The following is a 55970-nucleotide window of genomic DNA, read 5'->3' as shown; positions in this document are numbered from 1 at the left end:
GCTGCTGGAGCGCCAGAGCATTCCGCTGGTGGAGGTGCCGCAGCTGCTGCTGGCGATGCCGGTGTTCGCCAAGGCCAACAGCAACTTCCTGAAGCAGACGCCGGAACAGGTCGCCACATGGGCCGCCGGGCAGCTGGTACGAGCCGGCGCGGCCCGCGTCGAGGGTGAGCACTTACTTAATGTGTAGACACCAGGCAAGTGTAGAGGAAGTCGCCTAGTTTCGGCACGGTCGTACTATTTTCGATCTATAATCGATTTTCCTTAACTCACCGACAGCGAGTGCGCCATGGCCCTGCCAGCAGTCTTGCAAAACCTTTCCCTTCCCGTCATTGCATCGCCGATGTTCATCGCCAGCGGCCCGGCCCTGGTCGCGGCGCAGTGCAAGGCCGGCATCGTCGGCTCCTTCCCGGCGCTGAACGCGCGTCCCGCGGAAATGCTGGACGTGTGGCTGACCGATTTGCAAAAAGAGCTGGCCGACTTCCAGGCTGCCAATCCGGGCAAGCGCGTCGGCCCGATCGCCGTCAACCAGATCGTGCACCAGTCGAACGACCGCCTGGCGCATGACGTGGAAGTCTGCGTCAAGCACCAGATCCCGATCATCATCTCGTCGCTGCGCGCGCCGCCGAAGGAGATGCTGGATGCGATCCACAGCTACGGCGGCATCGTCATGCACGACGTGATCTCGATCCGCCACGCCGAGAAGGCGCTGGAGGCGGGTGTCGATGGCCTGATCCTGGTGGCCAGCGGCGCCGGCGGCCATGCCGGCACCTTGTCGCCGTTCGCGCTGGTGGGCGAGGTGCGCAAGTTCTTCAAGGGTCCGATCGCGCTGTCCGGCTCCATCGCGACCGGCGACGCGATCCTGGCGGCGCAGGCCATGGGCGCGGACTTCGCGTACATCGGCTCGCGCTGGCTGGCGACGCAGGAATCGAACGTCAGCGACGGTTATCGCGAGGCGATCGTGGAATCGTCGGCGGCGGACATCGTGTATTCGAACCTGTTCACTGGCGTGCATGGCAACTACCTGAAAAAATCCATCGTCGCCGCCGGCCTGGATCCGGACGCGCTGCCGCAGGCCGACAAGAGCTCGATGAACTTCGGCTCGGCCAGCGCCAAGGCCTGGCGTGACATCTGGGGCGCAGGCCAGGGCGTGGGCCTGATGGACGACGTGCCGACCACCGCCGAGATGGTGGCGCGCCTGAAGCGCGAGTACGACGCGGCCCGCGCGCGGTTGGCGCTCTAACTACTGTTTGACCGTCAGGCTGCCGCGTGCAGCCTGTTTGCCGCGCACCCAGACGGTGTCGATGCTGTCGTAGGCGCGGATATCGTCCAGCGGCGACATCTTCATCAGCACCAGGTTGGCGACCTTGCCCGCTTCGATGGTGCCGACCTGCGCGTCGATCTTGAAGGTGCGGGCGTTGTTGATGGTGGCCGCCTTGAACAGCTGCGCCAGCGACAGCCCGGCGTTGTGCAGGTCCTGCATCTCCAGGTAGCCGTTCAGGCCGGGGATGTTGCCGTAGGTTGGCGAGGATGGCGTGTCGGTGCCGAATACGAAGTTGGCGTCCTTGCCGGCCAGGTAGGCCACCACTTGCTGCTGGCGGCGCAGCGGCACTTCCATTCCCTTCAATGCCTCGGCATCGGTTTCGTTTTCCGCCAGCTCCTGTCTGAACCATTGGCCTTCGGGTGTCTTGAGCCAGGCCAGCATGGACGGCGGCAGCAGCTTGGCCAGCGCCGGGTTGTTCAGGTAGGCCGGTTCGAAGTAGGCGTTCATGCCATTCAGGACCTGCATCGTCGCCTGGAAGCCGATGCGGCGCTCGGCGATCTTGTCCAGCAGCTGCTTGATCTCGGCCGGCAGTTCCTTCTCCTTGTCCATACGGCCCCAGTTCCACATGCCGTGCGCCAGCACGTCGACGCCGCCGTTGACGGCGAAGGTCTGCGCCTCGAACGAATTACCGTGGGTGACCAGCACCAGGCCGTCCTTGCTGGCGGCCGCGCGCACGTCCGCGTACACGGCGGGGCTCATCACCGGCAGGTTGTGCATGTTGCCGAAGCCGTGTTCGAAGTGGGTCTTGACGCAGATGGCGCCGTCGGCCTTGACCCGCGCCACGCCCTTGGCCGGGGTGTAGTCCTCAGGCTTGAACCTGGCGGGGATCTTGTCCGCCTGCGCCGGATCGTAGATAAAGTTGGAGAACATCTCGAAGCGCGTCTCCGGCGGCAGGTAGGACGCCGGGTAGCCGTTGGCGAACACCAGCGGCGCGCCGCAATCGTAGACGTCCGGGTGCAGCGGCGCGGCTTTTACGCGGTTGATGAGTTGGCGGTCGACGGCGGCCAGGTCGATCACCGTGGTGTAGCCGTAGTAGAGGAAGGAGCGCGGCAGCTGCGCGAAGTATTCGGCGGCCATGGCCTTCTTCTGGTCGGCCTGCTCGAAGCTCATGCCGGGGATGGAGAACAGGTGGACGTGGGAGTCGATCAGGCCGGGCGTCAGGTACTGGCCTTTGCCGTCGATGCGGCGCGCGCCGGCCGGGGCTTTCTTGCCCGCGCCGCGTTCGACGCGGACGATGCGTTCATCTTCGATCAGGACACTGCCGGTTTCAATGCGGTCCAGCTTTTCCGGCGACATCAGCTTGACGTTGGTGATCCAGGTCTGCGCCGCCCAGGCCTGGGCGCAGAAGAGGAGGGAAAGGCTGGCGAGAATGCGGGTGGTTTTCATGCGTGGCTCCGTGTTGTGAGAGGTCCAGTGTGCTGCCGCGTACCGTGTTTTGCGTCTCAAATGATGATTTGGCACCTGCTACGCGGGCGTTCTGGCCTGGTCGCGGAATTCGCCTGGCGTCATGCCGGTCTGTTTTTTAAATACGCGGTTCATCGCGCTTTTACTGTTAAATCCGGCCAGTATCGACAGATCGAGGATGCTGGCGCTGGCCTGTTCGGGGTCGTGCAGGGCCAGTTTCAGCGCGTCCACGCGGTGGCGGTTCAGGTAATCGGCGAAATTGCCGCCGCAGTTCTCGTTGATCAGCTGGGATAGTTCGTGCGGCGTCATCGCCACCTGCGCGGCCAGGTCTTCCAGCTTCAACTCGCCGTTGCGGTAGGGCTGGTCCCGCGTCATGCAGTCGGTCAGGCGGGCGAGGAAGGCGTCGCGGTCGGTGGTGGACAACTGCTTGCTGGCGTAGCGCTGCTTGACCGGCGCCGGCGGCGGCAGCGCGCGCGGACGATAACCCAGCGGCAGCCGCATCGCCGTGATGGCGGTCGCGAACACGAACACCATCAGTGAGATGCCGTCCATTGCGTCGCCGGATAGTGGCGTTTCCACGTCCAGCACTGCCATCGCCAGCGCGACGATGCTCAGCGCCGCGCTGACCAGCCATGCGCGCATCAGGCGCCGCAGGTCGCGCACCAGGTCCGATTCGGCCGGCACGCGGCGCACCAGCAGGAAGGTGGCGCGGATGTAGGCCAGCAGAATCGCCAGCTTGGCCATTCCCGCCACGGCCATGTACCAAGGCCAGCCGTCCCAGTGGTGCATCCACGCCAGCTTCTGCTCGGCCGAGCGCAGGTAGAACGGCGTCATCGCCAGCGTGGCGGCGGCGAACGGCGCGAAATGCAGCAGCGCGCGGCGGCCCAGCGGCTGGTCCGACAGCATCGCGTGCAGGTAGAGATATTGAAGCGGCCCGACGGCCAGGCCGAGCGTGACGATGGCCAGCGCGCTGTGCGGATACTGCTGATACAGGTGATTGAGGCCCAGCCAGTTATGGCCGATGATGGCCGCGAACACCAGCAGCAGCGCGGACAGCAGCCGGTTAGCGGTACGCATCTCCGGCTGGCGCACGCTGAGCAGCGAGGCCGCCATCAGGAAGGCCTGGCCTATCGCCAGCAGGAACAGCCACGAAAGTATCAGATTGAACATTCCGTCGATGGTCGCATTTCTGAGGGAGAAAGAAACATCATACCCTGCTTGCATATCGCGGCAGCAGGGCTTGGATGACCAGGATGGCCGTCGTCATTCGCGTTCCCTGGCGAAGTCCACGAGGTCCTTTGGATAGACAATGTGGTCACGGAAGCTGCTGTCGTTGATGTTGTAGAGATAGACAATGGCGGCGGCCTCTATTGCCCAGTAGCCGAAATAGCTGCCACCTTCTTCCGTCATTTCCAGATGGCTATCATGCCACGGTGCCTTGCTCATCGATTTATACCAAATCTTTAGGTACTGCTGCACCTGCTCTATTTTTTCTTCGGAACTTGCCAAGTCAGTTGCGCTGAGGAGGTGCAGGTAGGGCAATTGATGATACCAAGCGTCCAAGTATGGACGATCAGGTAAATCATGGCTGACAAGTTCCTCATACATCGCATCTTGCCCGTCATAGGCGGAATTGGCGATTAAGGAATGAATGCGCGATATCAGTTCGCGTCGATGCAGCAATATGGCCAAGCCAAGTAGCTGAAGAATTCTTTCAAAATCTTCGATTTCTTGGAAGGCGAATGTGGAAAAATCCTCTTTTTCCTGAAAGTCTCGCTTGTATTTAGCGGATTTCTCGTAGGCCTCGACTACGCCGACGAGTTCATCCCGCAATACATCTAGCGATTCACCGCCTGTGTATCGAAGCAAGAAGAGGTCGAAAGTTTGACTTGCGACATCTGCTGCAGCGAGCGATCTTGCGAGTGCTTTCGTTTCTATGTCAGGAGCTAAATTATGCTTCCAATATTCAATTGCCTCTTTTATCGAGCCACAAAAAACCGAAAAATAATGTTCGCTTAAAAATCGCTGTCTACGTTTTTCATGAAATTGCATAAGGTTTATCCGAGAATTTTCCCGACGGGTAAGTGGCTGGTTTGAGGCGCGCATTGACACCGGCGGTGCTTATTTATCCAGCTTTCTTGCATAGTCCACCAAGTCTTTTGGATACACGATGTGATCGCGAAAACTGCGGTCATCCAGATCCAAAAGATATACTGCCGCTGCAGCTTCGATGGCCCAATAACCAAAATAGCCGCCCCCGTCTTCTCTCATGTCTAAATGACTGTCGTGCCAAGGCGCTTTTTTCATCGATGTGTACCAAGTTTTCAAATATTTTTCCAAATCGGAAATACTTTCTTCTGGCGTGTCGCGATAAAAGCTGTTGATGATGTCGCGATACGGCTTGTCGTGGTACCACTCATCGACATCGTAACGACCTTCAAGTTCATAGGAAAACAAGTCCTCGTAGAGCGTATCTTTCCCTGCAAATGCGCCGTCAAGCATTGCAGCTAATCGTGGCAGCAAGTCACGGCGATGCAGCAAATAACAAAGGCTAATGAGCTGAATTGCGCGTTCGTAATCGTCTATTTCGGCAAAGCGAAATGGCGGAAAATACGGCCTTTTTGTATACTCCCGATCGAATTTAGTATATTGCTCGTAAGTCTCGATGACTTTCGAAAGATCGTCACGCAAAATGTCTAAAGATTCACCGGCCGTGTAGTTCAAAAAAAAGTTCTTGCATGTGCTATCAGCGATTGCTTCTGAAACACGGCTTCGATCCTCAGCATCGCTATCAGAAGCATTAAGAACCTCCAATAGTCCCGGAATGCTTATATCAATAGTATGTTGAATGTCCAGCTGATAATATCGTTCGTCCAAAAATCGCTGTCTGCGTTTTTCATGAAATTGCATAAAGTTTATCCGAAAATTTTCCCGACGGGCAGGCAGTCGGTCTGGGGCCAGGGGTGGTTATTTATCGAGCTTTCTTGCGTAGTCCACCAAGTCTTTTGGATACACGATGTGATCGCGAAAACTACGGTCTTCCAAGTCCAAAAGATATACTGCTGCTGCAGCTTCAATGGCCCAATAACCACTATATGCGCCGCCGCCCTCGCTAGTATCAAAATGGCTGTCGTGCCATGGTGCTTTCTTCATTGACTGGTACCAAATCTTCAGATATTTTTTTATATCTACGATACTTTCTTCTGGCGTGTCTCGATAAAAGCTGTAAATCAGGTCGCGATACGGCTTGTCGTGGTACCACTCATCGACTTCGTAACGGTCATCGAGTTCATAGGCAAACAGGTCTTCATAGAGCGTGTCTTTGGCCGCAAACGTGCCATCGAGCATCGCCGCTAATCGCGGCAGCAAGTCACGGCGATGTAGCAGGTAGCATAGCCCAATAAGTTGCATCGCGCGTCCGTATTCGTCGATTTCGACAAAGCGAAGAGGTGGGTAATATGGATCGCTCGAATATGCCCGTTCGCATTTTGTATTTATTTCGAAAGCTTCAATAACTTTGGTAAAATCATCGCGCAAATTTTCTATCGGCTCGCCGCCGGTGTATTTGAGGATAAAAAGATCAAATGTTTGATTCGCGACTTCCACAGATGCCAATGCACGACCAAATGCTTCTGAGCCGGCATTGGCGGGTATATGATCACGCCAGTACAAAATAGTTTTTTCTATGAAATTCGTAAAAAAATTATAGTAGTGTTCGTCTAAAAATTGTTGCCTTCTTTTTTTATGGAACTGCATGTTGTGCGCCCTAGCAGGAAGCGTATTCCGTACTCAATTATCAAAGCAAGGTCTATTTTACTGGTGAAATGGGGGCGGTAATTAATCGGTACTCCGTTGCCAGATGGTCACGCCATACATTGAATCGGCAGATACCGGCATAATGTCACCTTGTTCAAAATGGCGAAGGCTATCCGGTATGGCAGGGGTAAACCAGTAACCGGGTTGGGGGCATGATTTGCCACCTTCAACCCGCAGTTTTTCGGGCACTAAAGATGGAGGTACGACTTGTTTATCGAACTCCCTTGCAAAATCCGCTAAGTCTTTGGGATAGACAATGTGGTCACGGAAACTGCTGTCATCGATATTATAGAGATAAACAATTGCGGCAGCCTCGATTGCCCAATAACCAAAATAGTCGCCACCATCTTCTGTCACGCCCAAGTGACTATCGTGCCAAACAGCCTTTTTCATAGACGTGTACCAAACCTTCAGGTACTTCTCCATCTGAATAATCTTTGCTTCTGGACCTTCCTCGTCCGTCGCATTGAGAAGATGCAGATATGGTAATTGGTGGTACCATGCATCAAGAAACGGACGGTCCGGTAAATCATGTCCAATCAATTCTTCATACATTGCATCTTTGCCGTCATAGGTGGAGTTGGCGATTAAAGAATGGATGCGTGGAATGAGTTCGCGCCGATGCAATAAAATAGCTAAACTAACAAGTTGGATGATTCGTTCAAAATCGTCTATTTCTTGAAATCCGAAAATTGGTGCAATGGAGCTTTCTGCATACTCACGATAATATCGTGCAGCACATTCGTATGCCTCAACAACCGAAATAAAGCTATCGCGCAAGACTGCTATCGAATCGCCCGCCGTGTAATTCAAGAAAAAGTTCTTGCATGTGATATCCGCGATTTCCTCTGAAACGCGACTCCGATCCTCTGCGTCGCTATCAGGGGCGTTAAGAATTTTCAATACGCCCGGAATACTTATGGTAATAGCGTCTTGAATATCCTTTCGGAAATACTGTTCACTCAGAAATTGTTGTCTGCATTTTTCGTGAAATTGCATAAGGCTCACCTGAAGAATTTTGATGTTGGGCAGATATGCAAATCATTTTTTAATAAAACGAGAAATGCTCAGTTTTCTGCTGGCTTAGTGGGAGGTAATTGCTCAGTACTCCATTGCCAGATGGTGGCCCCATACAGGGAATCTGCGGATACAGGCATAACCTCGCCTTGTTCGAAATAACGAAGGCTGTCGGCAATGGCAGGGGTGAACCAGTAGCCTGTTTGGGGGCATGGTTTGCCCCCCTCGACACGCAAATTTTCACGCACTGAGGATATCGCAGGCGGTTGCTTATCGAGCCTTCTGGCGTAGTCCACCAAGTCTTTTGGATATACGATGTGATCGCGGAAACTGCGATCGTCCAGCTCCAAGAGATACGCTGCCGCAGCGGCTTCAATCGCCCAATAGCCAAAATACGCGCCGCAACCTTCTGAGCTCATGCTCAAGTGGCTGTCGTGCCATGGCGCTTTTTTCATAGACTTGTACCAAGCCTTCAAATATTTCTCAATATCCTGAATGCTTTCCTCTGGCGTGTCGCGATAAAAGCTATTAATGATGTCGCGATAGGGCGCATCGTGGTACCACTCGTCGACTTCGTAACGATCCTTGAGTTCATAGGCAAACAAGTCCTCATAGAGCGTATCTTTGCCGGCAAACGCGCCGTCAAGCATTGCCGCTAATCGTGGTAAGAGGTCACGGCGATGTAGAAGATAGCAAAGGCCAATGAGTTGCATTGCGCGCTCGTAATGAGCTATTTCGGCGAAGCGCAGAGGCGGAAACGCTGAGTCATGTTGATACTGTCTAACATATTTAGTTGATTGCTCATGAACCTTTATAACTTCGGTAAGGTTTTCCCGCAACACATCCAGCGATTCGCCCGCGGTGTAGCTCAATAAATAATTTGTAAATGTATAGTCGGCGATCGCTGCTGACACAAGACTGCGGCCTAGTGCATCATTACTTGGATCGTGTAACTCGCGTGACAATTCCGCGTGCGCAGTAGTGATAAAAAAAGCCGTGGTTTTTTCAAAGGCTGTTTCATTTAAGAATTGCTGCCTACGTTTTTCATGAAATTGCATAAAGTTTACCTGATTAAAATCGGTGTTAGATGCGGAATTGTTCTATGGTTCAAGTTCTAAACCAAGTTTAGTATGTTTATGATTAACAGCCGCCTTTACTTCTTGTTCGTCGTGCCGATGCGTTGATGGTATATCGTGATCAGCATGTTTCTCGTGTTTCTCTGGTTCATTCTCAAGCAACGCCTTCTCATGCGCTGCGGCTGAAGGTAGATAAAATGGCGTATAGAATAGATGGCGAGAGTAGACTTTCGTTCGTTTGCTAGTTATTTCGAGGGCAATTGCCTCATCCTTAACTGCACTGCGGATATTCATTGAAATCCACTCCTGACTCATCTGCACAAGCGGTTGCCCAGCATTACTCTTCGATGTAGTTGACGCGACAACGGCCGGCGCCGCACGCTTCGGCTGCACTTGCTTACCGCCACCCGAGGGCTTTCCATTCCCATTGCCTTCTTTCCCACCTGGTTTTCCGCCCGGTTTGCCGCTTGGTTTTCCCGCCCCAGCGGAATCGCTGCCCTGACTTGTATCCGGCTCCAATAATTCCTCAGACTTTGGCAGCGCCCTGTCTTTGATTTGCCGGGCATTGTCCAGCAGCTTGCCTTTCACGCCTGGCTTACGGGAGGGGTTTTTCGGTGCCTTTCCCACGATCGACGCCTTCGATTCCACGATCGCATACGGCTTGCCGCCATTGTGCGGGTCTCCCATTTGCACTTTCCACACGCCGTCAATCCCCGTGCCATGCGCTTTCAGGGCGAACAATGAATTGAGCCGGGTCGCTTCGTTCAGTTTGCCAGGGAAGGTCTTGCTTGGCTTTTCCTCCCATTCGCCTTGCGTCCCCATGTCGTGTCGGCTCCACCCCCTGCCCCAGCCGTATTTTTCATACAGAAAATAATCGGTAATATGCTCACCTACAATGCCAGTCACGGTCTTGGTCACACCTTCGGCGACGCTGCTGCCGAGCGGGGCACTCTCTGTGTTGTTCGATGCGGTAAGCATAGGCGCGTTGTGGCCGGCTTCGGCGACTTTGGGATCTTTCTTGTCCGGCTTCTTTTCCGCCGGATCGACCTTGCCTTGGGGGCCGTTGACCCGCGCCGCATTGTTGCGTTGCTTGGTCTTCCAATGGGCCAACTTGAGTGTGACAAGCATTACCATGGCCGGCAACTGGGCGCGCACCGTGCTCATGCAGGTGCTCAAGGCGAGCCGTCCTTCGGCGGGCAGGTCGTCGTAAAGCCACGAACCTTCGATCGCGCTCTGGATTGTACCCAATTGGCTTTTCAGGCCGACCGCATCGAATAACTTGTCGAGCAGGACTTCCGGACTGGTGTGGATGCCGACTTTGTCGCAGACCATCCGCAGCACGTCGAACAAAATCGGGGCAAAGCGCTCGGGATGCTTGTTGACGATGCGGATCGTTTTCTTGACCCCGCCGCCCGCGCCCGGTATCCAGCCCACCAGCGCCAGGACCAGATCGAATTTGGCCTCCATCTGGTCTTCCGCCGACGTGCTGTTGTGGAGCGTCATCATGCATGTGATGGTGTCGTAGACATTGATCGCTTGGCCCAGGAAGGGGACGAGTCCGGTGGCTACGGCGACGCTGATCTCTTCGATGGCACTGGCGATGGCCGCGCTGTCGGTTTGTGCCTCGCCCGCTTCAGGTGCGGTGGTCGCAGGTGCGTCGCTCATTGGATATCCCTTCCAGCCATGTTGTACAGCAGCGATTCGACATCTTCCGGATCGATGGAATGGCCGTGTTTTTTCAACTCGTTTAGCACGTTTTCCAAGGTGGTCTTTCCAGCGTCTTTGACGCTATCTGGTGTGTACGGTGCAGGGTCTTCTCCGAAATAGACCTTGACCGCGCCCTGCGGAATGTTTTCCAGGCGGGCGTGGCCTTTGGCGTCCAGCTTGCCGACACGTGCGGTACCGTCAGCGAATTCGGCACGGTAGGCGCCGCCTGCGACAGGCGTCAAGTCCGGCCAGTGAAGGTTGAATTCGACGAAGTTCTTGATTTGGTCAGCCTTCGGCAGCGGTGGCAGGACGGGAGCGGAGGACGCGGGCCCAGCCAGTTCCTTCATGCTGGCCTTGAACGTCATCGTCCCCGGCCCGTGAATCATGATGTCGCCGCCTTCGAGCTTGATGTAGGCGCCTTGGGTGGTCAGCAGCACATGCTCCTTGGCCGCGACGGACACGCTCTTGGTGGTGCTCGCCACCGTGATGGCCTTGTCGGCCGTGATGCGCGTTTCGTCCGACTGGCTTTGGCTGGAGACCTTGCCGCTGGCCGCGTGCAACCTGATGCCCGTTTCCTGGTTCGGCTTGTCCTTGCTGTCGGCCTTGCCATACGTGAACAGGCTGATGCCGCCCTTGACGGCATACAGGCTGTTGCCCTGGGCCGCAAAGTTGATGTCCTGGCCGGCCGTGATGCTGCTGGTGTCGCCTGCGCTGATGACCACGGCGGCCGGCGTGGTCGCCGTGATGCCGGCAGGGCTCGACAACTGCAGATGCGCCTCGGCGTAGGCCGTTACCTCGCCAGCGCCGCCGGCACCATCGCCGCTCGCAGCATTGCCGCCCGTCGCTTCGATGACGGTGCCGCTGTGCGCCATCTGCGCGATCGACGGCAGCTTCTCGGGCGCGGGCTCGGCTTGGCCCTTGTCATCCTTGAGCATGGCATTGTGCTTTTGCGCCGTTGTCGCAAGCGCCGTCTGCAATTGCAGGCTCTGGTCGATCTGCGTCTTCGCCTCGCGCGAATCGAGTTGGCTGCCGTTGGCATTGATCCGCGCGTCGGCCGACAGCAGCAGGCCGGAACCGGCGCGAATGGCGGCGCCGTGCTCCGTCTTGAGCTCGGCGCCGAATCCCACAGGGTTGAGGCGCTGGTTATCGGTCTGGTGCCGCAAATGGCCCATGTTCAATTCGGCCGTGCCCTGGTGACGATCGGCGTGGCGCTGCAGTGCCACGCGCGGCTCTCCGGCCGTGTCGTCAAATACCAGCTGGCTGTACGCACCGCCGCCGTTTTGGCTGGTGCTCATCGCCTGCGTCTTGAAACCCGACATTACAGCCGGATGCGCATGCGCGCCGGCCTCGCCCGGGAACCATGCCGGTGCGTTGCCGGTCGAAACGCCCGCGCCCTGTGCCACCTGGTTGTTCTGGGCGTCGTCCTGGCCTTTGCCGTTGTACAGGCTTCCAATGACCACGGGGCGGTCGATGTCGCCGTCAAGAAAATCGATCACTACTTCACTGCCGACGCGCGGCACGGCGACCGCGCCCCAGTTGGCGCCCGCGACCGGCGCCATCGGCGTGGCGATGCGCACCCATGTCCCTGACTTCTCGCTTGCTGGCGCACCCGCGTGGCCGTCGGGCGATGGATGGTTCAGGCGGCTGTGGCTCAGGTCGTTGTCGCCCGCGCCACGCTGCCAATGAAACTGCACCTTGATGCGATGATCGCGGTCCGTGTAGGTGGTCGCGCCGGCCGGTCCGACCACGATGGCGGTCTGCTGCCCGCGGACGGTGGGGCGGGGATTCAGAAGTTGGCCATGCCCATCCTGCCCGCTGCTGCGGTAGGGCGTCTTGCTGCGGATGGCGTCGATACGGTTGCGGTAGACGGGACGTTCGCCCTTCTCCGTGCCCACCGCATGCAGACTGTGTTTGCGCTCCTTCTGGATCAGGGCATCGAGCGCGCTCTGGCCCAGTCGTTCGGTGATTTCTGTTTTCGCCTCGCTACTCAGGTTATTGTGGGCGAGGTGCACCACGCGCACGATGACAAAGGTACGCGCATCGTCGCCGCCGGTGGCACTGGCGGCGTCGAGCTGCGCCTGTCCATTGAGTGTAAAGGTCGTGCCGGCTGAGAGCGTGCGCACGGTACCTGCACCGGTGTGCGTTTCACGCATCGCGTCCAGTGCCTGCATCTGGTTGTCGGCGATGCGCTGGCCCTGCTCACTCGACTCGTAAGCATATGCGCCGGGCGTGTCGCGGCTGACCAGCGGATTCCCGCCGTCACCATCGGCACTGACCGAACTCACCGGTCGCGATCCAGTCGTGCGGTAGTCCCAACTCGACAGCTCGATGGCGTTCGTTTGCTGGCGCACACTGGTGCGCCAGCGGTCCATGCTGTCCTCTTTCATTACCGCGCCAGGCTGCGTGAAATTGATCGTGGCCTGAGCATTGGGTTTGAAACTGCCATTGTGGTCGGCGATGACCATCGTGTGGGAGCCGAGGGTGGCGCTTTCGGCATTGCCGGTGTGCTCGAAGTAGTAAAACAAGCCCTCTTCCCGCATCAGGCGTTCGGCAAAGGCCATATTACTTTCCTGATACTGGCAAGTCAGCGATCTGGTCGGATACGCGTCTCTGTCAAGTATGTCGTAGCGCCACGCCGGCACCAGCGGCCCCACATTCTGCCAACCGCCGAAGATCGCATCGAGGATGTCGAATACCGTTTTGTCCTGGAATATTCGGCTATCGCGGCCATGAGCCAGGAACGCGTACCAGGGGCCAATGGTGAAAACGTAGCGCGCGAAGCCGCCGTCGGCACCGGCCCATTCAGCCGAAGTGATGTGGCCATGGAACGGGCGTTTGTCATCGCGACTCGTGGCCGTGAGCAGTTCAAGCAGGGCGGGCTGCCCATGCAACGATTTGAGAGTGATCCCCGCGTCGGTCGAGAGCGCCGTGACCTTGAATTCATAGCACTCGCTCAGTCCTTCTTCGCCGCGGAAGCATTCGGCAAGAAGCTTGTCGCGGCCAATCGGCGTGCTGAACGTAAGCACGCGTGTATCTTGAGTGAAGCTGTTGAGCAGCGCTGACATGGGGGATGCTCCAGGGACGCGAATCGATCGCATCTTGATAGTGGCGGCGAAAAAGCCCAAGCCGGTATTAGATCACAGAAATGTTATCTATATTGCACGATTGAGCGATCGAGCTTGCTCGGGCCTCCTGGGCGGCCGGCGCGGATGATGACAGGTCAGTCGGCGTCCTGTAACTCTATTCGTTGAATCCAATTCGTGATCGTCGAGGTGCCATCCTTCTGTCGCAGCACCTTGGCGCTGCCGCAAAAATTATTCTGTTTGCCATACAGGCAAAAGTTTAATTCCCGCGTGCGGTCGGCGTGTGGGGACGGCACTTCGTCGATTAGCGACATGTGCCCCTTGGCGTTCTTCCCGCGGATGGATTGTACTTTTACTTCCGGAGCCGGATTTTCAAATCCGGTCGGCGCCGATTTTGGCAGGCAGCTGAGGTTCAGCCGGAGGGATTCCGGTGACGCGCCCTCGAATTTTATGACACACGCGGGACTGTCCGGGTCGAAGTTGGGGATAGTCCGTTCATGCGATTGAACAGGCTCCGCCTGCAGGCAGCCACAGACGTCCACGCCAATCAGCAGCACCACCAAACAGGTTTTTCTCATTTCTGGCCATTTCCCTGATAGAGCCCAATCCGAGTTTTGATGATGGTAGTCCCGGCGCCCCGAGTTAGAGGCGTGGAAGCGCGAACACCCGGACGGCATCCGCAAGTTCGTCGACGCATACGGCCTGCGGCCGTAAGGCTTAGTTCTCGGTCTGGATCGCCCACAGGCCTGGCAGGTTGCGCCAGTAGCCGTATGCGTCCATGCCGAAGCCCACCACGAAGCGGTTAGGGATGGTGATGCCGACGATGTCCGCCTTGACCGGCTTGGGCTTGCCGATCGCCTTGTCGGCGAAGACGGCCAGCACCACTTCGGCTGCGCCCATGTCCAGCAGGCGCTGTTTGACGTGGGCCAGCGTTTCGCCTTCGTCCAGGATGTCGTCCAGCACGATGACCACGCGGCCGGCCACGTTCGAACGCGGCACCACTTTCCACACCACTTGTCCGCCCTGGTCGTCGTCGCCGTAGCGGCTGACGTGGATGTAGTCGAATTCGAGCGGGAAGGTCAGCTGCGGCAGCAGGTTGCCGGTGAAGACCACCGCGCCACCCATCACGCCCAGCACCAGCGGGAAAGCGTCGCTGTCCGGTTGGTTGAAGCGGGTATTGAGGGTATCGGCCATCGCGGTGACGGCGTGGTCGACGTCTGCCTTGGTGAACAGCTCTTCCGCGTTTTCCAGCAGGGCGCGGGCGCGGTTGTGGTGGAAGTCTTGCATGGTCTTCTTCGGCTTCTAAAAACGGGTGGTAAGTTCGCTATTATCCGCCATATCCCGCCGCACCGCATGCCGTTGGTTTTCCGCCACAACGAGCTACTTGTAATCGCGGATGTCGTCGATCACCTTGCCGTCGTTGGGCAGGCTGCCGATGGCGGCAAACCGCACCTCGCCCCGCAATTTGGTCAGGTCGCGTATCGATTCGGTGATGGCGACGGCGCTGCTGGCGCTGGACGGATCGGCCACCTCGCAGTGCAGCGTCATCACGTCGTGCGCCATCTGGCCCGACACCACCAGCCGCGCCTTGACGATCTCGGGATGGCGGCGGGTGACGTCGTGCACCTGAGACGGGTGCACGAACATGGCGCGCACCTTGGTGGTCTGGTCGGCGCGGCCCATCCAGCCCTTGATGCGGGTGTTGGTGCGGCCGCAGGGCGATGGTGGCACGTCGGTCAGGATCGCGGACAGGTCGCCGGTGGCGAAGCGTATCAGCGGATAGTCCGGATTGAAGAGCGTGACCACCACTTCGCCGATCTCGCCGTCCGGCACCGGATCGCCGGTGCCGGGGCGGACGATTTCCAGGATCAGGTCCTCGTCCAGCACCATGCCGGGATCGCGCGTGCCGCCGCTCCGGGTTTCATACGCGATGCTGCCGATGTCGGCCGATGCGTAGCATTGCAGCACGTGTGGCACGCCATGCTCGACGAACCAGTTGCGCAGCGATTCGGGCAGCGCCTCGGCGGACATCAAGGCCTGCCTGATGCTGCCGATGTCCGCGCCCAGCTCCTGCGCCTTTTCGATGATGATCTTCAGGAAGGATGGCGTGCCGATGTAGGTATCGGGCCGCAGGTGGCTGATGGCCTGCACCTGCAATTCGGTCTGGCCGGCGCCGGCCGGTATCACGGCGCAGCCGATGCGCGCGGCGCCGCCTTCGACCATGAAAGCCGCCGGCGTGAAGTGATACGAGAAGCAGTTCTGCAGCAGGCCTCCGGCGCGCACGCCTGCCGCGTACATCGGCCTTGCGAAACGCCACCAGTCCTGGCCGCGTCCCTCGGGATCGAAGATCGGACCTGGCGACATGAACACCCGCGACAGCTGGCCGACCGGCGTGGTATTGAGGCCGCCGAACGGCGCCTGCTGTTTCTGTAATCCGTGCAGCTCGGACTTGCGCGTCACCGGCAGCGTGGCCAGCGCGGCGCGACTGTTGATGTCGGCGGCGTTCACATCGTGCAGGATGCGCGACCAGCCGGCGGCCGCCTTGGCACGCGCCACCAGCTGCGGCAGGCGTGACATCAGCTCGCGTTCGCGTTGTTCGGGCGAGCGCGTTTCCAGACTGTCGAGTGTATCGGCCATGGTTGTTTATCCTTGTATCTCGCGTTGCAGCTTCTTGGTAAGTTTGCCGAACACCAGTTCATAGGAACGCGTCAGCAGCTCTTTGGCTTCGGCGTCGTTGAGGGTTTTCAAATCTTCGACGCGCACCCACTTCGCGCGCGCCAGGTAGGGCGCGGGGATGATGCCGGGGCGGTCGGTCAGTTCCAGGAAGCGCTCGTCCTCCACCTTGAAGCTGATGGCCTTGGCCTTGTCATCCAGCTCGGTGACCGCGAACATTTTCGTCCCGACGGAGAACACGACGTCCGCGCCCCACTTGGTATCCTCGGCCGCGCCGGGGAAGGTGCGGCACAGGGCCTTGGCCTGCTTGATGTTCATGCTTTGTTGTCCTCTGTTCCTCAGGCCAGCCAGCGTTTGCGGCGGCGGTAGAATTTCATGTCGCGGAAGCTCTTGCGGCCGGCGCCGGAAACGCCGAGGTAGAACTCCTTGACGTCTTCATTGCTGGCCAGTTCGGAGGCCGCGCCCTCCATCACCACGCGGCCGTTTTCCAGGATGTAGCCGAAGTCCGCGTAGCGCAGCGCGATGCTGGTGTTCTGCTCGGCCAGCAGGAAGGAGACGTTCTCCTTGCTGTTCAAGTCCTTCACGATGCCGAAGATCTCGTCGACGATCTGCGGCGCGATGCCCATCGACGGCTCGTCCAGCAGGATCATCGACGGCTTGGCCATCAGCGCGCGGCCGATGGCGCACATCTGCTGCTCGCCGCCGGAGGTGTAGCCGGCCTGGCTGGCGCGCCGCTCGCGCAATCGCGGGAAGTAGTGGTAGACCTTCTCCAGCGATTCCTTCAGCTCCCCCCGCGATGCGCTGCGGGTGTAGGCGCCGGTGAGCAGGTTCTCTTCGATGGTCAGGTGGCCGAAGCAGTGACGCCCCTCCATCACCTGCGACAGGCCGCGCCGCACCAGCTCATTGGGCGTGAGCTGGTCGATGCGTTCGCCCTTGAACTGGACTTCGCCTTTGGTGACGTCGCCCCGTTCGCCGCGCAGCAGCGTGGAGATGGTTTTCAACGTCGTGGACTTGCCGGCGCCGTTGGCGCCCAGCAGGGCCACGATCTTCCCCTGCGGGACTTGCAGGGACACGCCCTTGAGCACCAGGATCACGTGGTCGTAGATCACCTCCACGTTATTCACGGACAGGTAGGGCGCTGCGGCCGGAGCGGCCGCTGTGTTGGCGGCGGTGGTCATTTTGCGCAGGCTGGCGTGATTTTTTTCTCGGCCGCGTAGGCTGCGGAGCTTTCCTCCAGCAGCTTGCGGGTCAGCGCCTTGTCGCCGACGATCCAGTTCGGCGTGATGGCGTTCCACTTCTTGCCGTCCCATTGCTGGACCTTGACCGCGCCCGAGCCTTCATGGTCGTCGCAGCTGGTCTTCACCGGCGGCAGCATGCCCAGGGCGCCGATGGCTTTCTGGCGCGCCTCGTCAACGTTCAGGTGCTCCAGGCCCCAGCGCATTTGCTCGCCGGTGACGGGTTTGCCCTTGCCGAATTTCTCCTGCGCGGTGCGCATCGCCTCCACCCACAGGATGGCCGCGCTGACGCCGCGCATGTGGTACACGGAGCCGATGCGGGTGCGGTCGGCCAGGTTGCCCTTGCCGGCGTCGTAGAGTTTTTTGTGGATCTCGTCCATCACCGGGTAGTTGCCAGGCGTGTTGAAGGTCATCGCGCTGTAGCCTTTGGCGGCGTCGCCGGCCGGCACCGTGTCTTCTTCGGAGCCTGCCCACCACACGCCCAGCAGCTTCTCGCGCGGGATGCCATTGCGCTGCGCGGTCTTGATGGCGACCGCATTCATCGAGCCCCAGCCCCACAGGATCACGTGGTCGGGATTGGCCTGGCGGATCTGCAGCCACTGCGATTGCTGCTCGGTGCCCGGCGGCGTGACGGGAATCTTGACCAGGTCGAAGCCGTACTGCTTGGACAAGGCCTCCAGCACCGGCAAGGGTTCCTTGCCGAACGCCGAGTCGTGGTACAGGTAGGCGATCTTCTTGCCTTTCAGCTTGGCCATGCCGCCGTCCTTGTCGCCGAGGTATTTGATCATCGCGGCGGCCTGGTTCCAGTAGCTGGTAATCAGCGGGAACACATAAGGGAAGACCTTGCCGTTGGCGGCGTCCGAGCGGCCGTAGCCGATCATCGTCATCGGGATTTTATCGACGGCCAGGCGATCCAGCACGCCGTAGGCGACGCCGGTGGACAGCGGCTCGACCAGTGTGGCGCCGCCGTTCTTGGTCTTCAGGCGCTCGTAGCATTCGACGCCGCGCGAAGGGTTGTATTCGGTCTCGCATTCCTCCCACGAGATCTTCACGCCATTCACGCCACCCGCCAGATTGACCAGGTTGAAGTAGTCGATGATGCCGCCATAGAAGCCGGAACCGCCCGCCGCATAAGGGCCTACGCGGTACGAGGGCAGGGCGACGTATTGGTCCTGGGCCCATGCGGGGATGGATGCCGCCAGTGTGAGACCAAGTACCAGGGATGCGATGCGTTTCATTGTCTTCTCCTCCAGGTTATTGTTGTTTGCGTTCAGTGCGGGAATGGCCACAGACGCAGTTTCTCTTTACCGATTTGCCATAAACGCGCCAGACCGTGGGGTTCCACGATCAGGAAAAATACGATCAATGCGCCGAACACCATCAGCTCCAGGTTGGAGGCCACGCTGGTCGGCAGCGCCAGGCCGTGCGCGAAGATGTTCAGGAACACCGGCAGCAGCACGATGAAGGCCGCGCCGAGGAAGGAACCGAGCACCGAACCTACGCCGCCGATGATCACCATGAACAGGATGCGGAACGACAGGTCCAGGTTGTAGGCTTCCGGTTCCACCGTGCCGAGGTAGGCATACGCATACAGCGCGCCGGCCACGCCGCAGTAGAAGGAGCTGACGGCGAAGGCCAGCAGCTTGGTGCGCATCAGGCGGAAGCCGATCACTTCGGCCGCCACGTCCATGTCGCGCACCGCCATCCACGAGCGGCCCACGTTGGAGCGGATCATGTTCTTGGCCAGCAGCGCCATCACCGCCACCACGCCCAGCACCAGCAGGTATTTGCGGCTTGGCGTGTCGAACTGGTAGCCGAGGATGGCGATCTTCTGCGCGGTGATCACGCCCGAGGTGCTGTAGTTGGTCAGGTAGGGGATCTTGGTGAGGCACCACACCACGAAGAACTGCGTGGCTAGTGTGGATGCGGCCAGGTAGAAGCCGCGTATCCGCAGCGACGGCAGGCCGAAGGCGATACCCACCATCGCCGCGCTCAAGCCGCCCAGCACGAAGGCCAGCAGCACCGGCAGGCCTGGCAGGCGCGCCAGGAAGTTATACGAGGCGAAGGCACCGACCGCCATGAAGGCGGCGGTGCCCAGCGACAGCTGGCCGGCGTAGCCGGTGAGGATGTTCAGTCCCAGCGCGGCCAGCGAGAAAATCAGGAAGGGGATCAGGATCGCCGACAAGGTGTACGGCGATGCGAACAGCGGCACCACCACGATCGCCACCGCCAGCAACGCGAACAGCGCGATGCGGTCCTGGAGGATGGGGAAGATCTGGCTGTCGGCCTGATAGCTGGTTTTGAATTGTCCTGCTTCGCGGTAGAGCATAGGTTGTACCTTTAGCCTCTCAGATTCTGCGGATGATTTTTTCGCCGAACAGGCCTTCCGGCCGCACCAGCAGGAACAACAGCGCCAGCACGTACGGGAACCAGCCTTCGATGCCGCCGCCGACCAGCGGGCCGATATACACCTCGGCCATTTTTTCGGAGGCGCCGATGATCAAGCCACCGACGATCGCCCCCGGCATCGACGTGAAGCCGCCGAGGATCAGTACCGGCAGCGCCTTCAGCGCCACAAAGGTCAGCGCGAACTGCACGCCGTTGCGGGCGCCCCACAGCAGGCCGGCCACCAGCGCGACCAGCCCGGCCACCGCCCACAACACGGCCCAGATGCGCTGCAGCGGAATGCCGACGGCCAGCGCGGCCTGGTGGTCGTCCGCCACCGCGCGCAGGGCGCGGCCCACCTTGGTCTTCGAGAACAGCAGGGCCAAGGCGGTCACCAGCAGCCCGCAGACGGCGGCCGCCATGATGTCGAACTGCGAGACCATGATGTTATATTTGGTCATCAGGTATTCGGACGGCACGTCCTCGATCGGCAGTTCCAGCTTGTGCACCTGCGAGCCCCACACCAGCTGCGCCAGGCCTTCGATGAAAAACGCCAGGCCGATGGTTGCCATGAACAGCGTGATCTCCGGCTGGTTCACCAAAGGCCGCAGCACCACGCGCTCGATCGCCATGCCGAGCAGGATCATCACCACGATGGTCAGCGGTATCGCCACCCACAGCGACACACCGAATTTGTCGACGATGCCGACGCAGGTGAGCGCGGCGAAGAACACCATCGCGCCCTGGGCGAAATTGAAAACGCCGGAGGCCTTGTAGATCAGCACAAAGCCGATCGCCACCAGTGCATACATCACGCCGGACAGCAGGCCGCCGATCAGCACCTCAAAGAAAAAGTTCACGTTCATTCGCAGGCCTTTCCGAGGTAGGCGTTGATCACGTCCTGGTTGCAGCGGATGTCGTCGGGCGTGCCGTCGCCGATCTTCTTGCCGTAGTCGAGCACCACCACGCGGTCCGAGATGTCCATCACCACGCCCATGTCATGCTCGATCAGCACGATGGTGGTGCCGAATTGGTCGTTCACGTCGAGGATGAAGCGGCACATGTCCTGCTTCTCTTCCACGTTCATGCCGGCCATCGGCTCGTCCAGCAGCAGGATCTCCGGCTCGGCGGCCAGCGCGCGGCCCAGCTCCACGCGCTTTTGCAGGCCGTAGGGCAGGCGGCCCACCGGCGTCTTGCGGATCGCCTGGATCTCCAGGAAGTCGATGATTTCCTCGGCCTTGACGCGGTGGGCGATTTCCTCGCGCCGCGCCGGGCCCCAGTACAGCGCCTGCATCAGGAAGTTGGACTTCATCTTCAGGTTACGGCCGGTCATGATGTTGTCGAGGACCGTCATGCCCTTGAACAGCGCGATGTTCTGGAAGGTGCGGGCGATGCCGGATTTGGCGGCGGCGTGGCAGTCCATGTTCTTGCGGTGCTCGCCGCGGTAGATGATCTCCCCCAGCTGCGGGCGGTACACGCCGTTGATCACGTTGAGCATCGAGCTTTTGCCGGCGCCGTTCGGGCCGATGATGGCGCGGATCTCGTGCTGCTTCACGTCGAAGGAGATGTCGGTCAGCGCCTTCACGCCGCCGAACGACAGCGAGATGTTCTTCAGGTCGAGGATCACCGGGCCGATCTTGCGGCGGCCGGGATCTGCATCCGCCCCGAAGTGGGTGTCTGGTTCGTTCATTTGCATGGTGGCTTCCTTCATTTCGACCTATGCCGCTGCCTGGATGGCAGGGAAGGTCTTGCAGGACTCGATCTTCAAGTCCGCCGCCACCAGCCCTGTACGGCCGTCTTCGAACTTGACCTGCGTTTCGATGTACTGCGACGGCTTGCCGGTGTAAAGCGCTTCGATCAGCACCGCATACTTCTCGGCGATGAACTTGCGGCGCACCTTGCGCGTGCGGGTCAGCTCATCGTCGTCGGGGTCGAGCTCCTTGTGCAGCACCAGGTAGCGGTGGATCTGCGTGTCGCTCATCATCGGCTCGGCCGCGAGGTCGGCGTTGACCTGCTCGATGCAGTCGCGCACCAGGCCATATACCTGCGGGTGCGCGGCCAGGTCGGTGTAGCCGGAATAGGCGATGCTGCGGCGTTCAGCCCAATTGCCCACGGCTTCCATGTCGATATTGATGAAGGCGCAGACCTCGTCGCGCTTGTCGCCGAACACCACCGCCTCTTTGATGAAGGGGAAGAACTTGAGTTTGTTCTCCACGTAGTTGGGCGCGAAGATGGCGCCGCCGTTCATCTTGCCGACATCCGCCGCGCGGTCGATGATCTTCAGGTGGCCTTCGTGGTCGAACAGCCCGGCGTCGCCGGTGTGGAAGTAGCCCTCGGCGTCGATCGCTTCGCTGGTTGCGTCCGGGCGCTTGTAGTAACAGTCCATCAATGTTGGCGACCTGACCAGCACCTCGCCATTGTCGGCCAGCTTGACCTCGACGCCGGGGGCCGGCAGGCCGACGCTGTCGAACTTGATCTGGCCGTCCGGCTGCAGGCAGATGTAGGCGCAGGTTTCGGTGGAGCCGTAGAACTGCTTCAGATTGACGCCGATGGAGCGGTAGAAGCGGAACAGGTCCGGCCCGATCGCGGCGCCGGCCGTGTAGGCGACCCGCACGCGTGACATTCCGAGCACATTCTTCAACGGGCCGTAGACCAGAACCTGACCTAGCGCATAAGCCAGGCGGTCCCACAGCGGCACCGGCTTGCCGTCCAAAATCGCCGCGCCGCTGCGGCGGGCCACCGCCATGAAGTGATGGAACATGCGGCGCTTGATGGCGCCGGCGTCCTCCATCCGTATCATCACGGTGGTGAGCATGTTCTCGAACACGCGCGGCGGGGCGAAGTAATAAGTAGGGCCGATTTCGCGCATGTCGGTCATGACGGTGTCGCCGGATTCGGGGCAGTTGACGGTGAAGCCGGCCGTCATCGCCTGCGCGAAGGAGAACAGGCAGTCGCCCACCCAGGCCATCGGCAGGTAGGACAGGATGTCTTCTTCGTCGGTGAGGTGCTCGAAACCGACGCCGCCGGTGCCGGCCGCGATCAGCGCGGAATGGGTCTGGCACACGCCTTTTGGCTTGCCGGTGGTGCCGGAGGTGTACAGGATGATGGCGTTGTCGCTGCCCTTGCCGGCCTTGATGGCGTTGTCGAACATGCCGGGATTGGCCTGGTCCCAGGCGCGGCCGATCTCCTGCAGGCGGGCGAAGGACAGCAGGCCTTGCTGGCGATAGTGGCGCATGCCGCGTTCATCGTCGTAGGCGACGTGCTCGATGTGCGGGTACAGGCTTTGCAATTCCATCAACTTGTCGACCTGTTCCTGGTCTTCGACGATGGCATAGCGGATCTCGGCATTTTCCAGCACGTAGGCCATGTCGGCGGCCGGGGCATCCTGGTACAGCGGCACGGGCACGCCGCCGAGGCATTGCGCCGCCAGCATGGACCAGTAGAGGCGGGGGCGGTTGTCGCCGATGATGGCCAGGTTCATGCCGCGCTGGAAGCCGATGGCGGCCAGGCCGCAGGCCAGCGCCCGGACTTCATCGTTGACCTGGGCCCAGGTCCAGCTTTGCCAGATGCCCAGGTATTTTTCCCTGAAAGCGGGTTTCCCTGGGCGGAGCCGGCCATGAGCCAGCAGCCAGCGCGGGAACGTCTCGTTCTGTGTATGCACCAGTGTCTCCTGTTGCTATTTGCTCGTACTTGTTAAACTTCTGATACGGCAGCCTTTTTATGTGATGATATTAGCTTGCCGCCGACAGTCAGGTTGTCTTTTCGGCGACATTTGACGGAACTTTCCATGGTGCGTTGCAATAATGCCTAATCAACATCAAATTACCCTCAAGGAAGCGCTGCGTACGGCGATCTGGGCCCAGGGTCTGACGCCGGAGCAAATGGCGCGCGTGGAGGCCGAGACCTTTGAAACCTTTGTCCCGAAGGGCGGTTATGTTTGCCGCAAGGGGGAAATGGTGGAGCATTGGCTGGGTATTATCGAGGGCATGGTGAAGATGACCAATTTCTCGGCGGCGGGTAAAAGCGTGTCATTTACCGGTGTGCCGCCGGGGGGCTGGTTCAGTGAAGGTTCGCTTTTAAAAAGAGAACTCCTTAAATATGACGCGATGGCTTTGCGCGACAGCCGTATTGCGCGCATGCCGCTTTCCACCTTTCATTGGCTGTTGGAAACCAGTTTGCCATTTACGCGGTTTTTATTAATGCAGCTGAATGAGCGCTTGGGGCAGTTTATCGGGATGGTGGAAAATGACCGTTTATTAAATCCCGATACCCGTGTGGCGCGTTGTCTGGTTTCAATGTTTAATTCCCATCTTTATCCGGGATTGGAAAAGCTGGTGCAGATATCGCAGGAGGAATTGGGCCTGCTGTCCGGCGCTTCGCGCCAGCGCGCCAATCAGGCATTACAGCTGCTGGAGAAACAAGGCTTATTAAGTCTTGATTACGGCGGCATCCGCATTCTCGATCTTGAAGGCCTGCGCCGCTACGAGGCCTGAGTCCCCTCTTTGGAACGATGAAATCCCGACCTAGGACGTTTCGCCCTCAAATCATGCCAGTTTTTAGCGCGTTTGAGCTAAAATCCAGCGCGGGAAGGGCGGATTTGCGCCATGCGCACGAATCGAGCAGCTGCTAAATGCCGCGTCGTCGTTGCTGAGCAGGAAAGTGAACGGGAATATCGGGAGCGCGCGTTTTACGAATAACGCGGCGATTAAATCATTATGCTGCGTTCCGCTGCTTTTCTAGCCAGCGGTCGTGCATTTCCTGCATGGCAAGCCAACTCTCTGGTGAACTTCCCAGTGCGGTTGCCAAGCGTTGAGCCATTGAAGCGGTCACTCTTCCACGGCCGCTTAAAATGCGGTTTAACGTTGACGGCGCGACGCCCAATTTCTCGGCACAACGCCGGCCGCTGATTTTCTGCGGTCGCAGATATACTTCCAGGATGAATTCACCGGGATGAAGAGGATTATGCATATCCATCAATGATAGTCCTCATAGTCAATTGCGTAGGCATTGCCATTATTAAATTCAAATGTCACACGCCAGTTACCGCTGACGGCGACGGACCATCGGGATGGCAACATTCCTTTCAGCACGTGCAGATGAAATCCGGGCTTGTCCATATCCGTGATGTTTTGTGCTGCCTGTAATGCCGTCAACAGCACTTGTAGCCGTCTTGCTTGCCAAGGCTGTATTCCAGCGTGATTGCCGGTTTCGAAAAACCGCCGCAGTCCTTTATGCTGGAACGAGACAATCATGATCACTATAGCTTTCGAAGCATTGCGGAACAAGCAGAGCCATTAAAGCATTTTGCAAGCTTGCTCATGTGGTGGCAGATCAAGCTGCAAACCTGCCCCCTACGCAATCGCGGTATCATAGCGACAAGCTATGCCGCATCGGCGGCGCACCGGAAATCGACTTATCCCATGCATACTCCAGATACTTCCCCCGTCGTCGAGCGCCTGGCGCTGTTGCGCGCGGCGATGCGCCGCCAGAATATCGACGCGCTGATCGTGCCGTCGGCCGATCCTCATTTGTCCGAATATTTGCCAATGCGCTGGCAGGGCCGTGAATGGCTGTCGGGATTTACCGGCTCGGTTGGTACTTTTATTGTCACGCCGGATTTCGCCGGCGTCTGGACCGACGCCCGTTACTGGACCCAGGCCGAGCAGCAATTGGCCGGCACCGGCATCGCGCTGATGAAGCTGACCTCCGGCGCCAGCGTTCAATATGTTGACTGGGTGGCAACGACCCTGACATCCGGCCAGACGGCGGCGGTCGACGGCGCGGTGCTCGGCCTGTCCATCGCCCGTCTGCTGGAACAGGCGCTGAAAGCGAAAAACGTCACCCTGCGCACCGATCTGGACCTGCTGGACGAAGTCTGGACCGGCCGCCCGTCGCTGCCCGAAGCACCGGTTTATGAACACCTGCCGCCGTTCGCATCGCAGACCCGCGCCGAAAAGCTTGTCAATTTGCGCACGACGATGCGGCAGCTGGGCGCCCAGCACCACCTGATTTCGACGCTGGACGATATCGCCTACCTGTTCAATCTGCGCGGCGCCGACGTCAATTTCAACCCGATCTTCCTGTCCCACGCGCTGGTCGGCCCGGACCGCGCCACCTTGTTTGTCGCCGACGGCAAGGTCTCGGCCACGCTGCGCGCCACGCTGGCGGAGGATGGCGTCGATGTCGCGCCTTACGAATCGGCCGCCGCCGCGCTGGCCGCGCTGCCCGCCGACAGCACGCTGCTGATCGACCCGCGCCGCTTCACCTACGGCACACGCCAGTGGGTGCCGGCCACGGTCCGGGTGATCGAGGCGATCAACCCGACCACCTTCGCCAAATCCAAAAAGAGCGATGCCGACGCCGCCCACGTGCGCGCCGCCATGGAGCAGGACGGCGCCGCCCTGTGCGAATTCTTCACCTGGCTGGATCAAACGCTGGCCGATCCGCAGCGCCAACCGCTGACCGAACTGGCCATCGACCGCGAGATCACGGCGGCCCGCGCGCGCCGTCCCGGCTTCGTCAGCCCGAGCTTTGCCACCATCGCCGGCTTCCGCTCCAACGGCGCGATCATGCACTACCGCGCCACCGAAGCCCAGCATTCCGTCATCGAAGGCGACGGCCTGCTGCTGATCGACTCCGGCGGCCAGTATTTGGGCGGCACCACCGACATCACCCGCGTGGTCGGCGTCGGGTCCATCACGGGCGAGCACAAACGCGATTTCACGCTGGTGCTCAAGGGCGTGATCGCGCTGTCCTCGGCGCGCTTCCCGCGCGGGACCAAATCGCCTATGCTCGATTCCATCGCCCGCGCGCCGCTGTGGGCCGAAGGATTGGACTTCGGCCACGGCACCGGCCACGGTGTCGGCTACTTCCTCAACGTGCACGAAGGCCCGCAGTCGATTTCGCAATCGGCGATGCCGGAGCCGCACACCGCCATGGAGCCAGGCATGATCACATCGATAGAACCGGGGCTGTACCGTCCCGGCCACTGGGGCATCCGGATTGAAAACCTGGTGCTCAACCGCCCCGCGGGCCAGACCGAATTCGGCGAGTTCCTCGAATTCGAAACGCTGACCCTGTGCCCGATCGACACCCGCTGCATCGAACCGTCGCTGCTGCGCGACGACGAGAAACGTTGGCTGAACGACTATCACGCCACGGTGCGCAAGCGTTTGCGCCCGCTGCTGTCCGGCGACGCGCTGGCGTGGCTCGACACCCGCACGGAGGCGTTATGAGCGGCCGCGCAACCAGGGCCACGACGGCAGTCGACCGCCTCAAGGTCCGAAGCGGGAACGCCAAATATTCGATGTCGCGCACCGGCAGCGGTCATTTCTTCCTGACCGAAGGCCCCGGCCAGCCACCGCTGTGCGCCCCGTTGGAGTTGGACGACTTTGTCGCCTTCGTCAACGGCATCTCGCCCGCCGCGCCCAAGCGCGTCAGCAAGCTCGATGTCGCATTTGAAAAGCAGCTCGTTAAAAAAGCGCCCTGAGCGCACCGCTGAAAGAGACCACGCATGCCATCGATCGAGTCCCTGTTTGCCTACTGGTCTGCCCACGAAATCGCCACCAACGGCGTTATTTTGCTCAACCTGGTCGGGGCGCTGCTGCTTGGCCTGATGGTTGGCTATGAGCGCTCGTACCACGGCCGCGCGGCCGGCATGCGCACCTACGGGCTGGTTTGCATGGCGTCCGCCGCGTTGACTGTGATCGGCGGCTATCCCGCGGAATGGTTCGGCGGCCATGCCGGCCACACCATCCTCACCTCCGACCCAACCCGCATCGTGCAGGGCATCGTCACCGGCATCGGCTTCCTCGGCGCCGGCGTCATCATGCGCGAGGGCTTTAACATCAGCGGCTTGACGACGGCGGCCTCGATCTGGGCTTCGTCGGTGATCGGCGTGATGGTCGGCATCGGCTTCTATCTTGGCGCCATGGGCTTGGCGGTGCTGAGCGCGGGCGCGATGATCCTGCTGACCAGGGTCGAGGCCTGGCTGCCCTCGCGGCACGCGATAGCGATCACCATGCGCTTCAAGGCGGGCTATCTGCCGCAGGAGCCGGCGTTGCGCGCGATGGCGCTGCAACGCGGCTATGAAATCGCCGGCGGCTCGCTGATGATAGGCAGCGACGGCGGCATGCAGGAATGGCGCTTCGTCGCCATCGCGCTGAGCAAGCGTAGCGGCGCGCCGATGTCGGTGCTGTCGGCCGAACTGGCGCAATTCGACGGCATTCACAGCTTCCAACTGTCGCACGCACGTAACTGAGCATGAACATGAACGAACAAGCCAAGGCGGTATTCGATTTCTGGTTCCAGCCCTCGGAGGGCCAGGCCGCCGATGCGCCGCGCCGCGAGTGGTTCCAGAAGGACGACGATTTCGACCGCGAGATCGGCAGCCGTTTCGGCGCGCTGATCGAGCAGGCGCTGGCCGGCGGCCTGCGGCACTGGGATGAGGAAGGTCCGCGGTCGGCGCTGGCGCGCATCCTGGTGCTGGACCAGTTCTGCCGCAACGTCCATCGCGGCACGCCGCTGGCCTTCGCCGGCGATCCGCAGGCATTGCAGGCGGCGCTCGCCATGGTCGATGCGCGACAGGACGAAACACTGACGCCTTTGCAGCGGGGCTTTGTCTACCTGCCGTTCGAGCACGCGGAGGACATGGCGATGCAGGAGCGGGCCGTGGCCCTGTTCGAACGCATGCACGATGCGGATCCGAGCGCGCCAGGCGTCGCCGGCATGCTCGATTTCGCGCGGCGCCATCGCGAGGTGATCAAGCGCTTCGGCCGTTTCCCGCATCGTAACGCCATCCTTGGCCGCGCGTCGACGCCGGATGAGCAGACATATTTGCAGCATCCGGGGTCCGGTTTCTGATGGCTGACCTGAATCTGATCGGCGCCGGCCACGTCGGCCGCGTGCTGGGACGCTTGCTGGCGGCGCAGGGCGGCTTCCATGTGCAGCAGGTGTTGACCCGGTCCGCCGCGTCGGCGCAGGCGGCGGTGGACTTCATCGGCAGCGGTGCGCCGGTGGAGCGCTACGATCAATTGCAGCCGGCTGACCTGCATGTGCTGGCGGTCGGCGACGACCAGATCGCCGCCGCCTGTGCCGCGCTGGCGCAGTCGGTGCCGCTGAAGGGCAGCGTGGTGTTCCATTGCAGCGGCGCGCTGGCGTCCGGCCAATTGCAGGCGGCGCGCGACGCGGGGGCGCTGATCGCCAGCGTCCATCCGATCCGCAGCTTTGCCGATCCGGCGGCGGTGGCTGCCCAATTTTCAGGCACCTTCTGCGGCATCGAGGGCGACGCCGCCGCATTGGCCGTGCTCACGCCGGCCCTGCAGGCGATCGGCGCGCAGCCCGTGCCCATCGACGCCTCGGCCAAGACCGTGTACCACGCCGCCGCCGTCTTCGCCAGCAACTACCTGGTGACGGTGTTGGACGCCGCCCTGCGCGCCTACATGGCGGCCGGCATCCCGGAACCTGTGGCGCGCCAGATGGCGCAGCCGCTGGCCGCCGAATCGATGGCCAATGTATTCCGCCTCGGCGCCGCCGCCGCGCTCAGCGGCCCGATCGCGCGCGGCGACATGGCAACTGTGGAACGTCAACAACGGGCGGTCGATCAATGGGATGCGCCGACAGGCGACCTCTACCGTGCATTGGTCGCGCCGACGGCCGATCTGGCGCGCCGAAAGCGGCAGAAATAGTCCGCGGGAGCCATAACGGCTCTTATCTCCTTGCAAATTACTGCTTAACAACTATATTTTAAGTAGGTGTATGTCCGACCAGGCGCCGTGCGTTGCAGTTTTATTGGTACGAATTCACAAATAAGTGGCGGGACTAGTCGACAAACCTCGGAATTAGCAATAAGCTTGTTTCTTAGAATGTTTTCTTGAAGAATCTAGCACTGAGCCGGCGCACCAATAGGATAGGGGTAAGAACATGTTATTTCTGAAGAGTACGACCGTCACGAAAGCGCCAGGGATTTACGACGTGGATATCGCCGCTAAACCACCCGGCAAAACCTTTGGTGTGTTCATGGCCACCGATCCGGACAATCCGCCGGCCGAAGTGCTGGCCGCGCTGGCAGCGATGGGCTTCAAGAACACCTACAGCGGCGGCTACACCCACAAGGACCGCGGCAAGGTGCTGGACCTGCACTTCCAGAAAGACGGCACCGACTTGTTCCAAGGCTGGAAAGCCGAAGAGATGGAAGCCAACATGGCCGCCATCACCGCGCTGTTCAGCGGCATCGGCATCACCATCACCCCACGTGTGATGACCTTGGCCGAAGCCTACGCTTAAACCTGCACTTCGATGTGATACAAGGCCCACGGGCAGGAACCAAACCGCTCCGCGAGCGGTTTGGCCGCCATTTCCGGGACCTTGTCGGCATCGTAGACCGCCCATAGCGGCCCCAGCCCGCCCAGCGCCATCGGCGCGCCATCCAGATGGGTGGCGACGATGGTGCGCTGCGCGCGCGCTTGCGCGACCGTGACCACGGCGGCATACCCATCCACCGCACGCAACACCAGCTTGCCGGCATCGCCCAGCGACGCGCCGGCCGCACGCATCACGTCCAGCAGCAGCGGGCCGCGCAGCGTGTGGACCTTGCCGTCGTATTCCAGCGTCGGCTGGATGGTGATGGCCGGCAGCGCGGCCAGCGCCGCGAAGTCGAAGGCGTGCGCCTTGTCGAAGCTGAGCTTTTGCTTGAACATCATCTGGTCCCGCACCGGATCGAAGCGTGCCCGGTTGACCTTGCCGACCGCGCCGGTGACGGTCAGCAGCGCCGGGCCGGCATTGTTCGCGGCGGCGGCCGCCGCTTGCGAGGCGGGCAGGGCGGCGGCGGCCATGCCGGCGAGCGCGGCGCGGCCAAGGAACTGGCGTTTTTTCATGGGGAATACTCCGGGTTGACGTAGTGCCGGTATCATACCGCGCATGGACTTATTTGCCGATGACACTGCCTTGACGCCCATCCCGATCGAGGATGGCGAACTGTGGTTCCAGCAGCGGCTGGCGCTGGACCTGGCGCCGGCCGAGGCCATGCGGCGCCTGCTCGACGAGACCGACTGGCGCGCGGAACAGATCCAGGTCTGGGGCAAGCTGCACATGCAGCCGCGCCTGAGCGCCTGGCATGGCGACGCGCGCTACCGTTATTCCGGCAAAATGTTCCATCCACTGCCGTTCACGCCCCTGCAGCTGCACATAAAACAGGCAGTCGAACAAGCCACCGGCCGCCAGTTCAACAGCCTGCTGCTGAACTACTACCGCGACGAGCGCGACCGCATGGGCTTTCATGCCGACAACGAGCCCGCGCTGGGCCCGAATCCGGCCATCGCCTCGGTCAGCTTCGGCGACCCGCGCACCTTCATCCTCAAGCACCGGACCCTGCCGAAGACCGTCAAGCTGGCGCTGGGCGACGGCTGCCTGCTGTTGATGGCGGGCAGCCTGCAGCATCACTGGCTGCACGGCATCAACAGCGAACGCCAACCGCGCGGACCGCGCATCAACCTCACTTTCCGCAACATTCTGCGCGAACCTTAAGCTGATCTTAAGTTTGGCAAAAGCTGATTTAAGCCATCCATAATTTGGCTTACATCCTGTCACACTTCTTACTAAATCGGTGCGGACAGGGGTTGGCGTGAGTGCTATCTTGGTTCCATCGCAATTCAGAGAACTGCGATCCCAAGCAAGTCCAACACTCACTGCTGAAAGATCAATACTATGAAAAAAATTCTGTTCGCTTTAGTTGCTTCCGCTGCCGCCCTGGCCGGCACCTCCGCTTACGCCGCCGATGACGCGGGCACCGCCTACATCGGCGCTGGTGTCGTGGGCAGCCACTACAAATTCGACGTACCCAACGCCACCAGCACCTCCGACCGCAGCGGCGACAAGGCCACCGGCAAAATCTTCGCTGGCTACAACTTCGACAAGACCTGGGCGATTGAAGGCGGCTACACCGACTTCGGCAAGAAAGGTTACGACTACACGATAGGCGGCGCACCAGGCCACGTGCAGACCAAGGCAGACTCGCTGTACCTGGCCGGCAAGGGCACGTACACCGTGAACGACCAGGTGGCCGTGTTCGGCAAGCTGGGCGTGGCACGCAATCACAACGACGTGACCACCACCGGCATCGCCTCCGTCACGGGCGACAGCAACAAGACCGCGCTGTACGCCTCGGTCGGCGCCGAGTACGCGATCAACAAGAACGTGAAGGTCTCGCTGGAGTATGAAAACTACGGCAAGAACAACATCGATCTGGGCCGCAAAAATGGCGCCATCACCGCCGGCGTGCGCTACAACTTCTAAGTTCAGCTAGCTGTAATAAAAAAGGCCACCTCATCGAGGTGGCCTTCGTCGTTTACACGGTCAGTGGCTTGTAGCGGATGCGTTTTGGCTTCGCGCCTTCCTCGCCCAGGCGTTTCTTCTTGTCGGCTTCGTATTCCTGATAGTTACCGTCGAAGAAGGTGACCTGCGAGTTGCCTTCGAACGCCAGGATGTGGGTGGCGATACGGTCCAGGAACCAGCGATCGTGCGAGATCACCAGCACGGAACCGGCGAACTCCAGCAGCGCATCTTCCAGCGCGCGCAGGGTTTCCACGTCCAGGTCGTTCGACGGTTCATCCAGCAGCAGCACGTTGCCGCCCTTGAGCAGGGTCTTGGCCAGGTGCAGGCGACCGCGTTCACCACCGGACAGGTTGCCGACCACTTTCTGCTGGTCCGAACCCTTGAAGTTGAAGCGGCCCAGGTAGGCGCGCGACGGCATGTCGAAACGGCCGACGCTGAGCATGTCGGCGCCGCCGGACACGTCCTCGAACACGGTCTTGCTGTCGCTCAGCGTGTCGCGGCTCTGGTCGACCAGCGAGATGCGGGCGGTCTGGCCGATCACCACTTCGCCGCTGTCCGGCTTGTCGAGGCCGGCGATCATCTTGAACAGGGTCGACTTACCGGCGCCGTTCGGGCCGATGATGCCGACGATGGCGCCCGGCGGAATGGTGAACGACACGTTGTCGATCAGCAGGCGGTCGCCAAACGCTTTCGACACGTTCTTGAACTCGATCACTTCGTTGCCCAGACGCTCGGCCACAGGGATGAAAATCTCCTGGGTCTCGTTGCGCTTCTGGTATTCGTACTCGCTCAGCTCGTTGAAGCGGGCCAGGCGGGCCTTGGACTTGGCCTGGCGTGCCTTCGGATTCTGGCGCGACCACTCCAGTTCCTTCGCCAGCGCCTTCTGGCGCGCGGACTCGGTGGCTTCTTCCTGCTTCAGGCGGTTGGCCTTCTGGTCCAGCCACGACGAGTAGTTGCCCTTCCATGGAATGCCATGGCCGCGGTCCAGTTCCAGGATCCACTCGGCGGCGTTGTCGAGGAAGTAGCGATCGTGGGTAATGCCGACCACGGTGCCCGGGAAGCGCAGCAGGAACTGTTCGAGCCATTCGACGGACTCGGCGTCCAGGTGGTTGGTCGGTTCGTCGAGCAGCAGCATGTCCGGCTTGGACAGCAGCAGCTTGCACAGCGCCACGCGGCGCTTCTCACCGCCGGACAGCACGCCGATCTTGGCGTCCCAGGGCGGCAGGCGCAGCGCGTCGGCCGCCATTTCCAGTTGCAGGTTCAGGTTGCCGCCGTCGGAGGTCGAGATGATCGCTTCCAGACGCGCCTGCTCGGTGGCCAGCGCGTCGAAGTCGGCGTCTTCCTCGGCGTAGGCGGCGTACACGGCCTCCAGCTTGGCTTGCGCTTCGAACACTTCGCCCAGGCCCGATTCGACTTCCTGGCGCACGGTTTTTTCGGGATCCAGCTGCGGTTCCTGCGGCAGGTAGCCGATGTTCAGGCCCGGCATCGGCACGGCTTCGCCCTGGATGTCGGTGTCGATGCCTGCCATAATTTTCAGCAAGGTCGACTTACCGGAGCCGTTCAGGCCCAGCACGCCGATCTTTGCGCCGGGGAAGAAGGACAGCGAAATATCTTTCAGAATCTGGCGCTTGGGCGGGACGATTTTGCCCACGCGGTTCATGGTATAGACGTAATTTGCCATTGAGAATCTCAGTCAGAATTTTTTAATTGCATGGAAATGCAAGGAAGGACGACAGGATACGATAAATCCCGCCGCCCGCCCACTATTTAGCGCGCCGGGAGGCCCACAGGCCCTCGCCCACGTACAGCGCCAGCGCGGCCCAGATGATGACGAAGCCGATCAGCCGCGCCTGCGGGAAGGTCTCGTGGAACACCCATACGCCCAACAGCGCCTGCATGCTGGGCGACAGGTATTGCAGCAGCCCCAGCACCGACATCGGAATCTTGCGCGCGCCGGCCGCGAACATCACCAGCGGAATCGCGGTGATCGGCCCGGCCGCCGCCAGCAGCCAGCGGGTGCTGTCGTACGGCGTGTTGAGGAAGGTGTTCTGGCCGTGCGCGGTCAGCCACAGCACATAGGCCAGCGCCAGCGGGAACAGTAGCATGGTCTCCAGCGACAGGCCCTCCAGTGCGGCCAGCGCGGCGGTCTTGCGCAGCAGACCGTAGCCGCCGAAGGTCAGGCCCAGGATCAGCGCGATCCACGGCAGCTGGCCGGCCGACCAGGTCAGCCACAGCACGCCGCTGGCCGCCACGCCGATGGCGATCCACTGGCCGCGGCGCAATTTTTCCTTCAGCACCAGCAAGCCCAGCAGCACATTGATCAGCGGATTGATGAAATAACCCAGGCTGGCATCGATGACATGGCCGTTGTTGACCGACCAGATGTAGACGAACCAGTTGGCCGTCAGCAGCACCGCCGAGGCCACGAAGCTGGCCAGCACGCGCGGCTTGCGCCACACCTGCGGCAGCCACTTCCATTGTTGGCGCGCGGTCAGCACCAGGCCCAGGAACAATAGCGACCACAGCATGCGGTGCGCCAGGATCTCCATCGCCGGCACCTCGCCGATGGCGTGGAAGTACAGCGGGAACAAGCCCCAGCAAAAGAACGCGAATGTGGCGTAAACAATACCAATGTTCATGGAGAGGACGGCGGGAGGGAGGCAAGGTCTGCCATTATCGCCGATCTGGCGCACCGTCGCTGTGCGGCCTCGCGCTTCGGCCCGCAGCAGCGTACACTGGCGATATTGAATTTTTGGAACGTCCTTCCATGCGAAAATCTCCTTGCCTTTTGCAAATACTTATCCTATTGTGCAATGCACCAAAACAACAACAGGTGCAATCTTGACCGAGCAACATAAGAAAAGCAGCCTCGTCGCCCTGACGCTGGCAGCGGTAGGCATCGTCTACGGCGACATCGGTACCAGTCCCCTCTACACCCTCAAAACCATTTTCGATCCCGAGCACGGCCTGGTCCTGAACGGCAACAACCTGCTGGGTATTATTTCGCTCATCTTCTGGGGCTTGACGATGATCGTCTCGCTCAAATACGTCAGCCTGGTGCTGCGCGCGGACAACCGCGGCGAGGGCGGCATCATGGCGCTGATGGCGCTGGCGCTCAATTCCGTGACCAAGACCGCGCCGCGCTGGCACTATCCGCTGATGCTGCTGGGCGTGTTCGGCGCCACCATGTTCTACGGCGACAGCGTGATCACGCCGGCCATCTCGGTGCTCAGCGCGATCGAGGGTCTGGAAGTGGCCGCGCCCGGCCTGGAGCAATACGTCGTGCCGCTGACCATCATCGTGCTGGTCTCGCTGTACGCGGTGCAACGCCACGGCACGGCCGGCATCGGCCGCCTGTTCGGCCCGGTGATGGTGGTGTGGTTCGCCGCGCTGTCGGTCATGGGCCTGATCAACATCGCGCAGGCGCCACAGATCCTGTGGGCGCTGAACCCGCTGCACGCGCTGCGCTTCATGTTTGAAAACCGCATGATCGCCTTCGTCGCGCTGGGCGCCGTGGTGCTGGCCTTCACCGGCGCCGAGGCGCTGTACGCCGACATGGGCCACTTCGGCAAGCGGCCGATCCGGGTCGCATGGTTCATGATCGTGTTCCCGTCGCTGGCGCTGAACTACCTGGGCCAGGGCGCGCTGCTGCTGAACCATCCCGACGCGATCTCCAATCCCTTCTTCCAGCAGCTCGGCGCCTGGAGCGTCTACCCGCTGGTGGCGCTGTCCACGGTGGCGACGGTGATCGCCTCGCAGGCCACCATCTCCGGCACCTTCTCGATGACCAAGCAGGCCATCGCCCTGGGCCTGCTGCCGCGCATGCGCGTGCTGCACACCTCGGCCACCGAGATCGGCCAGATCTACATCCCCATCGTCAACTGGCTGCAGCTGTCGGTGGTGCTGATGGCGGTGGTCGGATTCGGCTCGTCGGAAAAGCTGGCCGGCGCCTACGGCATCGCGGTCACGGCGACCATGCTGGCGACCACCTTCCTGACCTTCTTCGTGATCCGCTACCGCTGGCACCTGCCGCTGTGGCTGTGCTTTGCCGCCACCGGTTTCTTCATCGTGATCGACCTGCTGCTGTTCTCGGCCAGCTCGCTCAAGCTGTTCCACGGCGGCTGGTTCCCGCTGCTGTTGGCGATCATCCTGTTCACGGTGATGCTGACCTGGAAGCGCGGCCGCGAGCTGGTGTTCCAGAATCTGCAGAAGCACGCGATCCCGCTGGAAGACTTCCTGTCCTCGCTGTTCGTGGCGCCGCCGACGCGCGTGTACGGCACCGCCATCTTCCTGCGCGGCGAGAGCGACGGCGTGCCGCACGCGCTGCTGCACAACCTGTCGCACAACAAGGTGCTGCATGAGCGCGTGGTGTTCTTCACGGTGCACGTGGTGGAGGAGCCGTTCGTGCCGGAGGCCGAACAGGTCAAGGTGACGGACCTGGGCCACCAGTGCTACCAGGTGAACGTCCACTACGGCTTCAAGGACGAACCGGACATCCCGAAAGCGCTGGCCCAGTGCGACTGCCTCGGCCTGCCGTTCGAGATGATGGAGACCTCGTTCTTCATCGCCCGCCAGACGGTCATCTCGACCCCCGGCGCCGGCATGTCGACCTGGCGCGAGCACCTGTTCGTGACCATGTCGCGCAACGCCCGCGGCGCCGCCGACTACTACCAGATCCCCACCAACCGCGTGATCGAACTGGGCACGCAAGTGGAAATTTAAGCACACATACGGCGCTAAATAATGTAACCGAATGTAGCGCCCGGAGCGGAAGCGGCATGGTCTGCTAAACTTCTGCTCCGAAAGTGGGACCAATACGAACACACATCTAAGGTAATCATGAAATCGATGTTTCAATATATTGCTGCCGTTGCCTGCGTAGCGGCCTTGACCGCCTGCGGCGGCGGCGCGAAAACCCCGACGGCCGTGGTGGTGCCGCAGCCTGCGTTCAAATTGACCGATACCGTGGTTGGCACCGGCACCCAGGCGGCGGCGGGCGATCTGGTGGTGATCAACTTCACCGGCTACCTGTACGACTCGACCAAGGCCGATTTCAAAGGCCTCAAGGTGGAAAGCTCGGTCGATACCGGCAAGCCAGCCACGCCGTTCACGGTGGGTGTCGGCAGCGTGGTGACCGGCTGGGACCAGTCCATCCTCGGCGTGGCGCCTCTCGCCGCGATGAAAATTGGTGGCAAGCGCACCGCGATCCTGCCGGCCAGTCTGGTGTACGGCGCCGCCACGCGCGACGTGCCTAACCCAAATCCATACGGCTACGTGGCGATTCCAGCCAACTCGCCGATGGTCTACGATTTTGAGCTGGTCAATGTCGTCAAGGGTAACGTGCCGGTGACCGTGCCTCCGCCGACCACGCTGCAGTCGGTCGACACGCTGGTAGGTACCGGCGCCACTGTGGCCGCCGGCCAGACGGTGACCGTGAACTACGCCCTGTATCTGTACGATGGCACCCGCGCCGATTTGCGCGGCCCTCTGGTGCAAACCACCATTGGCGCCGCAGCGCAAGATTTTGTACTGGCCGATGGTAAGGTCATTACAGGTTGGATCCAAGGCGTACCGGGTATGAAGGTTGGCGGCAAGCGTACATTGACCGTCCCACCTGGTCTGGGCTATGGCGCGGTTGCGCAGACTAACATTCCCGCCAACTCGACGCTGATTTTCGATATCGTGCTGGTTGGCGTTAAATAAGCCAATTCGCGCGCAGAAAAAAAGCAGCCATCCGGCTGCTTTTTTTTCGCCCGCGTTGCGGCTAGTCGCGCAGCGCCTGCGCCGGCGCGATGCGCATCGCGGCCACGGTGTGGCGGATGGTGGCCATCGCCACGACCAGCAGCGCGAACGCCAGCGCCGCCGCCGGCGCCCAGCCGCCCAGCGCCGAACGCTCGGAGTAGTCGGACAGATAGCGCTCGATGGCCAGCCACGCCAGCGGCAGGCCCACCGCCGCCGCGGCGGCCGTCAGCAGCAGGAATTCGCGGCTGACCAGCACCGCGATGGCGTCGCGACCGGCGCCGTGCAGCTTGCGCAGCACGATCTCGCGTGCGCGCCGCTGCACGCTGTGCGCCGCCAGCACGTAGATGCCGAAGGCGGCCAGCGCGAACACCACCGCCGTGGCGCAGGCCAGCAACCTGGCCAGGCGCACATCGTCGGCGTAGGCCTGCGCGTAGTAGCTGCCGGCCGCGCGTATCACCGGTTCGCTGTCCGGGAAATAGCGGCTCCAGGCGGTGGCGATGTCCCGCTCCAGCGACTCGCGGCTGCGCGGGTCCGATGCGGCGCGCATGCGCACCGTCAGCAGCTGGTTGTCGCGGGTGATCTGGTACAGGGTAGGGCGCACCGGATCGCGCAGCGTCTCCCAGCGTGGATCGGGCGCCACGCCGACGATGCGGAACTGCGTGCCGCCGATGCGTTGTCCCAGTGCCTGCTGCGCGGACGGCCAGCCCAGCGCAAGCACCGCCGCCTGGTTGATCACGACGTTTTGCTCGCCGTCGTCGGTGGCGCCTTCGATGCGCGGATCGAACATGCGTCCGGCCAGCGCCTTCAGGCCGTACACGTTGAAGAAATCCGGCCCGACAAAATGGATCGACAGTGGTGTGCTGCTGCCGTCCACACGCTGGAACGTGCCACTGCCGTGCGTGCCGGTCATGTCGTTGCGACCCGGGACGTCACGGCTGTCGGCCACGCCCGCCACGCCGGGCAACTTTGCGATGGCTTCGCGCAGCGAGCGGGCGGCGGGGCTGTCGCGCAGGTTGGCCTTCATCTCCACCACCAGCAGCGGCGCGGGATCGAAGCCCGGTGGCGCCGCGGAGGCGAACTGCGTCTGCCACAGGATCGCCAGCGCCACGCTGCCCATGCACATGGCGACGCTAAACTGCACCGTCGTCAGCACGCGGCGCAGCCACGCGCCGCCGGCGGTTTCGCCGCTGCGGTGCGCCAGCGCGGCTCCCATGTCGACGCCGCGCGCCAGCCAGCCCGGATAGACGCCGGCCGCCGCGCCGACCAGGGTACCGAACAGCAGGCACGCGCCGACCACCATCGGCGTGAACAAGCCGTCCAGGGGGCGCTCCAGCAGGTCCGAGGCCAGCGGCTGCAGCAGCCACGCCACCAGCACGCCCAGCGCGGCGGCGCCGACGGACAGCAGCATCGATTCGGCCATGAACTGGGTCAGCAGCTGATGCGTGGTGGCGCCCAGTACGCGGCGCATGGCGATCTCGCGCTGGCGGCGCAAGGTGCGCACCGTGGCGAGATTGACGTAGTTGACCACCGCGAGCAGCAGTATCAGCAGGCCGGTGGCGCCGAGCGCCAGCACCACGCGCATGTCGCCGCGCGGGCCGGTGCCCATGGTGTTGGCGACGCTGCGGTCGAAGTAGGCGTCGGCCAGTGGACCGAGGGCGATATCGACCATCTTGCGCCGGGCCAGCGCCGCCTTCATTTCCGGCGTCGCCAGGTTATCCCACGGCGCGCGGTCGATCGTGTCCTGCAGCACCCGCTGCAAGGCTTGTGGCGTGGTACCGGGACCGGTCTTGACGTAGATGCGGCCACCGATGCTCATCCAGCTGGACATTGCCTCCTGCCGTTCCTTCTCCGGCCACAGCGCGCTGTCCACGCCGACCAGCGCCTTGAATTGCAGCGTGCTGTTGGACGGCCGGTCCGCCAGCACGGCGCGCACCTGCAGCGCCTGGCGATTGATTTCGATGGTGCGGCCCAGCGCCTGCGTGGTGCCGAACAAGCGCAGCGCGGTTTGCCGGGTCACGGCCAGGCCGTCGGGCCGGGTCAGCGCGGCGTGCAGGTCGCCTTCCAGCGCGGACAGGCCGCTGATGGACTGGAAGGCCGGATCGACCGCCGTCACGTCCAGTTCCTGCGTGCGCCCCTGCAGTTGCAGCGTGGCCTGGCGAGGCCACCAGGCGCTGACCTCCAGCTGCAGGCCGCTGCGCAGCGCCACCTCGCGCAGCGCGAACGGCGTGTACTCCATCCACTGCGGCTGCGGGATGAAGTTCAGCCGGTGCTTGATGACGAACACCCGCTCGCGCTGCGGCACGTCGTTGTCGTAGCTGAAGGAGTAGGCCACAAAGCCCAGCAGCAGGAAGCAGACGGCGAAGCCTGTCGCCAGCCCGAGTATCTCCACCGCCGATTGGAGTGGATGGCGCAGCAGCAGGCGCCAGCCGATGCGGAAGTCGCTTGGTTTCATCTTGTTCTCCGGTTAGTCGCGCAGTGCCAGCGCGGGGGACATGCGCAGGGCGGTCGCGGTGTGTCGGGTGGTCGCCAGCAGCGCCACCAGCAGCGCCATTGCCAGCGCGGCGGCCAGCGTCCATACGCCGATGGGCGCGTGCTCCGTGTACTCGGCCAGGTAGCGCTGGATCGCCACCGCCGCCAGCGGCAGGCCGATCAAAGCACCGGCGCCCACCAGCGCCGAGAACTCGCGGCCCATCATCAGCGCGATGTCGACGCGGCCGGCGCCGTGCAGTTTGCGCATCACGATCTCGCGCCGGCTGCGCTGCACGCTGTAGGCGGACAGCACGTAGATGCCGAACGCCGCCAGCGCGATCGCTATCAGGCTGGTGAAGGCCAGTATCCGTATCAGGCGCTTTTCAGTGCCGTAGCGTTCTTCAAGCACCGCCTGTTGCGTTTTCATTTCCATGATGGCGTTGGGGAAGTGGCGGCGCCATACCGGTTCGATCGCGCCGTACGCGGTCTCGAGGCTGTCGCTGGTGCGTACCATCACCACGCCGCCGGGACGGACGAAATACACGACCGCCTTCGACGGCTGGTGCAGTCCCTGGAAGCGCACGTCCGGCGCCACGCCGACGATTTCCATCCCGCCGGGCACCACCTGGCCGACCGCGTCCTGCGGCGACGCATAACCCAGCGCCAGCGCGGCGGCGGTGTTGACCACCACGCGCGGGACCTTGCTGTACTCGACATCCTGCGCCGCGTTGTACACGCGTCCTTGCAAGGCCTTCAGGCGGACCAGCTCAAACCAGTTGGCGCTGACGTTTTTGCCCTCCAGCGGGATCTCGCGGCCATCCCGCGTCGTCACCGTGTTGGTCAGCTTCATGCCGTCCCGGCCCACCGCTTCCGAAATGGAGGCCACGCCTTCAACGCGCGGCAGCCGGGCAACCTGCTCCATGAAGGAGACGGCGGCTTGCCTGTCCTCCCCATAGAACGGCAGGTTCAGCACCAGCAGGTGGGCCGGATCGAAGCCGGGTTTGGCGTGGCTGGCAAAATACGTCTGCCAGCCGACCGCCAGCGCCGTCGCGGACAGCGCCATCGCACTGGAAAACTGAAGCACCGTCAGCACGCGCCGCACCCACAAGCCGGCGGCGGTTTCGCTGCTGCCGCGTCCCGCGAGCGCAGGCCCCGGCAGCGCATGCTGCGCCAGCCAGGCGGGATAAGCGCCGGCGCACAGGCCGATGAACAGCCCGAACGCCAACGCGACCAGGCAGCGCAAGGGCGTGAACATGCCGGCCAGTGGACGGTTCATCAGATCGGAGAACGTTGGCAGCAGCAGCCACGCCAGCACCAGGCCAGCGGCGGCGGCCAGCAAGGAGGTCAGCGCCGCCTCGCTGAGGAACTGGCGCACCAGCCGTGCCGCGCTGGCGCCCAGCAGCTTGCGGATGCCGATCTCGCGCTGGCGGCGCAAGGTGCGCACGGTCGCCAGGTTGACGTAGTTGATCGCCGCCAGCAGCAGGATCAGGAAGCCCCCGGCCGCCATGCCGAATACGCTGCCGCGCCGGCCATACTGCTCGCCCGCGCGGCTGTTGGCCAAGCCCTCGTCGAAGTAGGCGTCGCGCAGCGGCAGCAGGCTGATATCGGCCACATTGCGGCCGTTCAGTCCTTTGCCCAATGGGCCGCTTTTCACCCGCTGGTTGATCGGCGACTTCTCGCTGGCCTCCTGCAGCAGCGCCGTCAACGCCTGCATCGACGCCCCGGGCTTGAGCTTCATGTAGACCGTGCCGCGGCCCCATTTGCTGATCGCTGTCTCGCGCTCCGGCCATGCGCTGCTGGCGGTGCCGACCAACGCCTCGTATTGCTGGCTGCTGTTGGCCGGAGGATCAGGCATCAGCGCCCGTACCTGCAGCACCGTGCCGTCGATCGTGACGGTCTGCCCGATCGCCGGGTTGGCGCCGAACAGCTTTTGCGCGCCGGTTCGCGTCAACGCCAAGCCGTCCGGCTGTGTCAGCGCCGCGTTCAAGTCGCCCTGCAAGGCGGCGATGCCGAACATGGTGCGAAAAGCGGGATCGACCACTTGCAGGTCCAGCGCACGGAGCTCGTTGCCGGCGCGTAGTGGCGAGTCCAGTTCGCTGGCGACGCTGGCCTCGGACACCAGGCCGCTGGCGATGGCGACGTCGCGCAAGGGCAGGAAGGCGCGGGTCTGCCATTCCGGGCGCGGGAAGACGTTGATGCGCTGCTTGACCACGACCACGCGGTCATTGTCGGGTATTGCGCCGTTGAAGTTGAGGCAGAATTCGACAAAGCCGAACAGCAGGAAGCAGGCGGCAAAGCCGATGGCGAGGCCGCCGATCACCACGGCGGAGTAGGCCGGCTGCTGCAGCAGCAGCCGCCAGCCTATGCGAAAGTCGCGCAGGTTCATTGATGTGATCCTGACGCTTAAGCGGCTTGCAGTACGTCGACCATGATGCGGCCGTCCAGCAGGTTCAGTGTGCGCGAAGCCTGCGCGGCATGGTCCGGCGAGTGCGTGACCATGACCACCGTCGTGCCTTCGGCGTTAATCTCGCGCAGCAGGCGCATGACTTCGTCGCCGTGCGCCGTGTCCAGGTTACCGGTGGGTTCATCGGCCAGCAGGACGGCGGGGCCGGCCACCAGCGCGCGCGCGATCGCCACGCGCTGCTGCTGGCCGCCCGACAGCTGCGATGGCCGGTGCGAGGCGCGATGGCCGACACCCAGCTTGGCGAGCATCGCCGTCACGCGCTCGCGCCGTTCGCGCGCCGGCGTGCCGTTGTATTCCAGCGCCAGTTCGACGTTCTCGAACACCGTCAATTCCTCGATCAGGTTGAAGCTCTGGAAGATGAAGCCGATGCGGCCGCGCCGCAGCTGGTTCAGTTTCGATTCGCTCCAGCCGGCCACGTTCTGGCCCTCGAACCAGTACTCCCCGTGGTTCGGCACGTCCAGCAGGCCCAGTATGCCCAGCATGGTCGACTTGCCGCAGCCGGAAGGCCCGGTGATGGCGACGTATTCGCCCGCTTCGATTTCCAGGTCGATGCGGTCCAGCGCTGTGGTCTGGATTTCTCCCGCCTGATGGATTTTGCTGACGCCGACAAGTTTGATCATGGGGTTTGCCTCTGTTGGTAGTTATGGGAATTTACTGCGTTATTTGAAGCCGTGGTGAATTTCCGTAGGCCGCGTAGCTGGACAGGATCACCTTGTCGCCGGCGGACAGGCCTTCGAGCACTTCCAGCTGGCTGTTGTTGCGGCGGCCGATCCTCACCGCGCGGCGCTGCGCCGTGCGTCCGCCGGCATCCAGCACGTAGACCCAGGCGCCGCCGCTGTCGTTGATGAAGGCGCCGTTCGGCAGCAGCAGCGCCTTGGCCGGCTCGCCCAGCGTGATGCGCGCGTCCAGGCTCTGGCCGGGATTGAGCACCGGCGGCTGGCCGCCGGTGAACACCAGTTCCACCATGAAGCGGCCTTCCTTGATCTGCGGGTAGATGGTGCGGATGTCGACCGCGAAGTTGCGCTCATCCTGCTTGACGCTGCCGTGCCGGCCCACCGCCATGCGGTTCAGGTAGTACTCGTCCACGCTGGCGGAGAGTTTGAAGCGCGCCGGATCGTCGATGCGGCCGATGTTCTTGCCGGTGCTGATCGATTCGCCCACCTGCAGGTGGAAGTTGGTCAGCCGGCCTTCGACCGGCGCCCGCACGGCCAGTGCATCGACCGTGGCGGCGACCAGTTTCAGGCCGGAGTTCAGCCCTTCGATGGCGGTTTCCAGTTGCGTTGCCGCGCTGCGGCGCACGTTTTCCTCGGTGCCGGACGCGCGTTCCTCCTGCGCCAGCAGACGGCGCTGCTGTTGCAGCTTGTCGGCCGATTCCTCCAGCGCGACGGCGGAGATGTAGCCCTGCGCCGCCAGCCGCACATTGCGCTCGTGCTGCTTGCGGACCTGCGCCAGCGCGAACTGGAGATCCTCGCGCCGGCGCTGGTGGTCGCTGGCGCTGGCCTCCTGCGCCACGCGCAGATTGGACAGGTTGAAGATGCTGACCGCGTGTTCCGACTGGCGCGCCAGCAGTTCCAGGTTGCGCTGCGGGTTGGAGATGCGGAACAGCAGCTGGCCCTTTTTCACCAGCGTGCCGTCGATGGCGAAGACTTCCTCGACGCGGCCCGATTCGACCGAGTCGAGTATCACGGAATTGAGCGGCTCCGCATTGGCGCGCACCACGATTTCGTCGACGAAGATGCCGCGTTCCGCCTGGCCGATGCGCAGGTCGGCGCCGTCCACCTGCAGGCCGCGCGGCATCCAGGACCACAGGCCGTAGCCGGCCGCCGCGACGGCCAGCGTGGCCGCCACGCCGATCGCGATGGCCTTGCCGCGTTTGCGTGGCACGACGACATCCATCGCCGCGCCGCTGGACGGCAGTTGAGTTGGACTTGGGCCGATATTTTTTTTGATGTGCATACCGCCCATACAGCAAGCGCTGTGCCAAGCCGGAAAACCCTGTATTGACGGCCTGTCCGGCCGGCGCCCGGCGTTCGGTGTCCGCTTATGAACAGCGGCCGGTGTTCGGAACTGAACAATTGCCGCGTGTGTCTGCGGCGCGCGGCCGCAAGCCATGTCCACAGCCGGTGGGCGGCTGCTAGAATGCCTGCATGTCCGCTTACGTTTTGATACTCGATGATGACGCCGATGTCGCCACTGCCGCGCAGTTGCTGCTGCGGCGGCGCTATGGCAAGGTCGCCACGCTGTGCGATCCGGCGGGCTTGCCCGCCTTGCTGGCGCAGGGCGTGCCGGACGTGGTGCTGCTGGACCTGAACTTCACACCCGGTTCCATCGACGGTGCCGAAGGACTGGCGCTGCTGGACCTGTTGCGCTCCCAGTCGCAGCCGCCGGCGGTGATCGCGATGACCGCCTACGCCGACGTGCCGCTGGCGGTGGAAGCGTTGAAGCGCGGCGCCGGCGATTTCATCACCAAGCCCTGGGACAACGCGCGGCTGGTGGCCGCCATCGACCAGGCGCTGGCCCGTCGCGCCGCCATGCGTGGCCCGGCCGCGGCGGCGCCCGACCTGATGGGCGAATCGTCGGCGATGCGTGAGCTGAAGGCATTGATCGCCAGCGTGGCGCCGACCGAGGCCAACGTGATGGTGCTGGGCGAGAACGGCGTCGGCAAGGAGCTGGTGGCGCGCGCCATCCATGCGCTGTCGCGCCGCGCGGCCGGCACACTGCTGGCGGTGGACATGGGGGCGTTGCCGGAATCGACGTTCGAGAGCGAGTTGTTCGGCCATCGCAAAGGCTCGTTCACGGATGCGAAGGCCGACAGGGCGGGGCGCTTCCAGGCCGCGCGCGGCGGTTCGCTGTTTTTGGACGAAATCGGCAACATGCCGCTGGCGGCGCAGGCCAAGCTATTGACCGCGCTGGAACGGCGCGAGGTGACGCCGATCGGCGCCGACAAGCCGGAGGCCATCGACGTGCGCATCGTCAGCGCGACCAATCTGGATGAGGCGCGGCTGTTCGATCCCGCCGTGTTCCGGCCGGACTTGCTGTTCCGGCTGAACACCATCGTGATCCGCGTGCCGCCGCTGCGCGAACGGCGCGAGGATATTCCGCTGCTGCTGGCGCATTATCTGAACCTGTACGCATTGCAGTACGAACGGCCCGCGCGCAATGTGAGCGCGGCCGCGATGGACGGCTTGCTGCGCCACGACTGGCCGGGCAATGTGCGCGCGCTGCGTCATGCCTGCGAGCGTGCCGTGATCCTGGGCCAGGGAACCGAATTTTCCTTGAGCGATTTCGGGCTCGGCGCCAGCATGGCGACGATGGACGGCGGCGCGCAGTTCGCCGCCCCGCCGGGCGTCGCCGCCGCCGCTTCCGCTTTCGCGCGCAGCGCAACGAGCGGCACGACCGGCGGCTCCACCAGCGGGGCGATCAGCAGCGGCGTCAATGGCGCGGGCAGCGGCAGCATCAACGGCGCCGTCGGCGGCGACATGACGCTCGACGCGCTGGAGCGCGAAGCCATCGCCTCGGCGCTGGCCCAGTTCAACGGCAACATCAGCCACGCCGCCAAGTCGCTGGGCGTGAGCCGCGCCGCGCTGTACCGCAAGCTGGGCAAGCATGGCATCTGAGCGCGCCCTCAAGCTGGGCGCCTCCGCCAGCGTCGCCGCCTTGATGGCGCTGGCCGCTGTTGCCGACATCATGTCCGCCACGCCCGAGCCGCGCCGCATCGTGCTGTGCGGCCTGGCCGCCTTAATCCCGGCCGCCACGCTGTGGCAATGCCTGCGCCGCCTGGCTCCCCGCACCCCGCGCATGGAAGCGCATGACAGCACCGTGCCCTATGGCGCCGCATCCGCGGGCCGCGAACTGTCCGACACCCTCCACGCGCTGGAAGCCCGGCTTGAACACGCGCCCATCGCCCTGTTCAGCATCCAGAACGCGGCCGGCGCCGGCGCGGTGGCGCCGCTCAACGCCAGCGCGCGCCGCCTGCTCGCACCAGGCCGCGCCAGCGCGCCGCAGGACCTGCACCAGCTGCTGGCCGCGCAAACCGCCGGCCAACGACAGCTGATCAGCTTTGACACCGAACGTGGCGTGGAGCGCGCATTGGTCGCCGTCTCCGCGCTGGCGATGCAAGGCGCGCCCCAGCGCCTGGCCGCGCTGATGCCGGTGGAGAGCGAACTGGAAGCCGAAGCCCTGAACGCCTGGCGCGAACTGGTGCAGGTGCTGACCCACGAGATCATGAACTCCCTGACGCCGGTCGCCTCGCTGTCGCGCACCGCCTGCGGTCTGCTGGATGAAGCGGCGGCGGGCCTGCCGGCCGATATCCACGCCGACCTGGGCACCGCGCTGGACGCCATCTCGCGCCGCGCCGCAAGCCTGGTGGATTTCGTCGGCAGCTATCGCAGCCTGTCGACGGTGCCGCAGGCGCAGCCGCAGCGGGTGCTGCTGGAGGAGCTGTTCGAACGACTGTCCATGCTGATCGCGCCGCAGTGGCAGGAGCGGGGTGGACGCGTGTCGTTCTCGGTGGAGCCGGCATCGCTGGCGGTGATGATCGATCCGGGGCAGCTGGAGCAGGCGCTCATCAACCTGCTGAAGAACGCCGCTGAAGCCATCACCGGCAAGGCGCCGGAAGCGCAGGTGCGCGCGCGCCTGAGCCGGGGCGGACGCCTGCGCATCGAAGTGGCCGACAACGGCCCCGGCGTGCCGGAGGCGCTGGCCGCGCACATCTTCACGCCGTTCTTCTCGACCAAGAAGCAGGGCCGGGGCATCGGCCTGGCGATGGTGCGGCATCTGGTGCACGCCAACGGCGGCACGGTGCGTTACGCGCGCTCGGTCAGCGCCGGCGCGCGTTTCATGCTGACCTTCTAGCGCACCATGTCGATGTGCAGGATGCCGTCTTCGTCGTAAGGCTCGGTGACTTTCCTGAAGCCGTAGCCGCCGTAGAATTTTTCCAGGTGCGCCTGCGCGCCGATGCGGAAGCCGTAACCGGGATGCAGCGCCTCGGCCAGCGGAATCGCCTTGGCCAGCAGCTCGCGGCCGATGCCGCTGCCGCGCGCGGCCTGCGTGGTCAGCACGCGGCCCAGCGACATCTCGTCGTACTTCACGCCCGGCGGCACGCAGCGCAGGTACGCGACCAGCGTGCGCTTGCCGTCGATCTCGCGCCACGCCATCAGGTGGTGGCACTGCGGATCGCAGCCGTCGATGTCCGGGTACAAACAGGTCTGCTCCAGGATGAACACCTGCTGGCGCTGCAGCAGCACCTCGTACCAGTCCAGGCGGGGGATGTCTTCAAAGGCCAGCCATTGCCACTCAATCATTGCGCGTCCCGATGCGGATCAAAACATCGATTGTATGTGAAAAAGGCCGGCGCCTCGGAGGAGGGGCCGGCCTGTCGTTCGCTGACGGTATCGATTAAACGATGGTCAGGGTCACGTCGATGTTGCCGCGGGTGGCGTTCGAGTATGGGCACACGACGTGGGCGGCGGCGACCAGTTTCTCGGCTTCCGCGCGGTCCAGGCCTGGCAGCGAGATTTTCAGTTCCACTTCGATGCCGAAACCGGTAGGGATGGCGCCGATGCCGACCGTGCCTTCAACCGAAACGTCCGCAGGCACGGCGATCTTGTCGCGGCCGCCGACGAATTTCATCGCGCCGATGAAGCAGGCCGAGTAGCCGGCAGCGAACAGCTGCTCAGGGTTGGTGCCGACGGCGCCGGCGCCGCCCAGTTCTTTCGGGGTGGTCAGCTTCACGTCCAGCACGTTGTCGGAGGAAACAGCACGGCCTTCGCGGCCACCGGTTGCTTTTGCGTTTGCGCGGTACAGAACTTGTTGGATCGACATGATGATTTCCTTTTTAGTGAGTGAGGATGTTTAATTAACTATTAAATCGCAAGCTACTTACTTCTACTATCCGGCGTTGTTTGCAGCGCCCATGACCACACTATAGATTGTGTGCGATTTAATAGCAAGCGATTTTTGAAAATATTTTTGAACTTGCCCGTTATCCGCAGTGCCCCACGGTTATCAGGTGTGGTCGTTTTTGCATGTTGTCCTCCCTACAATTCATCCATCAAACGCACTCTATGGATGGGAACCTGTGATGAACACGCATGTGATCAACGGACTGGCCGAGCTTTGGAAGGACTCGAAGGGGTCTCCAGATATTCGCATTGCGGTACTGGATGGGGTGCCTGACTTGTCTCATCCCTCGCTGCGATCGGCTGACATCAAATCCATCACCACTGGAGCCGCCGGTGCGGTTGGCGGTGCGACGACAAATCATGCGACGCACATCTTCAGCAAGATCTTCGGCGAAGGTGATGGAGACGGAGGCATTCAAGGCTGGGCTCCCGGCTGCAAGGGCATTTCGATCCCGATTTTTTCCGCCGGCCCCAGCAATCGCGTCTCGCAAAGAGACCTGGTCAACGCGCTGCGCATCGCCATCGACCACGAGGTCCAGGTGATCAATATCAGCGGCGGCCAGCTCGTCGCCGCCAACAATGAAGCCGACACATCGCTGCGCGACATCGTGCAGGAGTGCCATGACAAAAACATACTCGTTGTCGCGGCGGCCGGTAATAACGGCTGCGAATGCCGGCACATTCCCGCCAGCTTGCCGCATGTGCTGGCCGTGGGCGCCATGGACAGCAACGGCCAGCCGATGGATTTCAGTAACTGGGGGAATGAATACCTCACGCAAGGAATACTCGCGCCTGGACAGGAAATACTCGGTGCCCAGGCCAATGGCGCAAGCGCTCGCCTGACAGGCACCAGTTTCGCCACCCCACTCGTGTCCGCAGTTGCCGCCCTGCTGCTCTCTATACAACGGAAGAGAGGCATGCCCGCCTCTCCCAACCAGGTGCGTGAGGCACTTCTCGCGAGTGCCTCACCATGCGATCCCCGCTGGGGGTCGGACTGTCGCCGATTCCTGGCCGGGCGTCTGAATATTCAACAGGCCTACGTTCACCTATTCAATGGAGGAAGTGCTATGACTCACCAACAAACAGACGCCGACACCAGCGTCCCATCCATAGTATCGCTCACACCGTCCGGCCTGGAGCCACAAGGGTCCCTGGACACAGTGGCCGCCATGCCGGCCGAGGCGCCCGCGGATTCCGCAGGCGCCGTTAGCGTGGCCGCCGGCGCCACGGGCATCGTTCCATCCGGCGCCAGCGGCATCGTTCCTTCCGGCGCGTGCGGATGCAAGCCGTCATCGTCGTCGCTGGTCTACGCTCTCGGGAAAATCGGCTATGACTTCGGCACCGAAGCCCGCCGCGACGGCTTCACTCAGCTGATGCCTGCCGGCCAGAGCCCCTACAACCCTGAGCAGTTGCTGGCCTATCTGGAAAACCGCGAGTTCGAATCCAGCATGTTGATCTGGACGCTCAACATCGACCTGACCCCCATCTATGCAATCGAACCAAGCGAGCCCTTCGCACGCGACACGTACGGCCTGCTGGTGGGCGCCCTGGAAGGGCAGGTGGCGAAGCCGGATTCCGACGGCTATGTCGAGCGCGTTTCCATTCCAGGCTACCTCACCGGCAAAACGGTGCGGCTGTATTCCGGCCAAGTGGTGCCGGTGATCTCGGTGGTTCCGCGTGGCCTGTACTACTGGAACGTGAACAAGCTGATCGACACTGCGATGAAGGCGGCCAACCTCACCGACAAGGACGACAAGCTGAAGACCGGCCTGCGCGAGTTCCTGAACCGCATCTACTATGACTTCCGCAATCTCGGCACCGCGTCTTCGGAACGGGCCATGAATTTTGCCGCCACCAACGCCTTCCAGGCAATCACCGTATTCGCGGAAAACCTGACGCCGGACGACAACGGGCATTCGCGTCAACTGGCCAAGATCGCCGTGGAGAAGAGCCCCTTCTGCCGTCTCGATTCCGATTGCTGGGACGTCAAGCTGGCCTTCTTCGATCCCGAGAACGATCAGCGCGCATGGCGCATCGTGCGCTACACGATAGACGTGAGCGACGTGATGCCCGTGACGATAGGCGATCCGAAAGCCTGGGCGGCAACCAGCTTCTGATATCCGGCGTATTGCGCCGGGCAGGAAGACACGGGGGAGCAGCGGAGGTGGCGGCTGGTCCGCCTCAAGAGGCCCTCGTGGAGAAATCCAGCCATATTTCAACCTCACTTTGGAGAATCATCATGAAAAAAGCGAACTATGAGTTTTCGAGCAAACAGCACATCGGCATGCCTATGCAGGCCAGCCCTGTGCATCGCACCATGGCCGGCGGCGGCGCCATCTCCGACGCCAGCGGCATCGAGGCATCGGGCTGGTGGGATACGCTGAAGAGCGTGGCCTCCACCGTCGCCCCATATGCTGCCAAAGTCGCGGGCGCCCTGCTGTAAGCGCATGTTTGCGCGCTGACGCACGTCCCCGTTCGGTCTGACCGGGGGGACGGGGTTCCACCGGCCGGCGGCCTTGGCCAGGCGCCGGTGGAATTTCGATGCGTCACGCGCCCCCCAATCAATCCACGCGAGGACATCATGAAGACACGCCACCACCACACAGCTGTGCGCCGCTCCATGCCGGACCAGGCTCAGCCCATCCAACGCAGCATGTACCACGGACCGATACCAAGCCATCCAGACTTCGCGGGAGGATTCTTCAACGTGATTGCGGGGCTGCAGCATCCACATCCATCCATCTGCCACATCCTGTCGCCGGTCGCTCAATGGGATTGCCAGGCCGGCTTCGATTAAGCCATTGCCAGAAAGGACGCCAGCATGTCTGTCTATACCGTTTGCTTCAGCGGCACTGCCTGCACCCGCGATGAGGGAGAAAAGTCGCGCAAGGAAAGCGACCGCGACATCTACACCCCGGACACCGGCTACATCCCGGTTCGCATCCACAAGGAAATCACGGGTACGCTCCAGCCCGGTCGTGCCAGCGCCAGCGTCCGCGGCGTCGGTGAAAACGATTGGGCCTCCCCTCGGGACGATAGCGAGCCGCTCAAGCTTGACGGCCCGCTCGAAGTGCCACCCGATCTGCTCAAGTACACCCAGCCGTATTCAGGCGGTAACCAGTTCTCCTACCCAAGCCAGATTAATGGATGGGCCGCCGTCGCCCTCGCCCTGCACGGCGCCAATCTTGCGGCCGCCAGCGGCGCCGAGCAATACAATCTGATAGGCCATAGCCGGGGCGCGGCTGAATGTATCATGGCCGCATGGTTCCTGTACGCCTATGGTCGCCGGGACGTTACCGTCAACATCTTTGCGATCGACCCCGTTCCCGGTTCAGGCGAATGGTATGGCATCCTGACCCAGTTGCCCCCGAACGTCCTCAATTTCACCGGTATCTATGCCTGGGACCATGTGGGGGGACGCCTTGATGCCGGCTTCATGGCGCTGGTCCCCCGGCCCAACGCGCGCCAGTGCCAGGAAGACCAACCGCCGTTCAAACTAGGGACGACGTGGAAAACGTTAGCCGACCACAATCAACGCGCCGACCCGCTGCAGCTCCAGGCCGGCCGCACGCAACCCAAGGGCTATCAGCTTTATGCTTGCCGGGGACGGCACGGTACAGTAACAGGCAACAGGACATCGGACGGCATGTACGATGCCAGCAAAGCCGATCCCAGCGTGGACCCGGTACCGGAACTGATCTACAAAATGGCGCGGGAACATCTGTCCGACTGGGGCACCTTGTTTGAAACCCCGTGTGCAGTGCAGACCAAGTCAGCCGAGTTGAGCGAAGCGATCCACAAGAATCATGCTACGTTCGACAAAATGGGCGGCGGACCTAACCGAACAAGCACGCTGCCGTGGCGGCCTTTGGTGCGGCGTATTTCGTCAATTTCCGGCCTCAATCCAGCGAACTATTATTACCTGGAGGACGTCGCGGGAGCGCCGCCGGCGCTATCCAACTATCCCGTCACGTCGGAACGGACTGGCAGAGGCTGGGTGGACTGGTCGTATCTGTAAGTGTCAACGCCGACGCCGCGCGGAAGATCCCGCAAGTTGATGTCCAGCAGCTGCCGATAGAGCTGTTGGGCATCACCAGCGCGCTGACGGGGATCCTTATGCAATACTGTCCGCAATAACTCGCCCAACGGGTGCCCGATCAACGGGGCCGGCAGCGGCACCTCATCACCGGCGATCTGTTGCCGGTACAATCGTTCCACGTTTGGGCCGGCGAACACCGGCTGCCCAGCAAGACATTCGAGCCACACCAGTCCCCAGGCATATAAATCGAATTTGGTGCTCGGCGGCGCGCCGAGTAATTGTTCCGGTGCGCTATAAGCGGGAGAAAACAGCCTGCCGCCTGGCGTCCCCGGGGCCATCATCAGCGCACTACCGAGGTCAAATAGCTTGGCCCCCTCATCCACAATCATAATGTTATGCGGCTTGACGTCACAGTGTACGACGCCGCGGTCATGTAGATAAGCCAGCGCCTCCAGGACATGCAACATCGGCGCGCGCGCGGCGATCGCGGCAATCGCCCCTTCCTTGATCAGATGCTCACGCAGCGTGCGGCCATGGAGCAATTCGAATACAGCGAAGTGCGCGCCCCAATCCAATAAGGCGGCCAGTTGTGGGTGCGCCAATTGCCGGTAAAGTGTAATCTCATCGTCTAATTGACGGGAGTCCTGGTCTGCTTTGGGAAACTTGATAGCCACCAGTTCACCGTCCTCCTGACACCGCGCTTTGAATACGTGGCCGAATCCTCCTTCGCCCAATAGCTCAAGCACACGGTAGTGACGTTGAGCGATGCTGGCAACGATGGAGCCAGCTAATAGAGGAGAATGAGATGACAATGCGGCCTTGGCGAAGTCCGGTCATAAAGACAGACTTTACTCAGGCCGCAATTGGCACTCAACCACGTCAAATAACAGCGATCAACGCGGGATAACGGCCAATATTATTGGGCTCGGCTATGCATATAACTACCAACAAAATAAGCGGCGCGGCAAACTATCGCGGAATTATCCCGGAACTGTTTGAAGCGGATCGAACCTGGCCTCCAACCGGGAACCCCGCATAATCTGGAAGCTGAAATCACCAAAGCGCAATTCACCGCGCCGCCTCTCAATGAATCGCTCCCAACAGCGTTCAGCAGGAAGCGCGGTACTGATTTGATGACGCGCGCGGTGCAGCTGCATATTCAAATGTTTGGGCTCGAGCCTCAGCATTTCGGCAAGGCGCTCAGTTGCCAGCCACCCTTGGCTACGCACATCAAAGCCTCGTTGTGCATCGAGCAGGCGCTGGCGCGCCAGCGTCAGTATGCCGTAGTGATGGCTGCGCTCACCCAGCACCGCCTCGCCCCGACCAGTCTGAATGCGCAGCTCAACGTGCTCCTCGTTCTGGCTGACATCAAAACAAAACAAAATCTTCACCGGTTCGCGTGCCAAGCCGACATCGAGCTTGACGGTCTCTTCAGCAGACATGCCGTTGATGTACCGCCAGGAATGCCGCCCCAAGGTCAGCACGTCGCCATCCCTTAGCTCATAGATGCCCGTATCGTCCTCCCATAGCCACTGCCCGCCGTCATCCAAAAATATCATGACTTCCGGCTCATCCACGCTGGGCAAAAAATGCAGTTCCCGTAAGCTGATTGGCTGGTGCAGAGAATCTAGAGGTAACAGCAGCGGACGTGGCGGATCCAGATTGATGACAGTCCAACTGCGTCGCCTGTCACTTCCAAAATGTATGGTCTTTCCTTCGCTGATTTCAACACAGCCGTTCGGTACGACTACCTTCTGGTCAACAAAAGTACCGTTGCGGCTGTGGTCGAATAATAGCCAGCTCTTGCCGTTCCACCTTATCGAAGCATGAATAAGTGACACATCTGCCTGGTCAAGCACGGTATCGGCCCGCCACAAGCTTCGTCCAAAAAGATGCAATGCGCGTAAAAAAAGAAGCTGTTTCGCGCCACTTTCTTGTAAGATCGCCACGTCATTGTCCTTCGCTAGATGTTAAATGAGTCACCTATAAGTAGATTCGCCATTCGGTTTGAATGGCGTCTGGATATCAATCCAATTCGCGATAAAAAAAATGGAGGCTGCCCGGAACAATCAACGTCGGTTCCGACTTTTGGAAGTTGGTTTTTTTTCCACTTTACACGTGGGCCATAGCCAACAATCTATTGAATTGTCACTTGAAGAAAATGCACATCTGGAACCGCGTGGTCGAGCGCGTGGTGCGTCCTATTTAGCGTCCGTCTTGTGGCTTTAATTCGTGCAGCAGCGCCAAACAAGCACGGGCCGCCGCATTGTCGTGGTCCTTTTCCTCGTGCCAGGCCGATACCGAGACCGCGACGATGTTGTGCCCGCGCAGTGAACGGAACAGCGCGGCGATGTCGGCGTACTTGGGTCCCGATTTGACGTGATACTTCAGCGCCGGGATTTCCGATTCGGCGTCCATCACGTCGCTGTCGAAGTGCAGGTAGAGGCGCTCGTCAGAACTCAGGTGCTCGCCGATCCGGTCGATCGGGCAGACGACGATGCCGGAGCTTCTCACCGCCTCCAGCTCACCCGGATCAAGGTCGCGCGCATCGGACAGGATCACCTGCCGCTCGGGGTAGGGCGTGACGCCGATGGCCGCCAGCATCGCGCCGATGGCGTCGCGATTATGTTTGCGGCGATCGCCACGTCCCACCAGGATGGCAAGCGGCATGCCGCCGAGGTATTGGGTCTGCGTGGTTGCCCAGGTATGGAAGTCGCCATGCGCGTCGAGCCACAGGATCCGTTCCGGCGCATGTCCGCTCCGTTGCAGGCCGCCCAGTATGCCCAGGGAGGACATGCAGTCGCCGGCGATGCTGACCGGGACCTTGCCCGCTTCGACGACCTGTTCGACACGCTGCGCCAACCCGGCATAGATGCGGCCCATCCTGCGCAGCTTCTCGTTCGGATCGGCCAGCGAGGTCTCGGTAAAATCCGGCACGTCGACGACGTCCCAGTGGTGGCGGTCGAGTTCTGCGACGCGCCGCAGGCCGTCGCGGCGCTGGCCGATCAGGAACGGCACCAGCAAGTGATTGGTCAAGTCCATGATTCCGGATCCATCGTGTAGCCCAGCCGCTCCATCATGGCCCGCACCGGCGGGCGCCGGCCCATGTCCAGCAAGGCCTGTTCGCGTTTGCGCCAGCGCTGCGCCGTGGGGATGTCGGTGGCCATCGTGACGGGCAGCCGCGCGGGCAGCGAGAGGTCGGGAAGGCCAAGCCATGCGCCGATGCGTTCCAGCTGCGCCGCCGGACGTTCCATGAACTGCTCGAACCCCAGGCGCAGCATCGGCACGCGGCTGGCAAGGATCGCT

53 protein-coding genes (2 of these 53 only partly in view) are annotated in these 55970 nt (G+C 62.0%); 19 read left to right on the top strand and 34 right to left on the bottom strand.

The features are described from left to right. Nucleotides 1-187 carry the end of an MBL fold metallo-hydrolase gene (locus ACUJB0_RS18590; protein ID WP_444846486.1) on the top strand. 722 nt of this gene lie to the left of the window's left edge, so only the last 187 of its 909 coding nucleotides appear in the window; its start codon lies off the left edge, out of view; the stop codon is at nt 185-187. Nucleotides 188-286: 99 nt separating this feature from the next. After that, entirely contained in the window at nt 287-1240 is a 954-nt protein-coding gene (locus ACUJB0_RS18585; RefSeq protein ID WP_161095119.1) for an NAD(P)H-dependent flavin oxidoreductase, read from the top strand. On the opposite strand, the gene ACUJB0_RS18580 is transcribed toward ACUJB0_RS18585, so the two are convergent. The 19 genes from ACUJB0_RS18580 to ACUJB0_RS18490 all read right to left on the bottom strand — a co-directional run bounded on the left by ACUJB0_RS18580 (nt 1241) and on the right by ACUJB0_RS18490 (nt 23381). After that, on the bottom strand, nt 1241-2707 hold the full coding sequence (locus tag ACUJB0_RS18580) for an amidohydrolase family protein (protein ID WP_444846485.1): 1467 nt from the start codon (nt 2705-2707) through the stop codon (nt 1241-1243). A 78-nt stretch (nt 2708-2785) separates the two neighbouring features. Continuing rightward, nucleotides 2786-3895 carry a helix-turn-helix transcriptional regulator gene (locus ACUJB0_RS18575; protein WP_444846484.1) on the bottom strand — a complete coding sequence of 370 codons (1110 nt, stop codon included), beginning with the start codon at nt 3893-3895 and terminating at the stop codon, nt 2786-2788. 93 nt (nt 3896-3988) lie between these two features. Continuing rightward, nucleotides 3989-4777: a PoNe immunity protein domain-containing protein gene (locus tag ACUJB0_RS18570; RefSeq protein WP_444846483.1), complete on the bottom strand. Its 789-nt coding sequence runs from the start codon at nt 4775-4777 to the stop codon at nt 3989-3991. Nucleotides 4778-4846: 69 nt separating this feature from the next. Beyond that, nucleotides 4847-5635, bottom strand: coding sequence for a PoNe immunity protein domain-containing protein (locus ACUJB0_RS18565; protein ID WP_444846482.1), 789 nt, complete (start codon nt 5633-5635; stop codon nt 4847-4849). 57 nt (nt 5636-5692) lie between these two features. After that, a complete protein-coding gene (locus ACUJB0_RS18560; protein WP_444846481.1) occupies nt 5693-6481 on the bottom strand; it encodes a PoNe immunity protein domain-containing protein in 789 nt (262 codons plus the stop codon). 81 nt (nt 6482-6562) lie between these two features. After that, nucleotides 6563-7540 carry a PoNe immunity protein domain-containing protein gene (locus tag ACUJB0_RS18555; RefSeq protein ID WP_444846480.1) on the bottom strand — a complete coding sequence of 326 codons (978 nt, stop codon included), beginning with the start codon at nt 7538-7540 and terminating at the stop codon, nt 6563-6565. Between the two features lie 68 nt (nt 7541-7608). Then, the gene (locus tag ACUJB0_RS18550; protein ID WP_444846479.1) at nt 7609-8616 is read right to left on the bottom strand and encodes a PoNe immunity protein domain-containing protein; all 1008 of its coding nucleotides are present in this window, start codon (nt 8614-8616) and stop codon (nt 7609-7611) included. Between the two features lie 42 nt (nt 8617-8658). Further along, nucleotides 8659-10299: a hypothetical protein gene (locus tag ACUJB0_RS18545; RefSeq protein ID WP_444846478.1), complete on the bottom strand. Its 1641-nt coding sequence runs from the start codon at nt 10297-10299 to the stop codon at nt 8659-8661. Beyond that, on the bottom strand, nt 10296-13406 hold the full coding sequence (locus ACUJB0_RS18540; protein WP_444846477.1) for a type VI secretion system Vgr family protein: 3111 nt from the start codon (nt 13404-13406) through the stop codon (nt 10296-10298). Before ACUJB0_RS18540 ends, ACUJB0_RS18545 begins: the two co-directional genes overlap by 4 nt. Before the next feature lie 155 nt (nt 13407-13561). Then, complete coding sequence (locus tag ACUJB0_RS18535; RefSeq protein ID WP_444846476.1) at nt 13562-14002, bottom strand: hypothetical protein; 441 nt, start codon at nt 14000-14002, stop codon at nt 13562-13564. Between the two features lie 139 nt (nt 14003-14141). Then, on the bottom strand, nt 14142-14711 hold the full coding sequence (locus ACUJB0_RS18530; RefSeq protein ID WP_444846475.1) for a hypoxanthine-guanine phosphoribosyltransferase: 570 nt from the start codon (nt 14709-14711) through the stop codon (nt 14142-14144). A gap of 93 nt (nt 14712-14804) precedes the next feature. Further along, nucleotides 14805-16061 carry a phenylacetate--CoA ligase family protein gene (locus ACUJB0_RS18525; protein ID WP_444846474.1) on the bottom strand — a complete coding sequence of 419 codons (1257 nt, stop codon included), beginning with the start codon at nt 16059-16061 and terminating at the stop codon, nt 14805-14807. Nucleotides 16062-16067: 6 nt separating this feature from the next. Continuing rightward, nucleotides 16068-16415, bottom strand: coding sequence for an MmcQ/YjbR family DNA-binding protein (locus ACUJB0_RS18520; RefSeq protein WP_444846473.1), 348 nt, complete (start codon nt 16413-16415; stop codon nt 16068-16070). 20 nt (nt 16416-16435) lie between these two features. Next, nucleotides 16436-17275, bottom strand: a complete 840-nt coding sequence (locus ACUJB0_RS18515) for an ABC transporter ATP-binding protein (protein ID WP_444846472.1) — start codon at nt 17273-17275, stop codon at nt 16436-16438. Beyond that, on the bottom strand, nt 17272-18570 hold the full coding sequence (locus ACUJB0_RS18510) for an ABC transporter substrate-binding protein (RefSeq protein ID WP_444846471.1): 1299 nt from the start codon (nt 18568-18570) through the stop codon (nt 17272-17274). The genes ACUJB0_RS18515 and ACUJB0_RS18510 overlap by 4 nt, the downstream gene beginning before the upstream one ends. Before the next feature lie 32 nt (nt 18571-18602). After that, a complete protein-coding gene (locus tag ACUJB0_RS18505; protein ID WP_444846470.1) occupies nt 18603-19661 on the bottom strand; it encodes a branched-chain amino acid ABC transporter permease in 1059 nt (352 codons plus the stop codon). Between the two features lie 19 nt (nt 19662-19680). Continuing rightward, nucleotides 19681-20577 (bottom strand): branched-chain amino acid ABC transporter permease, encoded by an 897-nt coding sequence (locus ACUJB0_RS18500; protein WP_371875089.1) that lies wholly within the window; start codon nt 20575-20577, stop codon nt 19681-19683. A 2-nt stretch (nt 20578-20579) separates the two neighbouring features. After that, nucleotides 20580-21413: an ABC transporter ATP-binding protein gene (locus ACUJB0_RS18495; protein ID WP_161085106.1), complete on the bottom strand. Its 834-nt coding sequence runs from the start codon at nt 21411-21413 to the stop codon at nt 20580-20582. Between the two features lie 21 nt (nt 21414-21434). Beyond that, complete coding sequence (locus ACUJB0_RS18490; RefSeq protein WP_444846512.1) at nt 21435-23381, bottom strand: AMP-binding protein; 1947 nt, start codon at nt 23379-23381, stop codon at nt 21435-21437. A gap of 139 nt (nt 23382-23520) precedes the next feature. Between ACUJB0_RS18490 and ACUJB0_RS18485 the strand changes: the two genes are divergently transcribed. After that, nucleotides 23521-24210, top strand: a complete 690-nt coding sequence (locus ACUJB0_RS18485) for a Crp/Fnr family transcriptional regulator (protein WP_444846469.1) — start codon at nt 23521-23523, stop codon at nt 24208-24210. 220 nt (nt 24211-24430) lie between these two features. Here ACUJB0_RS18485 and ACUJB0_RS18480 read toward each other — a convergent pair whose 3' ends face one another. After that, nucleotides 24431-24691, bottom strand: coding sequence for a HigA family addiction module antitoxin (locus tag ACUJB0_RS18480; protein ID WP_444846468.1), 261 nt, complete (start codon nt 24689-24691; stop codon nt 24431-24433). After that, nucleotides 24691-24969: a type II toxin-antitoxin system RelE/ParE family toxin gene (locus tag ACUJB0_RS18475; protein WP_444846467.1), complete on the bottom strand. Its 279-nt coding sequence runs from the start codon at nt 24967-24969 to the stop codon at nt 24691-24693. Before ACUJB0_RS18475 ends, ACUJB0_RS18480 begins: the two co-directional genes overlap by 1 nt. A 168-nt stretch (nt 24970-25137) precedes the next feature. Here ACUJB0_RS18475 and ACUJB0_RS18470 point away from each other — a divergent pair, with 168 nt between their 5' ends. The 6 genes from ACUJB0_RS18470 to ACUJB0_RS18445 all read left to right on the top strand — a co-directional run bounded on the left by ACUJB0_RS18470 (nt 25138) and on the right by ACUJB0_RS18445 (nt 30001). Then, on the top strand, nt 25138-26952 hold the full coding sequence (locus ACUJB0_RS18470; protein WP_444846466.1) for an aminopeptidase P family protein: 1815 nt from the start codon (nt 25138-25140) through the stop codon (nt 26950-26952). Beyond that, nucleotides 26949-27206, top strand: coding sequence for a hypothetical protein (locus tag ACUJB0_RS18465; protein ID WP_117012434.1), 258 nt, complete (start codon nt 26949-26951; stop codon nt 27204-27206). The genes ACUJB0_RS18470 and ACUJB0_RS18465 overlap by 4 nt, the downstream gene beginning before the upstream one ends. Before the next feature lie 24 nt (nt 27207-27230). Further along, nucleotides 27231-27977: an MgtC/SapB family protein gene (locus ACUJB0_RS18460; protein ID WP_444846465.1), complete on the top strand. Its 747-nt coding sequence runs from the start codon at nt 27231-27233 to the stop codon at nt 27975-27977. Between the two features lie 2 nt (nt 27978-27979). Continuing rightward, complete coding sequence (locus tag ACUJB0_RS18455) at nt 27980-28579, top strand: DUF924 family protein (protein WP_444846464.1); 600 nt, start codon at nt 27980-27982, stop codon at nt 28577-28579. After that, nucleotides 28579-29403: a Rossmann-like and DUF2520 domain-containing protein gene (locus ACUJB0_RS18450; RefSeq protein WP_444846463.1), complete on the top strand. Its 825-nt coding sequence runs from the start codon at nt 28579-28581 to the stop codon at nt 29401-29403. Before ACUJB0_RS18455 ends, ACUJB0_RS18450 begins: the two co-directional genes overlap by 1 nt. 286 nt (nt 29404-29689) lie before the next feature. Further along, entirely contained in the window at nt 29690-30001 is a 312-nt protein-coding gene (locus ACUJB0_RS18445; RefSeq protein WP_444846462.1) for a hypothetical protein, read from the top strand. On the opposite strand, the gene ACUJB0_RS18440 is transcribed toward ACUJB0_RS18445, so the two are convergent. Beyond that, nucleotides 29998-30591: a putative pterin-binding protein gene (locus ACUJB0_RS18440; protein WP_444846461.1), complete on the bottom strand. Its 594-nt coding sequence runs from the start codon at nt 30589-30591 to the stop codon at nt 29998-30000. The two genes, ACUJB0_RS18445 and ACUJB0_RS18440, sit on opposite strands and share 4 nt — an antisense overlap. 70 nt (nt 30592-30661) lie before the next feature. Between ACUJB0_RS18440 and ACUJB0_RS18435 the strand changes: the two genes are divergently transcribed. Both ACUJB0_RS18435 and ACUJB0_RS18430 read left to right on the top strand, forming a co-directional pair. Next, complete coding sequence (locus ACUJB0_RS18435) at nt 30662-31240, top strand: alpha-ketoglutarate-dependent dioxygenase AlkB family protein (RefSeq protein ID WP_444846460.1); 579 nt, start codon at nt 30662-30664, stop codon at nt 31238-31240. 180 nt (nt 31241-31420) lie between these two features. Further along, a complete protein-coding gene (locus ACUJB0_RS18430; RefSeq protein WP_444846459.1) occupies nt 31421-32008 on the top strand; it encodes an outer membrane beta-barrel protein in 588 nt (195 codons plus the stop codon). Nucleotides 32009-32060: 52 nt separating this feature from the next. Here ACUJB0_RS18430 and ettA read toward each other — a convergent pair whose 3' ends face one another. Beyond that, nucleotides 32061-33728: an energy-dependent translational throttle protein EttA gene (gene ettA, locus ACUJB0_RS18425; RefSeq protein ID WP_117012441.1), complete on the bottom strand. Its 1668-nt coding sequence runs from the start codon at nt 33726-33728 to the stop codon at nt 32061-32063. 82 nt (nt 33729-33810) lie between these two features. After that, a complete protein-coding gene (gene rarD / locus ACUJB0_RS18420) occupies nt 33811-34686 on the bottom strand; it encodes an EamA family transporter RarD (protein WP_444846458.1) in 876 nt (291 codons plus the stop codon). 202 nt (nt 34687-34888) lie between these two features. Here rarD and ACUJB0_RS18415 point away from each other — a divergent pair, with 202 nt between their 5' ends. Then, complete coding sequence (locus ACUJB0_RS18415) at nt 34889-36769, top strand: potassium transporter Kup (protein WP_444846457.1); 1881 nt, start codon at nt 34889-34891, stop codon at nt 36767-36769. A gap of 117 nt (nt 36770-36886) precedes the next feature. After that, entirely contained in the window at nt 36887-37750 is an 864-nt protein-coding gene (locus tag ACUJB0_RS18410) for an FKBP-type peptidyl-prolyl cis-trans isomerase (protein WP_444846456.1), read from the top strand. A 61-nt stretch (nt 37751-37811) separates the two neighbouring features. Here ACUJB0_RS18410 and ACUJB0_RS18405 read toward each other — a convergent pair whose 3' ends face one another. Genes ACUJB0_RS18405 through ACUJB0_RS18390 form a run of 4 tightly spaced genes read right to left on the bottom strand, consistent with a single transcriptional unit; the run spans nt 37812 to nt 44678 of the window. After that, nucleotides 37812-40241: an ABC transporter permease gene (locus ACUJB0_RS18405; RefSeq protein WP_444846455.1), complete on the bottom strand. Its 2430-nt coding sequence runs from the start codon at nt 40239-40241 to the stop codon at nt 37812-37814. A gap of 12 nt (nt 40242-40253) precedes the next feature. Then, nucleotides 40254-42644 (bottom strand): ABC transporter permease, encoded by a 2391-nt coding sequence (locus ACUJB0_RS18400; RefSeq protein WP_444846454.1) that lies wholly within the window; start codon nt 42642-42644, stop codon nt 40254-40256. Nucleotides 42645-42661: 17 nt separating this feature from the next. Further along, complete coding sequence (locus tag ACUJB0_RS18395; RefSeq protein ID WP_161085091.1) at nt 42662-43342, bottom strand: ABC transporter ATP-binding protein; 681 nt, start codon at nt 43340-43342, stop codon at nt 42662-42664. A 31-nt stretch (nt 43343-43373) separates the two neighbouring features. Continuing rightward, on the bottom strand, nt 43374-44678 hold the full coding sequence (locus ACUJB0_RS18390; RefSeq protein ID WP_444846453.1) for an efflux RND transporter periplasmic adaptor subunit: 1305 nt from the start codon (nt 44676-44678) through the stop codon (nt 43374-43376). Between the two features lie 191 nt (nt 44679-44869). Here ACUJB0_RS18390 and ACUJB0_RS18385 point away from each other — a divergent pair, with 191 nt between their 5' ends. Both ACUJB0_RS18385 and ACUJB0_RS18380 read left to right on the top strand, forming a co-directional pair. Beyond that, nucleotides 44870-46339 carry a sigma-54-dependent transcriptional regulator gene (locus ACUJB0_RS18385; protein WP_444846452.1) on the top strand — a complete coding sequence of 490 codons (1470 nt, stop codon included), beginning with the start codon at nt 44870-44872 and terminating at the stop codon, nt 46337-46339. Beyond that, nucleotides 46329-47576, top strand: a complete 1248-nt coding sequence (locus ACUJB0_RS18380; protein WP_444846451.1) for a sensor histidine kinase — start codon at nt 46329-46331, stop codon at nt 47574-47576. The genes ACUJB0_RS18385 and ACUJB0_RS18380 overlap by 11 nt, the downstream gene beginning before the upstream one ends. On the opposite strand, the gene ACUJB0_RS18375 is transcribed toward ACUJB0_RS18380, so the two are convergent. Then, nucleotides 47573-48025: a GNAT family N-acetyltransferase gene (locus ACUJB0_RS18375; RefSeq protein ID WP_161086643.1), complete on the bottom strand. Its 453-nt coding sequence runs from the start codon at nt 48023-48025 to the stop codon at nt 47573-47575. The genes ACUJB0_RS18380 and ACUJB0_RS18375 overlap by 4 nt on opposite strands. Nucleotides 48026-48119: 94 nt before the next feature. Continuing rightward, complete coding sequence (locus tag ACUJB0_RS18370; protein WP_444846450.1) at nt 48120-48545, bottom strand: organic hydroperoxide resistance protein; 426 nt, start codon at nt 48543-48545, stop codon at nt 48120-48122. A 259-nt stretch (nt 48546-48804) separates the two neighbouring features. Here ACUJB0_RS18370 and ACUJB0_RS18365 point away from each other — a divergent pair, with 259 nt between their 5' ends. The 4 genes from ACUJB0_RS18365 to ACUJB0_RS18350 all read left to right on the top strand — a co-directional run bounded on the left by ACUJB0_RS18365 (nt 48805) and on the right by ACUJB0_RS18350 (nt 52643). After that, nucleotides 48805-50742: a PatA/PatG family cyanobactin maturation protease gene (locus ACUJB0_RS18365; RefSeq protein WP_444846449.1), complete on the top strand. Its 1938-nt coding sequence runs from the start codon at nt 48805-48807 to the stop codon at nt 50740-50742. A gap of 122 nt (nt 50743-50864) precedes the next feature. Further along, nucleotides 50865-51068 (top strand): hypothetical protein, encoded by a 204-nt coding sequence (locus ACUJB0_RS18360; RefSeq protein WP_117012454.1) that lies wholly within the window; start codon nt 50865-50867, stop codon nt 51066-51068. 138 nt (nt 51069-51206) lie between these two features. Continuing rightward, a complete protein-coding gene (locus tag ACUJB0_RS18355; RefSeq protein ID WP_161086640.1) occupies nt 51207-51422 on the top strand; it encodes a hypothetical protein in 216 nt (71 codons plus the stop codon). Nucleotides 51423-51446: 24 nt separating this feature from the next. Next, a complete protein-coding gene (locus tag ACUJB0_RS18350) occupies nt 51447-52643 on the top strand; it encodes a hypothetical protein (protein WP_444846448.1) in 1197 nt (398 codons plus the stop codon). On the opposite strand, the gene ACUJB0_RS18345 is transcribed toward ACUJB0_RS18350, so the two are convergent. From ACUJB0_RS18345 to ACUJB0_RS18330, 4 genes are all read right to left on the bottom strand, one after another. Further along, nucleotides 52586-53476: a serine/threonine-protein kinase gene (locus ACUJB0_RS18345; protein ID WP_444846447.1), complete on the bottom strand. Its 891-nt coding sequence runs from the start codon at nt 53474-53476 to the stop codon at nt 52586-52588. The two genes, ACUJB0_RS18350 and ACUJB0_RS18345, sit on opposite strands and share 58 nt — an antisense overlap. Before the next feature lie 168 nt (nt 53477-53644). Then, the gene (locus tag ACUJB0_RS18340; protein ID WP_444846446.1) at nt 53645-54613 is read right to left on the bottom strand and encodes an FHA domain-containing protein; all 969 of its coding nucleotides are present in this window, start codon (nt 54611-54613) and stop codon (nt 53645-53647) included. Between the two features lie 256 nt (nt 54614-54869). Then, nucleotides 54870-55706 carry an arginase family protein gene (locus ACUJB0_RS18335; RefSeq protein WP_444846445.1) on the bottom strand — a complete coding sequence of 279 codons (837 nt, stop codon included), beginning with the start codon at nt 55704-55706 and terminating at the stop codon, nt 54870-54872. Continuing rightward, nucleotides 55697-55970: the 3' portion of a hypothetical protein gene (locus ACUJB0_RS18330; RefSeq protein ID WP_444846444.1), read on the bottom strand. It continues 974 nt past the right edge of the window; the window shows 274 of its 1248 coding nt (coding positions 975-1248); its start codon lies off the right edge, out of view — the gene reads right to left on this strand; the stop codon is at nt 55697-55699. Before ACUJB0_RS18330 ends, ACUJB0_RS18335 begins: the two co-directional genes overlap by 10 nt.

This window comes from Duganella caerulea (genome assembly GCF_040362985.1).
Classification (GTDB): Bacteria; Pseudomonadota; Gammaproteobacteria; order Burkholderiales; family Burkholderiaceae_D; genus Rugamonas; species Rugamonas vulcania.
This window is presented reverse-complemented; position numbering and strand designations above follow the sequence as displayed.

What these genes read in the sequence shown, in the direction of transcription:
- ACUJB0_RS18585 (WP_161095119.1), top strand. Translation starts at nt 287, where the DNA reads ATGGCCCTGCCAGCAGTCTTGCAAAACCTTTCCCTTCCCGTCATTGCA.
- ACUJB0_RS18580 (WP_444846485.1), bottom strand. Translation starts at nt 2,707, where the DNA reads ATGAAAACCACCCGCATTCTCGCCAGCCTTTCCCTCCTCTTCTGCGCC.
- ACUJB0_RS18575 (WP_444846484.1), bottom strand. Translation starts at nt 3,895, where the DNA reads ATGTTCAATCTGATACTTTCGTGGCTGTTCCTGCTGGCGATAGGCCAG.
- ACUJB0_RS18570 (WP_444846483.1), bottom strand. Translation starts at nt 4,777, where the DNA reads ATGCAATTTCATGAAAAACGTAGACAGCGATTTTTAAGCGAACATTAT.
- ACUJB0_RS18565 (WP_444846482.1), bottom strand. Translation starts at nt 5,635, where the DNA reads ATGCAATTTCATGAAAAACGCAGACAGCGATTTTTGGACGAACGATAT.
- ACUJB0_RS18560 (WP_444846481.1), bottom strand. Translation starts at nt 6,481, where the DNA reads ATGCAGTTCCATAAAAAAAGAAGGCAACAATTTTTAGACGAACACTAC.
- ACUJB0_RS18555 (WP_444846480.1), bottom strand. Translation starts at nt 7,540, where the DNA reads ATGCAATTTCACGAAAAATGCAGACAACAATTTCTGAGTGAACAGTAT.
- ACUJB0_RS18550 (WP_444846479.1), bottom strand. Translation starts at nt 8,616, where the DNA reads ATGCAATTTCATGAAAAACGTAGGCAGCAATTCTTAAATGAAACAGCC.
- ACUJB0_RS18545 (WP_444846478.1), bottom strand. Translation starts at nt 10,299, where the DNA reads ATGAGCGACGCACCTGCGACCACCGCACCTGAAGCGGGCGAGGCACAA.
- ACUJB0_RS18540 (WP_444846477.1), bottom strand. Translation starts at nt 13,406, where the DNA reads ATGTCAGCGCTGCTCAACAGCTTCACTCAAGATACACGCGTGCTTACG.
- ACUJB0_RS18535 (WP_444846476.1), bottom strand. Translation starts at nt 14,002, where the DNA reads ATGAGAAAAACCTGTTTGGTGGTGCTGCTGATTGGCGTGGACGTCTGT.
- ACUJB0_RS18530 (WP_444846475.1), bottom strand. Translation starts at nt 14,711, where the DNA reads ATGCAAGACTTCCACCACAACCGCGCCCGCGCCCTGCTGGAAAACGCG.
- ACUJB0_RS18525 (WP_444846474.1), bottom strand. Translation starts at nt 16,061, where the DNA reads ATGGCCGATACACTCGACAGTCTGGAAACGCGCTCGCCCGAACAACGC.
- ACUJB0_RS18520 (WP_444846473.1), bottom strand. Translation starts at nt 16,415, where the DNA reads ATGAACATCAAGCAGGCCAAGGCCCTGTGCCGCACCTTCCCCGGCGCG.
- ACUJB0_RS18515 (WP_444846472.1), bottom strand. Translation starts at nt 17,275, where the DNA reads ATGACCACCGCCGCCAACACAGCGGCCGCTCCGGCCGCAGCGCCCTAC.
- ACUJB0_RS18510 (WP_444846471.1), bottom strand. Translation starts at nt 18,570, where the DNA reads ATGAAACGCATCGCATCCCTGGTACTTGGTCTCACACTGGCGGCATCC.
- ACUJB0_RS18505 (WP_444846470.1), bottom strand. Translation starts at nt 19,661, where the DNA reads ATGCTCTACCGCGAAGCAGGACAATTCAAAACCAGCTATCAGGCCGAC.
- ACUJB0_RS18495 (WP_161085106.1), bottom strand. Translation starts at nt 21,413, where the DNA reads ATGCAAATGAACGAACCAGACACCCACTTCGGGGCGGATGCAGATCCC.
- ACUJB0_RS18485 (WP_444846469.1), top strand. Translation starts at nt 23,521, where the DNA reads ATGCCTAATCAACATCAAATTACCCTCAAGGAAGCGCTGCGTACGGCG.
- ACUJB0_RS18480 (WP_444846468.1), bottom strand. Translation starts at nt 24,691, where the DNA reads ATGGATATGCATAATCCTCTTCATCCCGGTGAATTCATCCTGGAAGTA.
- ACUJB0_RS18475 (WP_444846467.1), bottom strand. Translation starts at nt 24,969, where the DNA reads ATGATTGTCTCGTTCCAGCATAAAGGACTGCGGCGGTTTTTCGAAACC.
- ACUJB0_RS18470 (WP_444846466.1), top strand. Translation starts at nt 25,138, where the DNA reads ATGCATACTCCAGATACTTCCCCCGTCGTCGAGCGCCTGGCGCTGTTG.
- ACUJB0_RS18465 (WP_117012434.1), top strand. Translation starts at nt 26,949, where the DNA reads ATGAGCGGCCGCGCAACCAGGGCCACGACGGCAGTCGACCGCCTCAAG.
- ACUJB0_RS18460 (WP_444846465.1), top strand. Translation starts at nt 27,231, where the DNA reads ATGCCATCGATCGAGTCCCTGTTTGCCTACTGGTCTGCCCACGAAATC.
- ACUJB0_RS18455 (WP_444846464.1), top strand. Translation starts at nt 27,980, where the DNA reads ATGAACATGAACGAACAAGCCAAGGCGGTATTCGATTTCTGGTTCCAG.
- ACUJB0_RS18450 (WP_444846463.1), top strand. Translation starts at nt 28,579, where the DNA reads ATGGCTGACCTGAATCTGATCGGCGCCGGCCACGTCGGCCGCGTGCTG.
- ACUJB0_RS18440 (WP_444846461.1), bottom strand. Translation starts at nt 30,591, where the DNA reads ATGAAAAAACGCCAGTTCCTTGGCCGCGCCGCGCTCGCCGGCATGGCC.
- ACUJB0_RS18430 (WP_444846459.1), top strand. Translation starts at nt 31,421, where the DNA reads ATGAAAAAAATTCTGTTCGCTTTAGTTGCTTCCGCTGCCGCCCTGGCC.
- ettA (WP_117012441.1), bottom strand. Translation starts at nt 33,728, where the DNA reads ATGGCAAATTACGTCTATACCATGAACCGCGTGGGCAAAATCGTCCCG.
- rarD (WP_444846458.1), bottom strand. Translation starts at nt 34,686, where the DNA reads ATGAACATTGGTATTGTTTACGCCACATTCGCGTTCTTTTGCTGGGGC.
- ACUJB0_RS18410 (WP_444846456.1), top strand. Translation starts at nt 36,887, where the DNA reads ATGAAATCGATGTTTCAATATATTGCTGCCGTTGCCTGCGTAGCGGCC.
- ACUJB0_RS18405 (WP_444846455.1), bottom strand. Translation starts at nt 40,241, where the DNA reads ATGAAACCAAGCGACTTCCGCATCGGCTGGCGCCTGCTGCTGCGCCAT.
- ACUJB0_RS18400 (WP_444846454.1), bottom strand. Translation starts at nt 42,644, where the DNA reads ATGAACCTGCGCGACTTTCGCATAGGCTGGCGGCTGCTGCTGCAGCAG.
- ACUJB0_RS18395 (WP_161085091.1), bottom strand. Translation starts at nt 43,342, where the DNA reads ATGATCAAACTTGTCGGCGTCAGCAAAATCCATCAGGCGGGAGAAATC.
- ACUJB0_RS18390 (WP_444846453.1), bottom strand. Translation starts at nt 44,678, where the DNA reads ATGCACATCAAAAAAAATATCGGCCCAAGTCCAACTCAACTGCCGTCC.
- ACUJB0_RS18385 (WP_444846452.1), top strand. Translation starts at nt 44,870, where the DNA reads ATGTCCGCTTACGTTTTGATACTCGATGATGACGCCGATGTCGCCACT.
- ACUJB0_RS18380 (WP_444846451.1), top strand. Translation starts at nt 46,329, where the DNA reads ATGGCATCTGAGCGCGCCCTCAAGCTGGGCGCCTCCGCCAGCGTCGCC.
- ACUJB0_RS18375 (WP_161086643.1), bottom strand. Translation starts at nt 48,025, where the DNA reads ATGATTGAGTGGCAATGGCTGGCCTTTGAAGACATCCCCCGCCTGGAC.
- ACUJB0_RS18370 (WP_444846450.1), bottom strand. Translation starts at nt 48,545, where the DNA reads ATGTCGATCCAACAAGTTCTGTACCGCGCAAACGCAAAAGCAACCGGT.
- ACUJB0_RS18365 (WP_444846449.1), top strand. Translation starts at nt 48,805, where the DNA reads ATGAACACGCATGTGATCAACGGACTGGCCGAGCTTTGGAAGGACTCG.
- ACUJB0_RS18360 (WP_117012454.1), top strand. Translation starts at nt 50,865, where the DNA reads ATGAAAAAAGCGAACTATGAGTTTTCGAGCAAACAGCACATCGGCATG.
- ACUJB0_RS18355 (WP_161086640.1), top strand. Translation starts at nt 51,207, where the DNA reads ATGAAGACACGCCACCACCACACAGCTGTGCGCCGCTCCATGCCGGAC.
- ACUJB0_RS18350 (WP_444846448.1), top strand. Translation starts at nt 51,447, where the DNA reads ATGTCTGTCTATACCGTTTGCTTCAGCGGCACTGCCTGCACCCGCGAT.
- ACUJB0_RS18335 (WP_444846445.1), bottom strand. Translation starts at nt 55,706, where the DNA reads ATGGACTTGACCAATCACTTGCTGGTGCCGTTCCTGATCGGCCAGCGC.